The sequence below is a fragment of the Mesorhizobium sp. M1428 genome, from assembly GCF_040317515.1.
In the GTDB taxonomy this organism is placed as follows: Bacteria; Pseudomonadota; Alphaproteobacteria; order Rhizobiales; family Rhizobiaceae; genus Mesorhizobium.
On sequence record NZ_JAMYKT010000011.1, the window covers coordinates 57672 to 115223 of the forward strand.

49 protein-coding genes and 9 pseudogenes (1 of these 58 cut by a window edge) are annotated in these 57552 nt (G+C 61.0%); 20 read left to right on the forward strand and 38 right to left on the reverse strand.

What is annotated here, in order from left to right; translation table 11 throughout:
• The 5 genes and pseudogenes from NKG60_RS17240 to NKG60_RS17260 all read right to left on the reverse strand — a co-directional run.
• Positions 1–1107, reverse strand: partial view of a DEAD/DEAH box helicase gene (locus NKG60_RS17240; RefSeq protein WP_352706978.1) — the start only. 1224 nt of this gene lie to the left of the window's left edge; the window shows 1107 of its 2331 coding nt (coding positions 1–1107); its start codon is at positions 1105–1107; its stop codon lies off the left edge, out of view.
• Positions 1016–2338, reverse strand: coding sequence for an ATP-binding protein (locus tag NKG60_RS17245; protein WP_352706976.1), 1323 nt, complete (start codon positions 2336–2338; stop codon positions 1016–1018). The genes NKG60_RS17240 and NKG60_RS17245 overlap by 92 nt, the downstream gene beginning before the upstream one ends.
• On the reverse strand, positions 2335–5988 hold the full coding sequence (locus tag NKG60_RS17250; RefSeq protein ID WP_352975223.1) for a TerB N-terminal domain-containing protein: 3654 nt from the start codon (positions 5986–5988) through the stop codon (positions 2335–2337). The genes NKG60_RS17245 and NKG60_RS17250 overlap by 4 nt, the downstream gene beginning before the upstream one ends.
• Positions 5989–6330: 342 nt before the next feature.
• The gene (gene scpB, locus NKG60_RS17255) at positions 6331–7038 is read right to left on the reverse strand and encodes an SMC-Scp complex subunit ScpB (protein ID WP_352975224.1); all 708 of its coding nucleotides are present in this window, start codon (positions 7036–7038) and stop codon (positions 6331–6333) included.
• A 5-nt stretch (positions 7039–7043) separates the two neighbouring features.
• Positions 7044–7547: pseudogene (locus NKG60_RS17260) on the reverse strand (DUF1403 family protein); the annotation flags it as partial.
• A gap of 1 nt (position 7548) precedes the next feature.
• On the opposite strand from NKG60_RS17260, the pseudogene NKG60_RS17265 reads away from it, so the two are divergent.
• Positions 7549–7683: pseudogene (locus NKG60_RS17265) on the forward strand (integrase); the annotation flags it as partial.
• A gap of 354 nt (positions 7684–8037) precedes the next feature.
• Here the strand turns inward: NKG60_RS17265 and NKG60_RS17270 are convergent.
• Positions 8038–8745, reverse strand: a complete 708-nt coding sequence (locus NKG60_RS17270; protein ID WP_352975225.1) for a B3/B4 domain-containing protein — start codon at positions 8743–8745, stop codon at positions 8038–8040.
• 152 nt (positions 8746–8897) lie between these two features.
• Here NKG60_RS17270 and NKG60_RS17275 point away from each other — a divergent pair.
• Positions 8898–9618: pseudogene (locus NKG60_RS17275) on the forward strand (IS5 family transposase); the annotation flags it as partial.
• A gap of 95 nt (positions 9619–9713) precedes the next feature.
• Here NKG60_RS17275 and NKG60_RS17280 read toward each other — a convergent pair.
• A complete protein-coding gene (locus NKG60_RS17280; RefSeq protein ID WP_352457357.1) occupies positions 9714–10685 on the reverse strand; it encodes a LysR substrate-binding domain-containing protein in 972 nt (323 codons plus the stop codon).
• A 122-nt stretch (positions 10686–10807) separates the two neighbouring features.
• On the opposite strand from NKG60_RS17280, the gene NKG60_RS17285 reads away from it, so the two are divergent.
• The 8 genes and pseudogenes from NKG60_RS17285 (at position 10808) to NKG60_RS17320 (ending at position 15844) form a co-directional block, all read left to right on the forward strand.
• Positions 10808–11275 carry an ATP-binding cassette domain-containing protein gene (locus NKG60_RS17285; RefSeq protein ID WP_352457358.1) on the forward strand — a complete coding sequence of 156 codons (468 nt, stop codon included), beginning with the start codon at positions 10808–10810 and terminating at the stop codon, positions 11273–11275.
• Positions 11275–11935: pseudogene (locus NKG60_RS17290) on the forward strand (amidohydrolase family protein). Before NKG60_RS17285 ends, NKG60_RS17290 begins: the two are co-directional and overlap by 1 nt.
• A 35-nt stretch (positions 11936–11970) precedes the next feature.
• The gene (locus NKG60_RS17295) at positions 11971–12723 is read left to right on the forward strand and encodes an SDR family NAD(P)-dependent oxidoreductase (protein ID WP_352901809.1); all 753 of its coding nucleotides are present in this window, start codon (positions 11971–11973) and stop codon (positions 12721–12723) included.
• A 19-nt stretch (positions 12724–12742) separates the two neighbouring features.
• Entirely contained in the window at positions 12743–13582 is an 840-nt protein-coding gene (locus tag NKG60_RS17300; protein WP_352975226.1) for a transketolase, read from the forward strand.
• Positions 13579–14601, forward strand: a complete 1023-nt coding sequence (locus NKG60_RS17305) for a transketolase family protein (protein ID WP_502895560.1) — start codon at positions 13579–13581, stop codon at positions 14599–14601. The genes NKG60_RS17300 and NKG60_RS17305 overlap by 4 nt, the downstream gene beginning before the upstream one ends.
• Before the next feature lie 106 nt (positions 14602–14707).
• A pseudogene (locus NKG60_RS17310) lies at positions 14708–14994 on the forward strand (transposase); the annotation flags it as partial.
• 71 nt (positions 14995–15065) lie between these two features.
• A pseudogene (locus tag NKG60_RS17315) lies at positions 15066–15221 on the forward strand (ATP-binding protein); the annotation flags it as partial.
• A gap of 266 nt (positions 15222–15487) precedes the next feature.
• Positions 15488–15844 (forward strand): hypothetical protein, encoded by a 357-nt coding sequence (locus NKG60_RS17320; RefSeq protein WP_352532429.1) that lies wholly within the window; start codon positions 15488–15490, stop codon positions 15842–15844.
• Between the two features lie 137 nt (positions 15845–15981).
• Here the strand turns inward: NKG60_RS17320 and NKG60_RS17325 are convergent, their stop codons facing one another.
• Complete coding sequence (locus NKG60_RS17325; protein ID WP_352453731.1) at positions 15982–16950, reverse strand: glycosyltransferase family 10 domain-containing protein; 969 nt, start codon at positions 16948–16950, stop codon at positions 15982–15984.
• Between the two features lie 535 nt (positions 16951–17485).
• Here NKG60_RS17325 and NKG60_RS17330 point away from each other — a divergent pair.
• Positions 17486–18616 carry a site-specific integrase gene (locus NKG60_RS17330; RefSeq protein WP_352975228.1) on the forward strand — a complete coding sequence of 377 codons (1131 nt, stop codon included), beginning with the start codon at positions 17486–17488 and terminating at the stop codon, positions 18614–18616.
• Positions 18617–18858: 242 nt separating this feature from the next.
• Here the strand turns inward: NKG60_RS17330 and NKG60_RS17335 are convergent, their stop codons facing one another.
• Entirely contained in the window at positions 18859–20520 is a 1662-nt protein-coding gene (locus NKG60_RS17335) for a tannase/feruloyl esterase family alpha/beta hydrolase (protein ID WP_352509878.1), read from the reverse strand.
• A gap of 191 nt (positions 20521–20711) precedes the next feature.
• Between NKG60_RS17335 and NKG60_RS17340 the strand changes: the two are divergent.
• A pseudogene (locus NKG60_RS17340) lies at positions 20712–21021 on the forward strand (integrase); the annotation flags it as partial.
• A 2-nt stretch (positions 21022–21023) separates the two neighbouring features.
• Here the strand turns inward: NKG60_RS17340 and NKG60_RS32285 are convergent.
• From NKG60_RS32285 to nadE, 4 genes and pseudogenes are all read right to left on the reverse strand, one after another.
• Entirely contained in the window at positions 21024–21290 is a 267-nt protein-coding gene (locus tag NKG60_RS32285; RefSeq protein ID WP_502912316.1) for a hypothetical protein, read from the reverse strand.
• Positions 21291–21314: 24 nt separating this feature from the next.
• Positions 21315–21467, reverse strand: a complete 153-nt coding sequence (locus NKG60_RS17345; protein ID WP_352453905.1) for an aminopeptidase — start codon at positions 21465–21467, stop codon at positions 21315–21317.
• Positions 21468–21917: 450 nt separating this feature from the next.
• Positions 21918–23000: a sensor histidine kinase gene (locus NKG60_RS17350; RefSeq protein WP_352975229.1), complete on the reverse strand. Its 1083-nt coding sequence runs from the start codon at positions 22998–23000 to the stop codon at positions 21918–21920.
• A gap of 404 nt (positions 23001–23404) precedes the next feature.
• A pseudogene (nadE, locus tag NKG60_RS17355) lies at positions 23405–23736 on the reverse strand (NAD(+) synthase); the annotation flags it as partial.
• Between the two features lie 1013 nt (positions 23737–24749).
• On the opposite strand from nadE, the gene NKG60_RS17360 reads away from it, so the two are divergent.
• The 5 genes from NKG60_RS17360 to NKG60_RS17380 all read left to right on the forward strand — a co-directional run bounded on the left by NKG60_RS17360 (position 24750) and on the right by NKG60_RS17380 (position 30539).
• Positions 24750–26816 carry a carbamoyltransferase family protein gene (locus tag NKG60_RS17360; protein WP_352638524.1) on the forward strand — a complete coding sequence of 689 codons (2067 nt, stop codon included), beginning with the start codon at positions 24750–24752 and terminating at the stop codon, positions 26814–26816.
• Positions 26817–27398: 582 nt separating this feature from the next.
• On the forward strand, positions 27399–28583 hold the full coding sequence (locus NKG60_RS17365) for a glycosyltransferase family 9 protein (RefSeq protein WP_352975230.1): 1185 nt from the start codon (positions 27399–27401) through the stop codon (positions 28581–28583).
• A 535-nt stretch (positions 28584–29118) separates the two neighbouring features.
• Positions 29119–29403, forward strand: coding sequence for a type II toxin-antitoxin system TacA family antitoxin (locus NKG60_RS17370; RefSeq protein WP_352975231.1), 285 nt, complete (start codon positions 29119–29121; stop codon positions 29401–29403).
• A complete protein-coding gene (locus NKG60_RS17375; RefSeq protein WP_352502717.1) occupies positions 29404–29913 on the forward strand; it encodes a GNAT family N-acetyltransferase in 510 nt (169 codons plus the stop codon).
• A 197-nt stretch (positions 29914–30110) separates the two neighbouring features.
• On the forward strand, positions 30111–30539 hold the full coding sequence (locus tag NKG60_RS17380; RefSeq protein WP_352975232.1) for a hypothetical protein: 429 nt from the start codon (positions 30111–30113) through the stop codon (positions 30537–30539).
• 626 nt (positions 30540–31165) lie between these two features.
• Here NKG60_RS17380 and NKG60_RS17385 read toward each other — a convergent pair.
• From NKG60_RS17385 to NKG60_RS17440, 12 genes and pseudogenes are all read right to left on the reverse strand, one after another.
• Positions 31166–31561 carry an FMN-binding negative transcriptional regulator gene (locus NKG60_RS17385; protein WP_352975294.1) on the reverse strand — a complete coding sequence of 132 codons (396 nt, stop codon included), beginning with the start codon at positions 31559–31561 and terminating at the stop codon, positions 31166–31168.
• A gap of 45 nt (positions 31562–31606) precedes the next feature.
• Positions 31607–32408 (reverse strand): annotated as a pseudogene (locus tag NKG60_RS17390) (class I tRNA ligase family protein); the annotation flags it as partial.
• A gap of 82 nt (positions 32409–32490) precedes the next feature.
• The gene (gene rlxS / locus NKG60_RS17395; protein WP_352975233.1) at positions 32491–34461 is read right to left on the reverse strand and encodes a relaxase/mobilization nuclease RlxS; all 1971 of its coding nucleotides are present in this window, start codon (positions 34459–34461) and stop codon (positions 32491–32493) included.
• A gap of 184 nt (positions 34462–34645) precedes the next feature.
• On the reverse strand, positions 34646–35332 hold the full coding sequence (locus tag NKG60_RS17400) for a lytic transglycosylase domain-containing protein (RefSeq protein WP_352711134.1): 687 nt from the start codon (positions 35330–35332) through the stop codon (positions 34646–34648).
• Complete coding sequence (gene lepB, locus NKG60_RS17405) at positions 35320–35868, reverse strand: signal peptidase I (RefSeq protein WP_352541533.1); 549 nt, start codon at positions 35866–35868, stop codon at positions 35320–35322. The genes NKG60_RS17400 and lepB overlap by 13 nt, the downstream gene beginning before the upstream one ends.
• Positions 35865–36134: a helix-turn-helix transcriptional regulator gene (locus NKG60_RS17410; protein WP_023679653.1), complete on the reverse strand. Its 270-nt coding sequence runs from the start codon at positions 36132–36134 to the stop codon at positions 35865–35867. Before NKG60_RS17410 ends, lepB begins: the two co-directional genes overlap by 4 nt.
• A 150-nt stretch (positions 36135–36284) precedes the next feature.
• Positions 36285–36608 (reverse strand): DUF736 domain-containing protein, encoded by a 324-nt coding sequence (locus tag NKG60_RS17415; RefSeq protein WP_023672372.1) that lies wholly within the window; start codon positions 36606–36608, stop codon positions 36285–36287.
• A gap of 546 nt (positions 36609–37154) precedes the next feature.
• Positions 37155–38642, reverse strand: coding sequence for a ParB/RepB/Spo0J family partition protein (locus NKG60_RS17420; RefSeq protein ID WP_352975234.1), 1488 nt, complete (start codon positions 38640–38642; stop codon positions 37155–37157).
• Positions 38585–38875: a ParB/RepB/Spo0J family partition protein gene (locus tag NKG60_RS17425; RefSeq protein ID WP_352975235.1), complete on the reverse strand. Its 291-nt coding sequence runs from the start codon at positions 38873–38875 to the stop codon at positions 38585–38587. The genes NKG60_RS17420 and NKG60_RS17425 overlap by 58 nt, the downstream gene beginning before the upstream one ends.
• Before the next feature lie 78 nt (positions 38876–38953).
• A complete protein-coding gene (locus NKG60_RS17430; protein ID WP_352975236.1) occupies positions 38954–39373 on the reverse strand; it encodes a DUF2958 domain-containing protein in 420 nt (139 codons plus the stop codon).
• A gap of 14 nt (positions 39374–39387) precedes the next feature.
• Positions 39388–39591, reverse strand: coding sequence for a hypothetical protein (locus NKG60_RS17435; protein WP_352975237.1), 204 nt, complete (start codon positions 39589–39591; stop codon positions 39388–39390).
• Positions 39588–40550 (reverse strand): ArdC family protein, encoded by a 963-nt coding sequence (locus NKG60_RS17440; protein ID WP_352975238.1) that lies wholly within the window; start codon positions 40548–40550, stop codon positions 39588–39590. Before NKG60_RS17440 ends, NKG60_RS17435 begins: the two co-directional genes overlap by 4 nt.
• A 343-nt stretch (positions 40551–40893) precedes the next feature.
• Here NKG60_RS17440 and NKG60_RS17445 point away from each other — a divergent pair, with 343 nt between their 5' ends.
• Positions 40894–41058 carry a hypothetical protein gene (locus NKG60_RS17445; RefSeq protein ID WP_352975239.1) on the forward strand — a complete coding sequence of 55 codons (165 nt, stop codon included), beginning with the start codon at positions 40894–40896 and terminating at the stop codon, positions 41056–41058.
• A gap of 209 nt (positions 41059–41267) precedes the next feature.
• On the opposite strand, the gene NKG60_RS17450 is transcribed toward NKG60_RS17445, so the two are convergent.
• Entirely contained in the window at positions 41268–41495 is a 228-nt protein-coding gene (locus tag NKG60_RS17450; protein ID WP_023722034.1) for a hypothetical protein, read from the reverse strand.
• Positions 41496–41648: 153 nt separating this feature from the next.
• Positions 41649–41882 carry a helix-turn-helix domain-containing protein gene (locus NKG60_RS17455; protein ID WP_023679646.1) on the reverse strand — a complete coding sequence of 78 codons (234 nt, stop codon included), beginning with the start codon at positions 41880–41882 and terminating at the stop codon, positions 41649–41651.
• A gap of 128 nt (positions 41883–42010) precedes the next feature.
• On the opposite strand from NKG60_RS17455, the gene NKG60_RS17460 reads away from it, so the two are divergent.
• Positions 42011–42280, forward strand: coding sequence for a DNA -binding domain-containing protein (locus NKG60_RS17460; protein ID WP_352690192.1), 270 nt, complete (start codon positions 42011–42013; stop codon positions 42278–42280).
• A gap of 95 nt (positions 42281–42375) precedes the next feature.
• Here the strand turns inward: NKG60_RS17460 and NKG60_RS17465 are convergent, their stop codons facing one another.
• The 11 genes from NKG60_RS17465 to NKG60_RS17515 form a co-directional block, all read right to left on the reverse strand.
• Entirely contained in the window at positions 42376–44283 is a 1908-nt protein-coding gene (locus NKG60_RS17465; RefSeq protein ID WP_352975240.1) for a putative bifunctional diguanylate cyclase/phosphodiesterase, read from the reverse strand.
• A 303-nt stretch (positions 44284–44586) separates the two neighbouring features.
• Positions 44587–45768: a 5-demethoxyubiquinol-8 5-hydroxylase UbiM gene (ubiM, locus tag NKG60_RS17470; protein WP_352975295.1), complete on the reverse strand. Its 1182-nt coding sequence runs from the start codon at positions 45766–45768 to the stop codon at positions 44587–44589.
• 423 nt (positions 45769–46191) lie between these two features.
• Positions 46192–46344 carry a cbb3-type cytochrome oxidase assembly protein CcoS gene (ccoS, locus tag NKG60_RS17475; protein WP_023679633.1) on the reverse strand — a complete coding sequence of 51 codons (153 nt, stop codon included), beginning with the start codon at positions 46342–46344 and terminating at the stop codon, positions 46192–46194.
• A complete protein-coding gene (locus tag NKG60_RS17480) occupies positions 46341–48629 on the reverse strand; it encodes a cation-translocating P-type ATPase (RefSeq protein ID WP_352975241.1) in 2289 nt (762 codons plus the stop codon). The genes ccoS and NKG60_RS17480 overlap by 4 nt, the downstream gene beginning before the upstream one ends.
• The gene (locus NKG60_RS17485) at positions 48626–49123 is read right to left on the reverse strand and encodes a FixH family protein (RefSeq protein WP_352975242.1); all 498 of its coding nucleotides are present in this window, start codon (positions 49121–49123) and stop codon (positions 48626–48628) included. Before NKG60_RS17485 ends, NKG60_RS17480 begins: the two co-directional genes overlap by 4 nt.
• Positions 49120–50679 carry a cytochrome c oxidase accessory protein CcoG gene (ccoG, locus tag NKG60_RS17490; RefSeq protein WP_352975243.1) on the reverse strand — a complete coding sequence of 520 codons (1560 nt, stop codon included), beginning with the start codon at positions 50677–50679 and terminating at the stop codon, positions 49120–49122. Before ccoG ends, NKG60_RS17485 begins: the two co-directional genes overlap by 4 nt.
• 110 nt (positions 50680–50789) lie before the next feature.
• On the reverse strand, positions 50790–51653 hold the full coding sequence (ccoP, locus tag NKG60_RS17495; protein ID WP_352975244.1) for a cytochrome-c oxidase, cbb3-type subunit III: 864 nt from the start codon (positions 51651–51653) through the stop codon (positions 50790–50792).
• A gap of 2 nt (positions 51654–51655) precedes the next feature.
• Positions 51656–51805 (reverse strand): cbb3-type cytochrome c oxidase subunit 3, encoded by a 150-nt coding sequence (locus tag NKG60_RS17500; RefSeq protein WP_352975245.1) that lies wholly within the window; start codon positions 51803–51805, stop codon positions 51656–51658.
• Positions 51806–51816: 11 nt separating this feature from the next.
• On the reverse strand, positions 51817–52548 hold the full coding sequence (gene ccoO / locus NKG60_RS17505) for a cytochrome-c oxidase, cbb3-type subunit II (protein WP_352610875.1): 732 nt from the start codon (positions 52546–52548) through the stop codon (positions 51817–51819).
• On the reverse strand, positions 52539–54170 hold the full coding sequence (gene ccoN / locus NKG60_RS17510) for a cytochrome-c oxidase, cbb3-type subunit I (RefSeq protein ID WP_352468490.1): 1632 nt from the start codon (positions 54168–54170) through the stop codon (positions 52539–52541). The genes ccoO and ccoN overlap by 10 nt, the downstream gene beginning before the upstream one ends.
• A gap of 605 nt (positions 54171–54775) precedes the next feature.
• On the reverse strand, positions 54776–55522 hold the full coding sequence (locus NKG60_RS17515; RefSeq protein WP_352690206.1) for a Crp/Fnr family transcriptional regulator: 747 nt from the start codon (positions 55520–55522) through the stop codon (positions 54776–54778).
• A gap of 155 nt (positions 55523–55677) precedes the next feature.
• Here NKG60_RS17515 and hemN point away from each other — a divergent pair, with 155 nt between their 5' ends.
• Entirely contained in the window at positions 55678–57027 is a 1350-nt protein-coding gene (hemN, locus tag NKG60_RS17520) for an oxygen-independent coproporphyrinogen III oxidase (RefSeq protein WP_352975246.1), read from the forward strand.
• The last annotated feature ends 525 nt before the right edge of the window (positions 57028–57552 follow it).

Below are 57552 nucleotides of genomic sequence, written 5' to 3' on the forward strand. Positions count from 1 at the left end.
GGTGGTCGCGACCGCCGTGGTCGGGCGCGGATCGTCTCGAAGTCGCGCTTCGACCTCCTCGCGCATTGCCCTTGCGAGATTGCCATGATGCGGGAAGAACTCATTTGGAAAGCTCGCTTCGTCGCACATCGAACGCAGCATGTCGGCATAAACCTCGACATTGGCGCGAGATCCGGCAAACAGCAGATTGCTCTGGCCGCGCAGCAGACGAAACAAGTCGGCCGCAAGCGCCGCTGGGACCGTCGGTTGTTCGAAAGGTTCGGCCGACTTTCTGGGCGGATCGCCATCGTCTGATGTGGCCGTGAGATCGCCCGGGGCGGTGCCGTCCAGCAGATAACCCCGGATCTGCAAACGGACCCCGTTTCCCTCGTCCTCGCCTTCCACGATCGTGACGCTGGTCCCTTTGCCGGGCCGCAGCGCCTCGGCAGCCAGGCTCATGTCGCCAAGTGTTGCCGACAGCCCAATTCGATCGATGCGGTCTCGCGCGGTCGCCACTTCGATCCTGTTCAGGATCGACTGCAGCTGCATGCCACGCTCGGTGCCGATGAAGGCATGCAACTCATCGATGACCACCGCATCGAGGCGCGAAAACAGCTGCGTAACCTCACCGCCCCTGCGAACGAGCAACGCCTCCAGCGATTCCGGCGTGATCAGCACGATACCTGACGGGCGTTTCCGTGCCCGGGTTTTGGCGTCCGCCGATACGTCGCCATGCCATTTGTGCAGGAGGACGCCACTGCCCTCGCACAGGCTCTCCAGCCGCCGGTGCTGATCGTTGATCAATGCCTTCAGTGGGCTGACATAGAGGATGGCGAACCCATCGGCGCTGCCTGCGTGCTCGGCATACCGGGTCAACAACGGCAGGAAGGCGGCTTCAGTCTTGCCGGCGGCAGTGCGTGCGGAGATCACGACATCGCCGCCCGCGAGGATGGCCGGAATGGCTTTTTCCTGGACATCACGCAGGGACGACCATTTCCGCTGCCATATCCAGCGCCTGACCGGCTCGGAAAGCGTGTCAAATGCGGAGGGTTGCAAGCTCGTCGTCCGATCCGCCTTCGACGTCGTCGATCGCCTGGTCGCCAGCACTGCCTCGATCTTCCGCGACATCCATTGCGCCGAGCATCTCTTTCCAATCCGTGCCGGGGTTTTGCTGCAGGATCGCGAGCAGATCGACGAAGGCCTTCACCGTGTTGCGCGGGGTACGAAAATAGGCCTCGCCGATCCGGTTGGCGCAATGGTCCATGAATGCGTGGAGCGCCTCATCCGGTACGAGCCATTTTTCCTGATCGCCCGCCGCAAAGACGTCGCGTAGCCGCTCCAGGAGATGGTAGAGTTCTTCCGGCGTCAGGTTCGGCAGATTGACCACCGGACCGGAATAGTCGGCAAGGCCATTGCCGGCAAAGCTGTTCCCGGCAAGGCGGGACTGCAAGGCCTCGTAAGAGTACAGGCCGCGCCGCGTGTCGAGCAGGAATTCCGGCGTCCCGCCCAATATGAAGCCGATACCCTGCGTCGTGCCCTGCAGAACATCGTTGAAGATGCGCAGAATCTGCTCGTAATTCTGTTTGCGGGCCTGGGCGCTCTGCAGCTTGTAGAGATTGACGAGTTCGTCGAGACAGATCAACAGGCCGCCGAAGCCAGCGAGCCTTGTGAAACGGGCGAGCAGTCTCAGGCCATCATAGAAGGACGCGTCGTCGATGATGGTACGCACGCCCAGGTCGGCCCGCGCCTCTGTTTTGGTCGTGTATTCGCCGCGCAACCAACGCAGCGCCGCGTCCTGCAAATTGCCATTTCCTTCCTCGTAACCGCGCGCATAGGCAACGATCACGGTTGCGAAATCATATCCGCCGACCATCTCGCGAAGGTCGCCAAGACCGTCCTTGATCGCGGTTTCGATGGTCGTCCCGCTGGAGGAAGCCCGCTCCGACGCTTTCTGGATGTAGCTTTCCAGAATGTTTCTGAGCGCCCCTCCGTCTGGAGCAGTGCGGGTCGCCAGGCTGGTGGCAAGCTCGGCATAAAGCGTTCGCGCCTGTCCACCGGTGGCATGGATGCGTCGGTCCGGAGAGAGGTCGGCCTGGCAGACGGCGAGCTTGCGCTGAAGTGCGATCTGCCTGATGAGGAACAGGAAGAAGGTCTTGCCGGCACCATAGGCGCCAATGACGAGACGGATGCTCGAGCCGCCATTGCTGATACGCTCTATGTCCTGAATCAGCGCTTCGATCTCGCGCTGGCGTCCGACCTGGATATGCTGGAGCCCGATGCGCGGTACGACGCCGGCACGCAAGGCACTGATGATGGTGTCTCGATCTCTCGGTTTGATCGGTGGGGTTTTTGTCGTCATGCTGACATTCCTTCGACAGACACGGTAAGCGACGGAGGCTGGGGAATAGTCTCGGGAAACAGGCTGGTGTTGACGGTGACAGGGTCCTCGCCGTCCAGGACGAGTTCATCGAAGCGGTCGAGCGACCAATCGTTCAGTGCTTGCTTCGCCGCGCCCGGCATCAGATCGGCACCACGCACCAGACGCTCGAAATCCGAAGCTGTCCAGTTGTCCTGCTCGATCAGTTGCGACAGAAGCCACGCATAGCGTCGCTCCAGTCCGTCGAAGCGCGCGTCGCCATTGGACGTCTCGATTTCCTCGATCGCGGGCGGAAGCTCGATCGGCGGCTCTGCTTCGTCGACGAAGATATCGGCAAGGACGCTGGACGTGCTCCGTGTTTCGCGTCGGATCGCTTCCAGACGCGAGATGTCGACGCGCATCGCAGGCGCTCCAGGAGGCGCCAGCGACACCGGAGTGCCCGGCGGCTGGATCCCGGCGGGGATAACCAGGGGAAGATCGTCACTTCCGTCACGCGGCTTGTTCTGCGGCGCAACACTCCCATGCAGTCGCGAATACAGGGAGTTTTCGTCGAGATCCATCAGCCTGAACAGTTTCTCCAGCTGCGACACTTCTCGTGCGTGAAGGGTTCCGTCTGCCGCGGCGACAGCCACCAATTCATCGGCAAGGTCTTCGCGGCGGTCCTCTGGCACGTCTCCTATGCGTTTGGTCCAATCCACCACGCGGCTGGCATCGGCTGCGCAGACGGTGAGTTCGGCTTTGAGGCGTACACGTTCGTCCCTCGACAGACCGGGCGCTTCGTTAATCCTGCCGAAGAGCCTGCGTTCCTCCAAGGGGTGAAGGAGACCGTCGGCGAAAGCGATCACCATGCCGAGCATGATTGACAATTGCATGGGACGGTAGTGGTCGCCGGGCTCGAGGTCAGCTTCGGCTTCACGCTCCAGAGCAAAGACCATCGCCAGTTCGTCTGGCTTTGCCGACTTCAGGGAAAAGGAAGGGTCGGCGGTATGGCCATAGCCAAAGGCGGCCAGAATTGCTGAGAGTTCCTTCTGCTTCGCCCGCGCGGAAATTTTGTTGGGCTCCATCCCGGCCAATTCAGCGAGTTGTCGCATGGGTATCAATATTCCATCACGCGCTAGTTCCTGGAGCCGGCTCAATGGGCGACCAGCGAGTGTTTCACAATTCTTCACGCGCAAACCCAAGGGCAGCTGAGCCGCAGCCGCAAGGCTAGGCGTCAGTCCCTCCGAACGGCCGAGCATGCGGCTGTAGTTGTCGAGCCGATCCGTGCAGTCGTCGAAGATGCGGCGTGCACCGCCTATCGGTTCGCTGCGGTTTGTGATGTCCGGCAGGTCACCGCCAAAGGCGCGGATTGCAAGATCGAACGTCCCGCTGCAGGCACGGTAGTTGACCTTCAGTTTTCGTACTCCGGCGGCCGGAACGCGCACACCATTTGGATATTGCTTCTCCACCGCTTCCGCGAACAGCTCTCGCAACAGAGTCTGTGCCCGTCGCGCCGGCGTTCGCACCCTCGTTTCGGGGTCGGCTAGGACGTAAGCCAACAAAAGGTCCGGCTCGATCGCCTCTCCGCTGCGCACCCGCATCCCGAGGGCGACCTTCAGCATTATCGGGATCTCGTAGCTATTTTCCTCGACCTCCAGATCAAACTTTTCTGGCAACCGAGCCGATTTTAGCTGGTAGGCCGAAAGCAACGCACCAGCATAACGCTTGAACGAACCATTCCCTCCATACACCTGCAATAGCCGGCAAACCTCGGCAACGACACCATCGGCGTCGGGTGGGCTTTCTTCCAACATGAGGCGGCGTTCGAGACCGTAGAAGTAGAGGAACACGTATCCGATATAGGCGTCGGGATCGGATCGCGATCCGGCAAGCCAGTCCAGAAAGGATTTTCGCGCCGGGGGCGAAATGCTCAAGTAGGACGGCCAGTAGCCCATCGTCTGACCGAGCGGATCGCCGTGAGCGCCCACGGTCAATCTCGGGTCGATCAGGCAGTTCTCCGGGTCGGTTGAAGTGCCCTGCCTCGGCAGGTGCTCGCCTACATAGATCATGCCCCCGGGAATGTCATGGCTTCCCACCATTGCTGCTGTATTCGCAGGAAACCAATGTGCCGACTGGCGGGCGGTGGGGCTCGCTCGCACTGCGGGTAGCCGGTCGAACCACCGCGGCTGGTCCGTTCGGGCCGTGTTGGGAACAAGCATAGGGCCGCGTTGCCGAATGAAATCCGAAACCTGAGCATTGTCCGATGCGAGCGATCCATCGGTTGTGGTCGTTACCGGGGTGACCTTGGTGGTTTCAATGCTTTGCCAACCCGTCTTTGCGGGAGCGGCTGAAGGATTGGGCAGTGGTTTGGGCGGTCTAATGGCTCCGCGTTGTCTGATGAAGTCGTGGACAGCTCTATTATGTGCGGCGACAGAAGTCGCAATATCTGATGGTAAGGCTTGTTTCTGTTCGACCGGTTGTCTTGCAACTGCAATATTGGCTGGAGCGATCAGATCGTTCCGAACCAAGAGGTGCCTGTTGCGTCTGGCCGATTGGTAGAGACCGCTATCAAGTTGGCTGCCCTTGCTTTCGGAACCCGACGGCTGCGTCTGATCCGTTGCGGCCGTAGGGGGAATGAGAACAGGACCGCGTTGTCGAATGGATTCCGCTATCTGAGCACCATGCGATGCGAGCGATCCCGTTGTCGTTACCGGGGTGACCTCGCTGGCCTCTATGCTTTGCCAACTCGTTTTTGCGGGAGCGTCCGGCTGCCTGGCTGAAGGATTGGCCCCTGATTTAGGCCATCGGATTGCTCCTCTCTGTCGGATGAAATCGTGGACGGCGGCGTTGTGTACCGCAAGAGAAGCCGCAATATCCGCCGGCAGGACCAGCTTTTGGTCGACTGGCTGCCTTCCAGCAGCATTGTTGGCTGGAACCATGCGATCGGTCGGGACATGGAGGCGATGCCTATCGGTTCTGGCCGACCGGTTGGGAGTGCGCTCAGGTTCGCTGCGCTTGCTTTCGGATGCCGTTGGAACCGACTCCGCTGCTGAATTTCTTCGGCGTCGCCGCAGGAAGAAGAACGCGGCTGCGATCCCTAGCAGGCCCAAATAGATCAAACGTGGCGTTGGGCTGGTTGGCCTCTCTCTGACCTTGTTGGGCTCCGGCGCCAAACGATCGGATTTGGCTGAAGCCCCCTCCGTATGCGTCAGCAAAGGCGGTGCCTGGCCGACATCGCCAGCTTTCCCGGCTTCCACGTTACTTGTCTCTGGAGTTACCGTCGTTGGAACACCAGGCTGCTCCAAACTCGAAGGGCGCGCATCCGTGGCTATGGGCGTCAACGGGCCACGCGCCACCTTGGGTTTCGGAAAAAGCGCCGCTGACGTCGCTTCGTCCAAAGTACCCGTCTGAGGAAGATTGCCCGCTTTCTGGAATGCCTTGAGCGCACTGATGGACCGACGTCCCCAAATTCCATCCGCGGTGCCGAGATCGTACCCATGTTCGGTAAGGGCCTGTTGAACCTGCCGCGCAGAGTATCGGGATTCCTGGGCAGTGGCGGTGCCTGCAACACTCAGCACTGTCGCCAAGGCGACAGCCACCGTCCAAGGAAATGGCAACCTCATCCCGTTTGCCCCGCCGCCCCGTTTAAGCATAGCTGGGATAAGTTCCTTTGAGAACTCGCGCTGTTACATTTCCTCCAAATGAGAACGGACGTTCAACAGCAGAAACTGCCGATCTCTTTGATTGCACTCTTCCCCCCTCGAACTCGTCCTCGTTCAGCCCGAACAGAAGCTCCATTCACGATAGCCGATCTGGACAACGGATGGCTCTAAGGCCGGGCCAAACGAGGCCGGGCTGAATTTCGACCGATGTCCGAAATATGCCCGCAAATTTCGGACAATGCGCCACCTGTCGGCCTGCCCACTGCCTATCGCCGATCGATCTATTGATCATGTACATGCAAACGCAGCGGTCGTTCCGTCGTCAGCGTCCAGCTATTCGTCGGCCTCGACTTCAACGGCCTCTTTGAGGCTGGCAAAGTCGGACATGATGTCACCAGCCAGCAGCTTCTCCTTGCTCAGCAGTCCGGCATCCTCCAGCGCTTCGAAATCCGGCAGGTCGCGCAGCGTGTCGAGACCGAACTCCAGCAGGAATTCTTTGGTCGTGACGTAGGTGTAGGGCGCGCCGGGCGTCGGGCTGCGCGGACCGGACGCAATCAGCTTCGCGCCGCGCAGATGACCGATGAGATCGCGGCTGATCTCCTTGCCGAAGAAGGAAGAAAGCTCGGCGCGGGTGATCGGCTGGAAGTACGCCACACACATCAGCACCAGCACTTCAGATTGTGTCAGATCCACGGCTCGCTCGTTTCCGCCGACCGCGGCACGGATGGCATCGGCATAGGCCGGCCGCGTCAGATGCTTCCAGCCGCTGGCGACGGCGACGAGGTCATAGGGCCGACCGCGCAGTTCTTCGCGGATGTCGTCGATGAGGAGATCAATGCTGCAGCTTTTGCCGACGATGCGCGCCAGCGTTTCGCGGTTGACCGGCTCGCTGGCCGCAAAAATGGTCGCCTCGACGCGATGCATCCATTCGCGCCAGCGCGCCTCCGGCGGCAGATGATCCAACTCCCGATCAAACAGGCGGTCGCCTGATCGATCGTCATCTGGCTGGTCGTTCCGTCGTCTGCGCGTCGCCTCGGCCATGGTCTTCAGAGTCCGTAGATGCGGAAGGTCGGACGGCCGGATAGCTCTCGGACGGCACCGAGCTCGCCCAGCCGGTCGAACAGGCGGCGCAATCCGCGATCGCTCATGCCGGCAATGTTTTCCGAGGCTACGATGGCGTCGTCGGACAGGAGCTTTTCGACGACGATGTCCGCCGCCTTGGCCCTGAGCTTTGGCGCAACGGCAAGCAGCCGGTCCGCCCGGCGCCCAAGTTCGGCGGAAAGATCCATCGCGCGCAGCGCAGCGCGCGCTTGCGCGGCAAGCAGGCCTTTCGCACGCTCAGGATTTGTCCCAATGCTTGTCGCCACAGAGTTGGCTGCCGATCGACGCGGGCGGGCGCTTGTGCCCAAGACCGCATCGGCGCCCAGCAGCGGCACCGCGTGGACCCAACCCATCCGTTGCGACAGCAGGGCGTCGGCGAGCCAGGCTCCAAGGGTGCGCCCAAAGCCGTGGCGTTCGGCGATCGCGATGGCGCCGGTCATTATTCCCACCCTCGCGTCCTCGGCCGAGGTCGACGAGCGCTATGTGCAAAAGCAGCTCGGTCACGCCTCGGCCGAGATGACGCGAAAGTATCAGCGCCGGCGCGATCGTTTCCGCGTCAATCTCACCAAGGCGTCCGGGCTCTGAAAAGCCCCCTCCCTGCCCCGTTTTGTCCGCTGGGATGAGGCGGTCAGATCTCAGGCGATAACATACCTCATCCAGCACAGCGAGCGCTGTATCCAGACTATCGGCGGCCGACGCTTCGTAGTCAGGCATGATCATCAACTGCGTTATGGCACGGCCCACAAGAGGGCATCGCGATAAAAGTACGCCAAACAACGCTAAGGGAGAACAAACGGTGATCTGATTTCGTTCGACGCTCGTTTTCGAGAGCCGTTCTGGGTCGTTCGCAATCAACTGTGTAGGCCAGCGGAGCGAGCAAGGAGCGCCAGATCCGGACAGGGCTGAGTGGGGTGTTTCTCCGAAAGGTGGGGCCATGCCCTAAGGAACACGAGATGTAGTGGACTCGTCGATCCGCGCTGTTTCGATTCGCGCACCCGGGCACAACGCTTGGATAAGTCCCATCAGATGCTCTCCGGTGGCCGTCATCTGTTTAGCTGACATTGGGCCGAGGGCTTCCAGCACGAGCCACATGGCGCGGGTATCGACCGTGACCATGGTGCGCCGCCCCTGCCGCCAGTTCCAGCGGCGGCACGTGACACCGGCATCATCGCACCAGATGACTTCGCCCGGTTCGGGATGCTCGCTTACCATTTCACCTTGCTCGATCGTGTCGAATGGCTCCGCTCCCTTCGCAGTTAAAAGTCTCGGGACCCCCTGGTAGAGATCGAGATCCTCCCCGCCAATCGGAACGCCATACAACACGCTGACGGCATTGTAGGCATCAACCAGTGGGGAAATCCGCGGGAGAGAGCCATCTTTCCGCACCCGCTTGAGAAGCGCGGCGGCCGAGCACGGCGTTCGATTGGCTTTTGTGCCGAAAGCCTCGTAGGCAACGGCCCACGCCGCAAGATGCGCGTCCCTTTGGGCGTCATCGCGAAGCGCCGCCTGTTCCGCCGCCGCAATCGTGTCGTTCAACGCCTGTGCATCCGGCACGTCGATTTCAGCGTTCCGCACCACAATGCTGATCAGATGAAAATCCGGGTAGCGGGCCTTGATCTCGGGGGCAATCAATGGCGTGAAAGACATGGGATGCTCTTTTCTCATGGGGAGGCTTTGCGCTGCGGGTCGTTCGGGAAATGTTTTGAAGAAAGGTGCTTGTCGAGGCGTTGGTGCGTGGAACATTTTTCAAGGGTTTGCCGATAGGCAGGCGAGATCGCCAACGACATGATCTTCGCCCGATGCCCTACAAACACAATGCCAGCCGCCGCCACCGAGTCGCGAAGATGAAATTCAAGGTGACAAACTGGCCGGAATACGAGGCGGGCCTTCGGCGGCGCGGCAGTCTGACGCTGTGGTTGACAGAAGAAGGCTTTGCCAGGTGGCATGCGCCGCGAAGAACGACCCGCGGCGGCCAGCCCCGCTATTCCGATCTCGCCATCGAGGCGGTCTTGACACTGGGATGCGTCTTCGGGCTTCGTCTGCGCCAGAGCGAGGGATTGGCGACCTCGCTGCTCGATCTGATGGGGCTTGATCTACCGGTTCCCGATCACACGACGCTAAGCCGCCGGGCGCAGATATGGGAACCATCGGCCAAGCGGCAGCGGCATCCCGAGGACGGTCCGCTGCATGTGCTGATCGATAGCACCGGATTTGAAAGTCTACGGCGCCGGCCAATGGCTGGAAGACAAGCACGGTGCCAGATCACGCCGGACCTGGCGCAAGCTGCATTTGGTTCTCAATGCCGACAGCGGGGAGATCATCGCCCATTGTCTGACCGACCAGGACGGCGACGATCCCTCGCAGGTGAAGCCGCTGCTCGACCGGGTCGACGCAGAGATCGACCAATTCACGGCCGACGGAGCATATGATGGCGGTCCCACCTACTGCGCGGTGCTGCAACACAGCGTCACCGCAAGGCAGCCACAGGCACAGGCTACGCGGAAAATGAAAAGCGGGGCCAACCCATTCGCTTGCACACAGCCTGGGTTTTGCCAGCTCCTCAACCGCAACGTGCTGTCAATCTTCGTCTTGCCATGTCTTGAACGCCGAACTGTTCACGCCATTGGCGCCGCTTTGTCATCCCGTGCCCCGAAATGAGGCCGTCGTTCGAACGATATGCGCAGTTGCTTATCCGCCAGAAACCGGCGAGCCAGATCGGTGTCGCGCTTACCCACGCGTGACACCCAGTCCGAAAACAGGCGAACCGCGCGCCGGTTCATATGCCGCGAAGGACAGACCAGCCAGTATCCCGGAAACTCGATGACCTCGAACTCTATCGAGACCGGAACCAGAGAACCCGACACCAGGTCCTCGAATGCGATGGATGTGCTTTCCAGGACCACACCTGCACCGTCCTTCGCCAGTTGAACCGACATTGACGAACGGTCGAAACGATAGGGATACGTCATGCGGGCGCCCTGGATACCGTTGCACGGCAGCCAATAATCCCACCGGAAATAGGCCTTCACACTGTCGATCAACCGCGCATGGCGAAGCTGCTCGCGCGGATCCGGTGAGATCGCGCGCAGTTCGGCAAGATAGGAAGGCGAGCACATCGGCAGGATCAGATCGTTGACGACGCAATCCGAATAAAGGCCGGCCCAGCCGCCGTCGCCATAACGAAGATCGAGATCGATGACCTCCGTTTCGAAATCCGAGAAATTGGGCGTGGCGTCGACGCGCAAATTCCAGCTCGGATAGCCCTTGCTGAACTCGGCCAACCGCGGCGCCAGCCATTTCTCGCCGAAGGAAGGACTGACGCGCAGGCTAAGCTGGAAGCTTTCGCGCTGCCGCACAATGGCATTACGCACCTCGCGTATGGATTCGAAAGCCTGGGTCGTGGTCTGGAAGAGCCGCTCGCCGTCGATCGTGAGCGAGAGATGGCGCTTTTCGCGCTGAAAAAGCCGCACCCCGAGTTGGTGTTCGAGCAGCCGCAGCTGCTGGCTAACCGCCGAAGGTGTCACCTGCAATTCCTGAGCGGCCTTTGCCACGCCGCCGAGCCGCGCGACTGCCTCGAAATGCGTCATCGAATTGAACTTGATGTCTGACCTCGTCCTCGTCAGTTAAGCTCAGCTACACAGAATGTTAAGAAACGAAAATTGAGCCGAATGTCAATCGGTCGCACAGTGGTCCCGGAAGGAGATACAGGATGGAGCCGAGTTCAACCCAAAGCTTGGGTAGCGCCGGCAACGTGCCGGGAGTTGGACAGGTATTGACCAGGAAGCCCCTGATCGAAGCTGCCAATATCGAGAAGAGTTATGACGCAACCCGTGTCCTGCGGGGTGTGAGTTTTCAGGTCCGGGCCGACGAAATCCACGCGCTCCTGGGCGGCAACGGCGCCGGCAAAAGCACTCTCATCCGCATCGTCACAGGGCTGACCTCACGCGAAGCCGGCGAGATTGGCTTCGCCTCGTCGAAGGCCGACCACAACAGCCCGATCATCGCGGTGGTGCATCAGGAGCTGGCGCTGTTGCCCGAGCTGTCCGGTCGCGGAAAACATCGGCATTGTGCATGCGAGGTCGGGCTGGTCGCAGATCAGCCGTCGCCGCACGCGCGAAACTGCGCTCGGAGCGCTCCAGCTGATCGACCCAGCGATCGGCGAAGCGATCATCGATAATGCCGGCACGCAAATTGTCCCTCCACGAAGGCCAGATCGTCCGGATCGCTCGTGCCCTTTCCACCGGAGCCGAAGTGCTGCTTCTCGATCCCGGCGATCCGGTTGGGGAAACGCGCTGGCTGCAGGAGATCGCCAACAAGCGAGGCTTTCCGCATGGCATCGTCGGCTATGCCGACCTGTCCCAACCCGACGTCGGCGACCTCCTCGACCGCCACATGGAATATCCGAACTTCCGCGGCATGCGGCAGCCGATGAATTATCATCCCGACCCCGCCAAGACCTATCTGGCGCGGCCGGAGGTCAGTCGTACGCCCGAATGGCGGCGCGGCTTCCGGGAGCTGGCGAAGCGCGGGCTGAGCTTCGACCCGCAGCTCTACTATCCGCAGATGAGCGAGTTCCTCGAACTGGCGCGCGACTTTCCCGACGTGCAGATCATTCTCAATCACACCGGCATGCAGGTCGACGGCGCCGAGCATCGAGGAGGCGATCGCAGCCTTCGGCGTCGGCCGCTCGATGTTCGCGACGAACTTCCCCGTCGACAAGCTGTTCTCGAGCTTCGACGCCATTTTGAACGCCTTCAAGGAAATTACGATCGCCCACCCGCACGAGGAGCGGCTCGCGCTGTTCCATGACAACGCCGCCCGGTTCTACCGACTTTAGATCACCGGCAAACAGAAATAGCAGGAGAGTTCGACTTGTTGCTGAAGGGCAAGGCCGTGGTGATTTCGGGGGCCGCGGGCCCCCGGGGAATTGGCCGCTCCACGGCAGCGCTGATGGTACAGCACGGGGCTCGCGTTGCAATACTCGACCTCGATGACGGGCAAGCGCGTGACGCCGCTGCGTCGCTTGGACCCGACCATATCGGCCTTGCGTGCAACGTCGCGGACCTCGACGCCTGCAAGAGGGCGGCGGCGCAAGTGACAGAAACCTTGGGCAGGATCGATGTGCTCTGCAACAATGCGGGCGTCACGCAGCCGGTCAAGACGCTGGAGATCAGCGCGGCTGACTGGGACCGCATCCTCGATGTCAACCTACGCGGCGTGCTCCATCTCAGCCAGGCATTCATCCCGAACATGCGCGAAAATGGCGGCGGCTCGATCATCTGCATGTCGTCAGTTTCGGCCCAGCGCGGCGGCGGCATCTTCGGTGGCCCGCACTATTCGGCTGCCAAGGCGGGTGTTCTGGGGCTTGCCAAGGCCATGGCGCGCGAATTCGGTCCCGAAGGCATCCGCGTCAACTGCATCACACCGGGCCTGATCCAGACCGACATCACCGGCGGCAAACTGACCAACGCCATGCGCGCCGAAATCATCAAGGGAATCCCGCTCAGCCGGCTGGGCGAGGCGCGCGACGTAGCCGGCGCCTATCTCTTCCTGGCTTCCGATCTGGCCAGCTACATCACCGGCGCCGTGATCGATGTCAACGGTGGGATGCTAATCCATGGCTGAGTGGACAACGGAGCTTGAGATGCCTCGCGCTGGCAGCAATGTCAGCCTGGCCGAACGAGCCTATCGTATCCGCCGACGCGCCGTGCGGATGGGTCAAGTCCAGGGCCAAGGTTATGTCGGACAGGCGCTGGGTGTCGCCGACGTGCTTGCCGTCGCCTATTTCCATGCGCTTCGTTACCGGCCGGAGGACACGTTGTGGGAGGGACGCGACCGCTTCCTGCTGTCGATCGGACACTATGCGATCGCGCTCTACGCGGCTCTGATCGAAGCGGGCGTGCTGCCGGAGGAAGAGCTCGAAACCTATGGCAGCGATGAAAGCCGTATGCCGATGTCCGGCATGGCGCCATACACGCCCGGCATGGAGATCACCGGCGGCTCGCTCGGTCACGGCCTTGGCATTGCCGTTGGCATGTGCATGGGGCTGACGCGCAAGCGAAGCGACAGTTTCGTCTACAATCTTTTGTCCGACGGCGAGCTCGGTGAGGGCTCGACCTGGGAAGCCGCGATGTCGGCCGCCCACCACAAGCTCGACAATCTCATTGCCATTGTCGACTTCAACAATCAGCAGGCCGATGGTCCGTCGACGGCCATGCTCTCCTCCGAACCGGTGACCGACAAGTTCGAGGCGTTCGGCTGGCATGCGCAGCGCGTCGACGGCAACGACATCGAGGCGGTCCGCAAGGCCTTCGACATGGCGCGCGGCCTGAAGGAACCTCGTCCGCGTGTGATCGTTTGCGATACGCGCATGGCCAAGGGTGTGCCATTCCTGGAAACCCGCGACATCACGCATTTCATCCGCGTCGAACCGCACGAATGGACGTTAGCGCTCGAAGCTTTGGAAAAGGGACGTCCGCGTTGAGGTTGTCAAAGTTCGCGCCGCGCCACGCCGCCAATGCCGGTGAGCGCAAGACCACATCGGCGATGATCGCGTCGATCGCGCCCGATGGCGTACCGACACGCAATGCGCCGTTCGGGCACACACTGGCCAGACTGGCGCACCAGCGGCCCGGGATAGTTGGCCTGACGGCGGACCTCGCGAAATACACCGATCTCCATGTCTTCGCACAGGAGCATCCGGACCGCTTCTATCAGATGGGCATGGCGGAGCAGGTGCTGATGAGCGCCGCCGCCGGCTTGGCGCGGGAGGGTTTTACGCCCTTCGCCACCACCTACGCCGTCTTCGCATCGCGACGTGCCTACGATTTCATCTGCATGGCGATCGCCGAGGAGAAACTCAATGTGAAGATCGTCTGCGCCTTACCGGGGCTGACGACCGGCTACGGCCCCAGCCACCAGGCGACGGAGGACATCGCGATTTTCCGCGGGATGCCGAACCTGACGATCATCGACCCTTGCGACGCGCTCGACATCGAACAGGCCACGGAGGCGATCGCGGACTACAACGGGCCGGTCTACATGCGGCTTTCGCGCGGTAAGGTTCCTGTCGTGCTCGACGAAGACGACTATACATTTGAAATCGGCAAGGCGCGAATGCTGCGCGAGGGCGCGGACGTATTGTTCATTTCCAGCGGCCTGATGACCATGCGCGCGCTGGAGGCCGCGAAGGCGCTTGAAGCCGACAGGATCGGCTGCGCCGTTCTGCACGTTCCGACGATCAAACCTCTGGATACGGAGGCGATACTCGCTGCCGCGCGCCGTTCGGGACGGCTGGTGGTGGCGGCGGAGAACCACACCATCATTGGTGGCCTTGGCGAAGGCGTTGCCGCGCTGCTGATGCGCGAGAGAGTGACCCCAGTCTTTCGCCAGATCGCCCTGCCCGACGAGTTCCTCGACGCTGGCGCGCTGCCGACGCTTCACGATCGCTACGGGATCTCAACTTCCGAGCTCGTGCGCCGCGTCCGCATTTGGAGCGAATGAGAAGTAAGAGCTCTCCCCACACAACAGTTGAGTCATCGACCTTGACCTTGCCCCTCTTATCTAATCCGGTTTGAAGTTCGTTCTGGCCCATCGAGAGGACCAGGACATGAAACGTAGCCGCTTCTCTGAAGAGCAGATCATCGGAATTTTGAAGGAACATGAGGCCGGGGTATCGGTTGCCGATCTGTGCCGCAAGCACGGGGTCAGCGACGCCTCGATTTACAACTGGAAGGCCCGCTTCGGCGGGATGGATGTCTGCGAGGCTCGGCGACTGAAGGCTCTGGAGGACGAGAACACGCGGCTGAAGCGGCTTTTGGCCGACGCCATGCTCGACAATGCCGCGTTGAAGGATCTTGTGGGAAAGAAATGGTGACGCCCGCGGCCAAGCGGAAACCTTTCCAGCGACCAGATCGATCAACTTCAACGCCGACTGCAACGGACCAGGCGATCAAGGAAAGGTGCATCATGAAGCATTCGCGGAGCCGACAATAGCCGACGCCATTCTCGACCGGATCATCCACAACGCCCATCGCATCACCCTCGAAGGCGACAGCATGAGAAAGCAAAAAACACCGCCGCCCTTGACCGGCGCCGAAAACGGCGAAATCAATCGCAAATGACTTCAACCAGGCAACCGAGCGCCGACCCCATCCTGCTGTCCGAGAATTAGTGAAACTGCTGTCCGCGATTTAGCGGAACGACTGTCCCGTTTTTGCGAAATACGCACGTCCGACGCAGCTTGCGTTGACAGAGGCGGTTTTACGCGCAGTTGCAATAGCACTTCCGCCGGCCTATTTTTGTGGAGTTCAATTGTGGTTCGGCCAAGGGCGCTTTGGGCGCCGGACCGGCCCCGTGTAAACCTCATTAAAGAGAGACGAACCCTGCCATGGAAGAATTCTTATCGCGCATCGCCACTGGTGCCGGCATCGACCCGGCTCTCGCAGAGAAGGCCGTTGGGTTAATGCTGGGTTTCCTGCAACGCCACGCGGCCGACGGTCCCGTTGCGCGCATGATCGCGGCCATTCCCGGAGCTTCGGAATTAGTGGCGAAGTATCATGGCAACGACCCAGAGGGCGGAGGCGGCCTCATGGGGCTCGGCCAGCAATTGATGAGTGAGGGTCTCAGCATTCTAAAGATCGCCGCCATCGCCAACGAGACGATCGCCTTCGCCAAGGAACATGCCGGCGACGAACTCGTGGACGAGGTCCTCAATTCCGTTCCTGGCCTTCCCCAGTTCGTCTGATCAGCGGCAGCCGGGGCGCATGACCTCGTGCGCCCGTGCCGGCCCGTCTGCGCAGGTAGGCATTCTCCGCCGAGCGCTCCGTACCGATCTCGCCAGACCACCAACCGCCTGGCACGCGAAGCGAGCGTTGGAGTACTTCATTCGTCTGTCCCAAAATCGACCGCAGGCGAACCGATGTGTATAACTTCCGGCGGTAAGGGTTTATCGTGAACGCTTTCGATGAAGCCCGCGAGATAAGCAAACGTATTGTATTTCTCAAGAACCAACCGCTTCGCCTCTTGTATTGCGCCGCGACGCTCCTTCCAGAGGTCCGAGTCGATGATTTCTTGAATTTTTTGGATTACGTTCTTGTCCTCTGGGTCAATCAGAACCATTGAGTCGGAAGGGAAGAACCTCGTGATTGCCGGGCTGCCGTAATAGATCGGCATTGTTTCAGCAACGAAGCAGTCCATAAGCTTCTCTGTAAAATAGTAATCAGCACGAGTATTCTCGAAAGCTATACTGTAACGGTACGGTGCGAGTGCGTCCCATTTATCTCCAATCAGCCGAAAACCTCGGCCGAACAGGTCAAAATCGAGCTCCTCTCTCAGCCGTTCCAGAAACGCCAGCCGATATCGATGCCCTTTAAGCAGGGCGATGTTACTGGTAATCCATGAGAGCCGAAGCGGCTTGTCCACGACTTCGCTGACCAGAAGTTGGTCATATGTCTTTGTTACAGACCAAGACCGAGTGATAGGTGGAGACAAAACGAATCGGCGCTCTGCATTCTGCCGAGCAGCCAGCTCTGCGTCAGACGTCAGGACGATGGTATTTTTCCCCTGCCCTTCATGAAATGCGCGATGAGCTTTCGTCGGCGGTTCGCCGATTGCAAAAATTGTCCTGTTTGGACTCGCCTCGATATCAACAGGGAGCCCAAAAATAGAAGCAGAGTTAAAGACAATATGCCAATCGGGCGCGAAGGATGTCCTGCGTACAAAAGCGACATTGTTCCAGATTCCACTGCCCTTTGGAGTGAGATGGTGGATTGCATCATCCAAAACGCCCCAAGAATCCAGACATGTAGCAACAATGGGCGCCGGACGTTCCGTCAACAATTTGGTCGACAAAGCAGTTCCACCCCATTCACTTCCGTTGGACCGGGAGCAACTCGTGCATCGGGCGCAAGACCTCTCCGCGCCTGAAATAGCTCGCGATCCTGATCGGTATCAAACACACGATTCTGTGCGACTTCGCGATTCTGTGCGACTTCGCGCCATTCGACAACTCATCTCTAAGACCGCGGGAATCCCTTCACTCGTGAAGGTACTCAATCGCCATTTCGGATTGCGGTAAGATTGGGCAGCATAAACCTTCCGGGACCCGCTGTCGAGGCAATTGTCGCTTTGCACCTAACCAGGTTCTTCCTCACTTTGTGTGGTGATCAGGCCGGTTGAGTGGCAGCATGCGTGCCCTCTAAAATATGGAAGTTGACTACATTCTTATTATTAATCGGGATATACGACCAGTTTAGAGGCCGCTCGCCTCTCACAGGCGACGTTTGCAGCGGCGACGGCAGATCGAGATATTGGCGGGTTGATGCCGGGCTTTGTCCGAAATCTGTGGTCCGATTTCGGACGAAGTGACGGTCAAGATGTCCGAAATATGCTACGAATTTCGGACAAGCTTCACACACAAAGCGCCGCGGCTTTGCCCGACATCGTCGATATCGTCATGCAGATGGGCGATGCCGACCTAGCCTCGTCCCCTCCCCTTCCAGCCATTGCCAATCCCAGCCTGCCTGCGCATCCGCATCTTGAGGCGCTCGCCGGCCGCGCGCGCGATTATATCGAGGCGGCGAGTTCGGCCAACACGCGCCGCGCCTACGCAGCCGACTGGAAGCATTTTTCGAGCTGGTGCCGGCGCCAAGGCATCGAGATGTTCCCGCCCGATCCTCAGGTCGTCGGGCTCTATATCGCCGCCTGCGCGTCAGGTACGGCTACTGGCGACAAAAAGCCTAACACCGTTTCAACCATCGAGCGCCGGCTTTCGTCGCTCTCCTGGAATTGTGCCCAGCGCGGCCAGCCGCTGGACCGCAAGGACCGGCATATCGCCACGGTGATGGCTGGCGTTCGCAACACCCACGCCTCCCCTCCCCGGCAGAAGGAAGCGATCCTGCCCGAGGATCTGATCGCTATGCTCGAGACCCTCGACCGCGGCACGCTGCGTGGTCTGCGCGACCGCGCCATGCTGCTTTTGGGTTTCGCCGGCGGCCTTCGCCGATCCGAAATCGTCGGCCTCGACGTCGGCAGGGATCAGACCGAGGACGGGCGCGGCTGGGTCGAGATTTTTGCCGATAAGGGTCTGCTTGTCACATTGCGCGGCAAAACCGGCTGGCGCGAGGTCGAAATCGGCCGCGGCTCCTCCGACGCCACCTGCCCTGTGGTCGCTCTGCAGACCTGGCTAAGACTGGCGCGCATTGCGCACGGACCGCTGTTTCGGCGCGTTGCTGGTCAAGGCAGAGCCGTCGGTGCCGATCGCTTGAACGACCAGGAGGTCGCACGCCTGGTCAAGCGCACGGCGCTCGCCGCCGGCGTGCGCGGCGATCTGTCGGAGGGCGAACGGGCCAAGAAATTCGCCGGCCACTCACTGCGCGCCGGCCTCGCCTCGTCGGCCGAGGTCGACGAACGCTATGTGCAAAAACAGCTCGGCCATGCCTCCGCGGAGATGACGCGAAATTATGAGCGCCGGCGCGATCGTTTCCGCGTAAATCTCACCAAGGCGTCCGGGCTCTGATGCCCCCGTTTTGTCCGCTGGGATGAGGCGGTCAGATCTCTGGCGATAACAATTACCTCATCGAGCACAGCGAGCGCTGTGTCCAGACTATCGGCGGCCGACGCTTCGTAGTCAGGCATGATCATCAACTGCGTTATGGCACGGCCCACAAATTCCGGGTTTAGCTTTTCCAACCGATCCTTGGTCCGGGAGACCTGTTCCGGGAATGCGCGCAGATTGAAGCGAACAAATGACGAGGTCTCTTATCCCCGACACGAATAGCTCGCGATCTCATCGGGATTTCCCTTACCGCCATAGGCAGCTTGAGTGGGATAAGCGCAGATCGGCTGGTGCTTGCCGGGGAATGCCTTGCTGCCAGCCGCGAGAGAATCCGGAGCCTTGTCTTGGTTTATCCAGCCCTCGATGGCGGCCAAAGGATCAAAGTCGTCGAAGGCTTGGCCATCGCCGCAGTGGGTCATCCCCGGGATTATGAACATGCGCACGAAACGGCGAGTCGCTTCCAAATCGCCGCCGCTTGTGACCTCGACGACTTGCTTGTACCAGCGCACCAGATCGTTGGCTGAGAAGACCGGATCGGAAAGTCCCTGAAACAAGAGCAGCTTTCCACCGTGGGCTGCGAAGCTGGCGAGATACGTGCCGGTCGCATCATTGAGCTTGGCCGTATCCGCAACGCGCGCCGGATCCTTGTCGAAGTCGAACTTCAGGGGGTCAAAATTCGGCGCCGGGGGCGTCATGAAGTAGTATTGAAGCGAGCGGGCTCCCAGAACGATGTTATTTGCATCCGACTGGGAAGTGGGGGAATTGCCCAGCTTCCACATTCTCCAGTCCGCGCCCGCAACGCCCGTATCATATGGCCAATCGCTGTAAAGCTTTTCGCCATCGGAGCTTTCCGGACCCGCGAACGCGCGGCTCATGGCCTGCACTTGACCAGCCGTGAGGCAGCTGTCCGTCTTATCGCCTTGGCAGGACAGGACCTTTGGGTCGAACCGGCACTGCTGCCAGGCGTTGATGACGCCATCCTCAATGCCATCGCGGGCATCACAGGCAGCGAGAACCGCCTTGGCGACGATGTTCAGATCCTGCTGGGAGAAGGCGCGGGATAGAATGGGATGGCCGGCCTCATCCTTGGGAGCGATGCTCATGTACTGGCGAGTATCCCAGGCTTCGGCAATGTTGGCGGCACTGAGACGAAAACCCGGGCTACCTGCAACAATGCCGTCGAACTCGAGCGGATATCGCTGAGCCGCTATCAACGCCTCACGACCGCCATTCGAGCATCCCATGAACACCGACTTTTTCGGAGCCGCCCCATAGAACTTGGCAATCACCTGCTTCGAGACCGAAGTGACTTTGCCAATGGAGGCGTACGCAAAATCAATGCGTGCGGCTTGATCGACCCCGAAAGCCGGATCGGGGCTTGGGTGCCCGCCATCCATGCTTACAACAGTGTAGCCGCGCAAGAGCCCGGGAGCCGCGGTCGAGTTCCGGCAAGGAATGGTCCCGACGGCCGGCGCCAGGAAGCCATCAACTGCGCCGCCGCCCTGGAAAAGGAACATGTCGTTCCAGGTCGTCGGAAGACGCACCTCAAACCGGGTGCCATATGATTGACCATCGACCCCCTGGCGTTTCCCGATAACACCTCGGACAAGGCAGTGCCCGCCCACTTTTACCGCCTGAGGCGAGGCGCCGGTGAATGCAGTGAAGGGATCTGCGGGGATCTCCTGCGGCTTTTGAAGGCTAGCCTCGGTAAAGATCACGCTTGGAATTTTGAGCTTGGCGATGGACCGGCACGCCTGATCCGACGCGTTTGCCGCCAGTGCAGGCGCACATACACATATGATCGCCAACATCAGTGCCAGCGTGCACCCGCGGTCCCGCAGCTTGAGCCCGTTAGCCAAGAACATACCCATCCTCCCTGGATGCGCCCGATAGCCCGAAAGCTGATCGCATTGGTAGCTAGTTGTGAGCTTTCAGTAGGTTGTCCATCCGGTCCGAACCGGGAAAGCTGAGATTGTCGAAGCTTCAGTGACTCCAGGGGGACCGGATGAACATCCATAAGAATACCGGTCTGACGCCGCTCGGTCGAGAGCGGATTTTTTGCGCCTGGGCGCGCCGGCAGCACCTCGAGGTGTTGCCGCCTGATCCGCAGACCGTCGGCCTCTACATGTGCATCCAGAAAGGTTACAGGAGACAAGAAACCAAACTCTGTGGCGACGATCGAGCGCCGTCTCTCCTCCCTGGCGTGGAATTATACGCAGCGTGGCGAGCCGCTCGATCGAAAGGACCGCCATATCGCCACCGTGCCCGCCGGCATCCGTAACAGCCACGCAAAACCGTCTGTGCAGAATGAGGCCATACTTCCCGAAGACCTGATCGCCATGCTGGAGACGGTGCTCCGCAAGACCCATCAGGTCGCCCCAGGCCAGAGCAACCGGCTCGTCCCCGGGGAGGACGAAACGGTCGACCACTCCGCTTGTTCGACTTGTGTTCGGGCGACTATCCCGGCTTCTATGCATCGCGCTTCGGCGCGGCGAGCTTTGTCCAACGCGCCAAGCCTTTGAACCGAATCGCTGTAGACGGAAGTCGCGGCGAGCTTCGCGTTGTTGATCGGAGCATCGAACCAGGCGTCGTATCCGCGGTAATCTGTTGGCGAGCGCGTCCTCAGCCGTTCGATCGCGGCCGTCTTTGCCGCAAACTATTATATGGCGGCCGCCGATGCCATTCGGGCGCGCAATATCTCAGGGGTTGAAGGATCGTCGATCAGTTTTCCGATGTCTTGGCGGGCCGCGATGATCTGCACATGACCCTGCAAAGATTGCGCGTAGTAGGAAATACTGGTGCAACTGGTCACCCCAGGCGTCAGGATAATCGTAGAACCAATCGAACGAATGCACGCATCGCGGTTTGCCTACAGCACTGCTCTCCTGTCCCGATAGCGCAAATTCGCGGTTACCTCCGGCCACGAACAGTCGGACCAATTTATTTGTAGGTTAGATCTTCGTCCTCGGCAAGATTGGCCAAGCGATGACTCGCTGCTGAATTGCCGGCCCGCGCGTGATGAGCGCGAAGGCGTCAGGTGCCCCCGCCGTCAAGACTCAAGCCGCAACGCAATCAGGCGGGAGTGCCTTCCGCTAGGTGGGGATGGACTGGCCGCCGAAGTCAGAAGCAGCAAGCCTGGAGCATAATGGAAGACCTCGACCATGTGAAGCAGGCCGTGAAGGGCGACCTAGCCTATTTGCAGCCACCTGCTCAAAGCCGCGACATGAAGCCAGCCGCCAGCCTGCTAGTCGACAGCAACCGTTCAGCTTGCTGCCGCCGACCGCTTGAAAACGATGGTCACCTTCGTCCCTTTGCTGGCGCTGGACTCGACGGCTAGCTGCGCCTTGGCGTTCTCGGTCAGCGATCGCGCGATCAGCGCTCCGAGCTTGCCTGGTTTGGGCCACACCTCGCCTTCCGGCAGGCCGATTCCGTCGTCCGCCACTATAACCCGGCAGCCGTCGCCATCGACGACGCTGTGCAGTGTTATCGTGCCGCCATCGCGGCCCCGGAACGCATGCTTTAGTGAATTGGTCAGCAATTCGTTTACGACCAGCCCGGCCGGCATGGCGACGTTTATTGACACGGGATATGTATCCACCTTCATATCCAGCCGGATTCCCTCGACCGCATGCGAGCTCATCACCGCAGACGCGATCTGGCTGAGATACACACCAAGGTCGACCTCCTCCTTCGGCTCGTCGGCAGTTAGCGTCTGGTAGAGGATCGCCAGAGCGTCGACGCGACCGGCGAGCCGCTCAAACCGTCTCCGGTCGGCCTCGGTCGCGTTGCGGCTTTCCAGCCGGATCAGCGCGGTGATCATCTGCAGGTTGTTCTTCACCCGGTGCTGCAGTTCGCGCAGCAGCGTGTCTTTCTCGCTAACACGCTCCTCCGCCGAGCGCTCATCTCCCGCCTCGCCATGGGCGGATACGTCGACCAGGGCCACCAGTCGGAAGCACACCTTGCCGTTGTCGTCCTCTATCTCGTTGGAATAAACGTCGACGATCGCGGGTTTGTCCTCGCCGCGCTCCAGCCTGAAGGTGCCGACCAAATCGGTTCCCTCGACTACGGCCTCGGCCAGCGGCCTGTCCTTTTGCTGATGGAGGCCTGTGCCTAAAAGGGCGGCCCAGTTTTCTCGGGTGAGCCTGGCGGCTGTCAGGCCCGATAGTTTCTCGAATTCCGGATTTGCGTAGACCACGCGCTCCTCACCGGCAAGGTCCGAAACGGCTATGGCGATCGGCACCTGGTCGAGGAATTTCTTGAACTGTTCGCTTTCCAGTGCGGTTGCAAGGTCAGGTGTATCAAGCAACTGCTCGACCGCCTCAGCCTTCTCTGAATTCGATGTCATTTGCGCGCCTGTTCTGTGCGGATAATATCAACATTGCGGCGCGCCTGCCATCGCCAAAACTGGATCTGCATCTCACGTTTCGCATCACGCATCTGACAACCAGCTCTGCATCGCGTAACGGCCGCACGTCTAGCATTGCGACCGGCCGAAGGAGAGCGGCAAGGATCGGCTACAATCCAGGTGCCTGGAATGTCGAAGCGACCGGTCAAGTGGGTACGCTGCGGAAGATCGATAGAGCAGGCATTCAGGGAGAATGAGTTCGCGTGCCGGCCTCGGCGATACGTGCCGACACTGTCAACCTCATGACCGCATGCGGGCTGAAAGAGCAGCGCTTCGCTCCAGCGGTAATTCAGGCCGCTAGCTGCCTAACTGCGGCAAGCCCATCGATCGTGTATGTTGAGACGCTATTGCCGATGCCTAAATATCGAACCCGTCATGGCAATCGTTGTGACGGGAAGCGCTCGCTTATGGGCTGTGCTGGAATGCGCATGAAGTATACGCCTGTGCGCCGCTTCGTTGATCTCTTGGCCTTCGAGGAAGTCGTCAATCTCATCGTATGTGAGACCGGGACGAGGTTCTCCAGGTCGGCGGTCGGGATCTTTTCAACAAGATCAGACGGAGCGCCCAGACACACTGCCAAGGCGCGAACTCTGCGCTTGTTCAGCCCGGAAAGAGGAAGAATGCCTGCGGCACCATCGCCGAACTTGGTGAAGAAGCCCATCAAGGCCTCGGCTGCTTCGAAGCGACTTCTGAAAAAGAAGTGTGGGTTTGCTCTCATACCCTTTGCTGAAAAATGTTGTCATAGAGCGCATGGAATGCCACGCGCTTCGAATCGGACTAGCCATCCGGGAAGCCTGAAGCCCCTTTGAAGCGCATGTCCGGCAGCTATTCATAGCGTGGATGACTTTGATCGAAACAAACGATTTCATAACTCTTCGGAAATCTTGCATGGACAAAAGCACGTCCGCACCGGTCACCCATCCAAAGGAGAAAATCTTCCATGCGCCCTGACGTGCAGTGGAGGTCGTGCCGAGAAGTGAGTTGCAACTGGCCGATCATGTCGGCGGTTCGACGCTAGTCGTCCCCAATGTTCCTGAGCTGCGAAGTCTTGCAGGCGAGCCAGCTGCCCAGCGCGATTCTGCTTGTGGCGGGCTTTTTGCCGCAGGCAGTCCGCTCGTTTGGGCAGCGGATTGGAGACCCGGCCGGCAGCGCTACCATACAACATCAGCGCACTTTACATCTACGCGGTATTGCCGGGCTTCCAGTCGGTGCCATGTTTGGCCGACGAATGACGCGATGCGGCCTCCTGCACAAGCGAAGGCGTTATCGGATGTGCGACCGGGAAGCAGGCGGACAGTGCAGCACATGTCAGTCGCCTGTGCGACGGTCTTTCGGGGAATGAAATCGGGCCAGTTCACGGCGCGGCATTATTCGTCAACAGCCGCCCCTTCGCAAGGATATAGGCAGCCCGCGTCACAAGTTCGTGCTGCAGATGAAAACGGCATCGCCGGCATGCAAGTCAGCAGCCGCTCAAGATTCGATGATCCAGCCAAGCTCTCGGCGTCATGGAACGGCAGGCGCCACGATCGAAGCATCTCATGTTGATTCAGGCGGACCCTTATGAGGCGTTCTTTGATGCCGGTGATGCCTGACAGGCGGTTGCAGCTGCAAGCGACAACGCGGCCTATTTAGTTGGAAACGGTCTGAGGCAGGCCAATTTGGCTTGCCCGTCACTATGTGGAGAAAGAAATGCTGTGTCTAGGAATTAGCGGCGGACTTGACCAAGTCCATGAAAACCGGTTCGAGCTTCGGAACGCCTTTATGCACGATGGCGCCGCGGTGCTCGTCCGAGACGGACGGGTGATAGCAGCCGTCGAAGAGGAACGCCTCAATCGGATGAAACACTCCAACAAGCTCCCAATTCGTTCGATTCAATACTGTCTGTCAGCGGCGGGGGTTCAGCTCAACGACATTGATCGTGTCGCGCTCTACGCCAGCGAGCCCTATGCCAACGCCATGCTTGAAGGTATGTCCGCATCCCACCCGGACATTCTCTCCATTCCGTTGGATGCTAAAACGTTGGTGCAGGATCTGTTAACGCGTGAGTTCGGCACTAAGTTGGACAGTTCGCGTATTTCATTCGTAAGTCATCATCAGGCGCACGCCGTGAGCGCCTTTGCAATGTCGGGCTTCGAACAAAGTCTCATTCTAGCGATTGATGGCTCTGGTGATTTCCTATCGGGCCTCTTGGCGGTAGGGTCTGGCACAGAAATTACGCAACTCGAGGCTTTCCCCGAGAACAATTCTCTTGGGCTGTTTTATCTCGAGACGATCCGCTATCTCGGCTACGGCTTGTTCGACGAGTATAAGGTAATGGGACTCGCGCCCTACGGCGACCCCGCTCCCTATCGCGAGCTCTTCGAGCAGTTCTACGAGCTCTCCGCCAACGGCGGTGGCTACCGTGTTCACCTCGACCGCATCGGTCCGGCGTTGCTCCGCAATATCGAGGTCAGGCGAAAGGGAATGCCCTTCACCCAGCAGCATCGAGATGTGAGTGCGTCACTGCAGGAAGCGCTTGAGCGGATCGTGTTCCACATTCTCCGGCATCACCGTGAGGCCACCGGCATGAAGCGGTTGTGCCTGGCGGGGGGGGTGGCCCACAACTGCACGATGAACGGTAAGCTGCTGTATTCAGGGCTTTTCGAAGACATTTTCGTGCAACCCGCGTCTCACGACGCTGGCTGCGCATTGGGAGCTGCGCTGATAGTCTCTAACGAGATGGGCCGCCCCGCGCCGTGTGAGCGACTGCAGGAGGTCTATTGGGGTCCTGATCTCGGGAGCGAGCGCGCCGTGCAACAGGAACTGAATGCATGGGCCGGACATCTCGAGGTTGAACGCTCTGATGACGTGGCAAGCAGTGCAGCCGACTGGATCGCCAACGGCGCCGTGATCGGCTGGGTGCAGGGTCGTTCGGAGTTTGGGCCACGTGCGCTGGGCAACCGCAGCATTCTTGCCGACCCTCGGCCCGCCGCAAACAAGGACCGGATCAATGCGATGGTCAAGAAGCGCGAAGGCTATCGGCCCTTCGCGCCATCTGTGCTGGAGGAGGATGCGAGCGAATTTTTCGACCTCCCGGACGGTAGGCACGAATTTCCATTCATGAATTTCGTCGTTCGCGTGCGTGACTCAAAGCGCGCCTTGCTCGGTGCCATCACGCACGTCGACGGTACCGCTCGCCTCCAAACAGTATCGCGCAACGCCAATCCCGCGTACTGGGAGGTCATCAATGCGTTCAAGAAGCGCACAGGCACTCCAATTCTGCTCAATACGTCCTTTAACAACAATGCCGAACCGATCGTGGATTCGGTTGCAGACGCGATTGCCACCTTTCTGACGACAGAGCTGGATGGACTTGTGGTCGGGCCCTTCCTGGTAAAAAAGCGGGCTGCAACGCTGCAGGATTGGACTGCGCTTGCGGTTTCGTTGCCGCCCTATGTGTCCCTCCATCAAACCCGCGCTTACAAAGCGCCAGATCGTCGGGAGACTCACTGCGAGATCAGCACGACCCACTTCAGCAGTGACAGTGTACGAATTTCACACGACTTGTTTAATCTGCTGATGCGGATTGAGGGCGAAGCCATGTTGGGAGATCTCCTCAATACAATTGCGCCGGATCAGGGTAAGCGTGACGCTGTGATGGAGGGCCTGCGACGACTGTGGGAGCAGCGCCTCGTTCGGTTGCATCCCTCACAAGCTGCTCGCATGGATCAAGACTGCGATCAAACGCTGGACCAGCATAACAGGCTCTCAGCGTGATAGGGATGCCGCTATCCAAGCTCGGCGAATAAAGGTGTTCATCGACGCCGCCTGCCACCCCACCGCTGGCTGGGGGTCGACTTCATCACAGGGTTGATTCGTCCACTTCATGTTGGACGACCCGGACGCGCAGAAAAAAGCGCCTGCGGCGGGTCCTTTGTAACCACCATGATGCGGGACCACAGCGACAGGGCGTGCCGGAGACAGTCAATCCGGCCGGCGATGTCGTCGCCGGCGGCGACGGTCTCATTCAGGATCAGCATCGACCAAAGAGCGAGGCCACTGCCGTTATGCTCGAGATCTGGGGACGGCGGCTTGGCGAACGCCGTCTACTCGGCGTTTCTCGAACTCACTGCATGCAAGACCGTGACGAAGCCCTTCACATTGCGGGTCGGGACATAGCTGGCTTCTTGGCGCGCTACCACCGCTAGAGATGCAGACTTCGCCCGACAGCTCCTGCTGGAGCGCGGCTTGGATCTGATGGCAGAATTCTTGCCGAGACGCGGACAAGTGGGGAGCACTCCAACCCTACACACGCGTCACTGGGCTATCAGTGTTGACCGTATAATCTTCGGAATGGCAATGGCATATTTTACAAAGCACGACGGCAATCAAATTATATACCGCAGCTGGGAAGAGCCGGAACAGTCAAGCGCAAGGATGAGAATTTTGGTCCTCAAGCTTGATCATGTCGGCGACTTTTGGATGTCTCTAGGGCCCCTAAAGGACCTTCGTCAGCGTTTTGCGCATGCCCACATTACGCTGGTGGTGGGAAGCTGGAACATCGCTACTGCAAAACAGTTCGACCTCGCCGACGATCACATTGCTTTTGACTTTTTTCCTCGCAACCCAAAAGTCAAAACGCGCAAAGAAGCCGCCGACATAAGGCCGCTGCTGACCGGCGAGTTTGATCTTGCCATTGATATGCGTGTTCCGGAAGAAACAAGGCCCATCTTGCTTGAAGTCCCCGCCAGGCACCGTGCGGCGATAGTTGATCCGTACAGCATGCATCAGATCGATATTGCGATAGCGCCATTCAATCTGAAACTACGCAGAACCATTTTCTACAAGCTGGTCCAAAAAATAGGGCTTGCTAACACAATCCCCCGTAGATGGCTTGATTGGTTCATTGACCGTAAGCAGGTGCGTCTCCAGCATGTGTCAGAAATCCTCCTCTTTCTGGTCGCAAAGGCAGCTGCCTATTTCGAAAGCGGAGCGGGTCACCCACAGAATTCGACTACAGGCAATGCCCCGATTGTCGTGGCTCCGTTCTCCAATTCCAGCCTGCGAGATTGGCCGATTGAAAGTTTTGGCAAAGTTGTCGCTGCTCTTGCGACCCGTGGTGAGGTGGTCCTCGTTGGCCGTGGCGAATGCCTGGAAGCGCTTGAGGAGGTTGCGAAGATAGCTAGGGAACGTGGAGCCGCGAACATTCGGACGGCTGTCGACTTGTCAGAATTGGAATTCAATTGTCTCGTGAATTCGGCCGCGCTCGTCGTTTCGAACAATTCAGGCACCGGCCATGTCGCTGCCCAGCTTGGCCGCCCTACTATCGGCATTTTCACGGCGTCACATCTACCGGAGATTTGGGGGTTTCGAGGTCCCTTGGTCAGCATGCTTATGAGTGTTATTGAATGTCGCGGATGTGGTCTGGACCAAGTGCGGCATTGTCCGGTCAAAGTCCGATGCAAGTTCGACATCACGCCGGATCTCGTGATTGCCGAGGTAAACGCCTTGATGAATCATTGTAAGGGTACGGCACAAGCTTAGTGGCTCGCGGTCACCACAACCGCGATTGCCCAGCCCTTGTCGCTGATTCAATCGCTACAATCATCTAAAGGCCGAAATTCAGAATCGAATCGACTTGTTCGAAGGACCGCAGTGGCGATGTCACATTGGCCGACAGGTGGCATAGAGCGGCGCCTGAGAATGAAAGTGCCGCCGCCCAGCCTTCATAGCCGTTCCTCCTTTGTGGCGTGACGGCCCGAAAGTCGCCATCGCGTCAGATGTTCATCAGCTTCGGGATAGCCGGGGCTCGTCCGGCGACAGTCATGGCAGCGACTTCGCTTCTGGACCCGCTCATCCGGCCGCCAAAAACAAATGCGCTTTCTAACTAATTGATCCGCCGGAGCTGACCAAAGCCACCTTGCTCTGGGTTGCGGCAATGGCGACTGGGGCGAGAAGCCGAGAAGAACCGATGCGGCGAGAAATCCTGAGACCATCCGCCACGAGACGTCGCCAGGGAACGTAGTATTGCGTTCCGCGTTACACTAACGTATATACGTCCGCAGCACAGGAGCGCGCCATGGCCACCACACCCACCAGGAAGGAAGCACCCGTCTCGATGCGGTTTCGCGACGATGATCTCACCATCATCGACCGCGGCGCGGAGCTGCTCGGCCTGTCGCGCACGGAGTTCATGCGGCGCGCCGCGCTGCACGAGGCGCAGGCGGCCATCCTCAACGAAACCGTCATCCGCGTGTCCCCGGAAGCCTATGACGCCTTCATGCAGGCGATCTCAGCCCCGGCCGCTGTGCCCCCGGCGAAGGCGGCCGAGCGGCTGCGTCGGTCCCCGCCCTGGGACCGCTAGGTGGCGCTTTCAGGCATCGAACTCCTCGACCACGCACACCGCCTCGACAGCTTCGATTGCGGCAAGCCGGCGCTCAATGCTTGGCTGGCCGGCTTCGCGCGAACGAACCAGGCCCGCGGGTTTACCCGCGTCCTGGTCGTTCACGACGAGGGAACAGTCGTCGGGTATTACGGCCTCGCGCCGGGCGTGATCCAGCCAAATAGCGCACCGCGCGCCATCCGCACCGGACGCCCGCCCGATCCGATCCCCTGCCTGCTGATCGGACAACTCGCCGTCGACCACCGCTATGCCGGACAAGGCGTCGGTAGCGGCTTGGTCAAGGACGCGCTGTATCGCTGCGTCGCCGGCGCCGACATCGTCGGCGGCCGCGCGGTGGTGGTGCGGGCGATCGACCACGAGGCAGAGCGCTACTGGCAGAGCTGGGGCTTCATTCCCGCGCGGGACAATCCGTCGGTGCTCATGCGCTCGATCCAGGACGTGAGCCTCTGGCTGGCCGACAAAGGCCACTAGCTCCGCGCGCGTAGCGCCTCCGGAAACGGCAGGTCTGCGCGCCGGCCTGCCGCCGACCGGGGTCTAGTTGCGGCGTCCCGCCGCTCCCCGAGCCGGCTTCGCCGTCTCGGCGTTCGGGTGACCCCTCACGCAGGGCCAGAGGGAGACGGCGGTCAGAGCGAGGGAGCCCTGGAGAGAAGGGAAAGTCATGAACGTCGATGATATTCATAGGGGGTTCACGCGAGATATTTGAGCTGACGGAACCTGCCATCGCTCGGATCCGCCCAATCGTTGTTGCCGTGCACGGCGTGCTGATTGGCGACGCGTCTGGAGCCGATGCCGAGGCGCAGGGCCTGCTCGCGGGCTACGGCTACAAACATGTCGGGGTCTTCCATGCGGCCAAGGAACCCCGCAATGATCTGGGCGACTGGGCTGCCTACCGGGTCCCGTCTCCTGAAGGTGCTAGAGGATACTGGATCTACGCCGCCAAAGACCGGGAGATGGCGCGCGCCGATTTTGGGATGATAGTCTGGGACGGCGCATCACCCGGCACGGCCGTCAACGTGCTTCGGCTCGCCATGGCGAACAAGCCGAGGTCATCTACGATCTGGCCAGGGGCAGCATGGCGACTACGCACCATGTCGTAGACTGGTGCGCCATTGCTCCGCGATGCCGGTCCAGACATTCGGCGCGCCAAGCCGAAGCCCGCATGACGCGAGGCGAGCGCCTGGCGTTGCCGGGATGATGTACGCGCGGTCCCGGCGGGTCCAACGCGATAGGCTTGATCCGGCCCCGCGCCCCCAACTCCACTTGTATGAACGGCCGGGGCCGGCCCTTTTCGAAACCGGCTCACCGCCGCGTGGCGTTGTGCAGGATGATTGTCTTGACCCGTCTCGCATCTGAAGCGGGTGCAAGCCTGCCGCACATGCCGCTGCTTGGTCATGCGAGGCATCGCTACCGTGGGGCGTGGCGTTCGCCGATCTCCAAACCGCTGTGCCGCCATACCGAACACGCAAGGCGGTTTAACCGCCAGGCTGCTGTTCAAGGTATTAACGACGCAGGCGGCATGACCGGAGAGACTGGCGGGGTAAGCAGCTTCCATCGATCCGGCGGCATTGCGGATGTGGCTGGCGATGGCGGCCTGAGTTCTTGTCCATCTGCCGCATAGCGGGTGGTCAGATGCTGGTCGCGTTTCCGGCGAGCCGAAGCATTTGTCTCTCAAGGTCACCCGTTGGAAATCCAGCACCAGCGGCTTGTCGGGACAAGATAGTTGCTATTGGGATTTGGCCGCCGCAACCGCGAGCATCGCTTCTCCCATCCCATTGACGCCTCGGGCATTCAGCATTTCACCAGCGTTCTGAATGTCGCGCACCTCTTTGTTCTGGCTGAGTTTTGATTTACCAACCAGGCTGGTGATCTCGATTTCCAGGGCGACGATCGCCTTCACCATCGTGTCAATGAAGTCCTTCGGCGCGTCGCCCATCTTCCACGGGGCAGGCTGCGAGGCTTCATGCATGTGAGTGAGCTTCGCCACGTTACGGCGCGCATAGCGCTCATCATCCCGGACAGTGATGCGTCCGTGGGCGTGGACGACGAGATAGTTCCACGTCGGCGCCTGGTTATGGAATTCATGCTTGCTTGGACCAGTTCGGCGAGATGTAAGCGTCAGACCGTCGAGCTCATCCCGGACCGCATGGCGCTACGGCGCCACCTCCAGCCCGGCGAGACAGTCGTCATTGTCTGTGAGGGTGACCGCCCCTCTATGGTGAGAATATTGATCGCCGGCAACTTCTGGCGCCTGCCGACCTCAAATTCGTTGAAGTCGTGCGCCGGCGTGATCTTGACCGCGCGGCTGCCTTTCTCCGGATCAGAATACTCGTCCGCCACCACCGCGATCCTGCGGCCGACGATCGGCAGAGGATGAGGTTCTTGCCGACAAGATGCCGGAAACGCTCGTCGTCGGGATGCACCGCCGACCGCCATATCGCCCAGCATCGTCTCCGGGCGGGTCGTCGCCACGGTGATGAAGGTTTTAGGATTTTCCGGATCCAAAACCTCGCCCTCGACGGGGTAGCGGAAATGCCAGAGATTGCCGTTGACCTCCTGCTGTTCGACCTCAAGGTCGGACTCGCGGTCAAGAGCTTCGGGTCCCAGTTGACAAGCGCTTGTCCTTGTAGGTCAGGCCTTTCCTTGTAGAGCGTGACGAACACTTCGAGCACCGCCCTGGACAGGCCCTCGTCCATGGTGAAACGTTCTCGGCTCCAGTCGGCCGAGGCCCCCAGCCGCTTCAACTGGTTGAAGATCGCGCCGCCGGATTCGGCTTTCCACTCCCAGACTTTCTCAATGAACTCGTCGCGCGTCAGGTCACGGCGGTGGATCTGCTTCTCCATAAGCTGGCGCTCGATCACCATCTGCGTGGCGATGCCGGCGTGATCCATGCCGGGCTGCCACAGCACGTTCTTGCCGCGCATGCGCTCGAAGCGCACCAGAATGTCCTGCAGCCATTTATCCCTCGCCAAATCAATGCCGCGGGCAATTAGCAGGCGAACTCCGTCCGGACTAAGTTCAACGCGGGCAAAAGAAGTTGTGTAGGCCATGTCACGAAATGCTTGGTCCGCTTCTCTGCCGGCCGATGGTCCATGAAATCCCCTCTGCACGCACGACGCCGGAAACCTCCTTGCCGATATGATGCTCAAGCACCGGCCGCCATGGCACCAGCGTGAACTCGCGCGATTTCTCGATGACAGCGTATTTTCCGCCGGCGAGCTCGACGGAGCGGCGGAGCGTGCCTTCTATTCGATCTCCACTCTGGGCTTCAGAATAGGGCAGACCGAGTTCGTTCGCCAACTGGCCGGCCACGCGGTTCAACTCGCGTTGGCGCAGCATCGAAAGCATGTTCGCGCGATAGATGACCCGATCCTGGGCTTCATGCGCGAGACCTTGCGCGATCAGCCACTGCTGTCGACGGGCCTGGACCTGACGTACTTCGCGACCGAACCCAGAGTCACGCAAGGGCTCAGGATGAGCTGATACGAGCTCCTGGTCGATCCAGGTGGCGCCGTCGAAGCTGACTTGGCTCTCCAGCAGCATTGATGAGAGCTTGTCGACGACAACAGGCTCGGCCCTCGCTCGCTGACGCTCGTAGCCCGCGACGCGGTCGAGATGGTCCGGCGCGATAGTCCATGTGCCGTCCGGCTCGCGCTCGACACCACCGGTCGCCCGGCGGATCGCCTCCAGTCGCCGCACGTGCGTTTCGGCAAAGCGTTCGGTGGCCGACGGGTCATGCTTGAGATGGATATCGATGCTGTAGCGCCCGTCATGGGCTGTGGCGATCTCGGCAATTGTGCGGTCGACTCGCCTTGGCCCGGTGTCGCTCGGCGTGACCCGCACTATGCAGCCCTCTGGCGTCGGTTGGGTGGCCTCGCCTTTGCCGATATCAACATAGTGGCTTTTGCCGTCCACGCCGTCGACGACGAGGTAATGGCGGTCAGTGATTTCGTCGGCCAGGCCGCGCGCAATGATGCGGCCGACGACAGGCTGCATCTGCTCTGCAGATCGATCATGGACAACATAGTCGGCGGCACTGCGGGCGAGCCCCTTGCCGGTCAGTTCGCGGTGCATGGTCTTGATGATGTCGCCCCGCTCGCCGATGCGGCGCAGTGTCGCTTCAAGCTCGCCATCAAGGCGCCAGCGGCCCGAGCCGACTTCCTCAGCCAGACCCATCCGCTCGAGCTTGCGCAGGCGGCCCTGGTGCAGCGTCTGGCGAAACGTGTCTCGGCTGGCCGGTGAGACATGCCCCTCATGGTCGCGCATGCGGAGCAGCTGCCGATCGATGCTGGTGAAGCGTTCCCGCTCCATTTCCTGGCGCAGGCGTTGCTCGATCTCGCGGTCCGTTCTCGGGCCAAGGTCGAGGCTGACCAGCTCGGCCGCCCGTTCACGGATTCCAGACGAGATGTAGTCCCGCGCGATGACGAGGTTTTCGTCGCGGTCGTCCTTGCCGCGGACGATAATATGGGTATGCGGATGACCAGTGTTGAAATGATCGACGGCCACCCAGTCGAGCCTAGTGCCGAGGTCTTCTTCCATCTGCGCCATGAGGCGCCGCGTGAGCGGCTTCAGGTCATCATACTCGATGCCGTCTTCAGGGGCGACGATGAAGCGGAACTGATGCCGGTCGCCATCGGCACGATCGATGAAGGCCTTGCCATCGACGCGGTCGCTGTCGGCGCTATAGAGCTCACCAGGCTCGCCTTCGCGGGTCACGCCGTCGCGCTGGAGGTAGCGAAGGTGTGCACGTGCCCCGTCAACACCCTTGCCGGCCAGCTTGACGATACGGGCCTTGACGACGGCGCGCCGCTGCCGAAACGCCGCGTGGGGGTCGCGCGCTCTGAGAACGGCGGCAGCAGCCCCGCCGCGCCCCGCCCGGCTTCCGATGAAGCGGCCACGGCGACCGCTGCCGCCGCCGGCTCGGTTGATCGCGGCGCGGATCTGGCCGGCGAAACGCTTGCCTGCCTTCGAGCCGCGCGATCCGATTTTGCCCAGGCTCGGCTTGAACTCTTCATCCTGCATTGAGCCTCCTAGTAATCTTAAGCAATATCAGAGGTTTGTCGGCTGCAGCTCTCCTGACGCTGAAGGCAGCCTCCGTGGAAAACGATGTGCAGACAAAGACTTCGCCGCCTCCAGGAGGCGATGCCTTTATCTTGCCTTCCCGGACCTGCCTCCCTGCCCCGCCCGACCCACGGTACCCCTGCCCTCACCTGCGATCCGGCCGGCCTGACCTTGCTCGCTCCGATCCGAGCGGCACCACGATTTGGCCATTCGGATCGGTCGCGGAAACACCGTTTCGCAGGAAAAACAGCGACTGCCCGGACGGGATTTCCGGCGCTTTTCCGGAACGGGATTTGCCGGTGAACGCGTCCATGTCGGCGGCCGAAATCCCCGCAGCCTTGAGCTCTTCCAGATACGAAACCGTCTCGCTGGGCAGCGGTCGCCCACGCTGCAAATGCTGTTCGTAGCGGTCCGGCCCAGCGTTATAGGCGGCAAACAGGCCGGGAAAGCCGAAGCGGTCATACATGGCGTGCAGATAGGCAGTGCCTGCCAGAATGTTGTCGCGAGGGTCGTGCGGATCGGCCCCCAGGCCAAACTCTGCGCGCATCTCCTCGTAGGTGCCGGGCATCACCTGCATGAGGCCAATGGCGCCGGCGTGTGAGGCGATCGGCCGCCCGTCCAGCATTGTCTGCCCCCGGCTTTCGGCATCCATGACGGCATAAATCCAGGGCTGTGGAATGCTGAAACGCCGGCTTGCTTCGGCTACCAAGGGCTGCCATCTTGCCAGCTGCGGACCACGGGAGATGGCGGCCGGCTGAGCGTCGGTCGCGGCGGAACAGGCGCACGGCGCTATCGCGACCATGCCCAGCATCAGGAGGGTTACTCGGTCCATAGCGGCACGAGCCTCCCGGCAATATTTTCGGCCGGCACCGGCCCGAAATAGCGGCTGTCGAAGGAGTGATTTCTATCGTTGCCGAGCAGGAAAAACTCGTCGGCGGCGAGCTTGCGGCAGGCATTCCACCAAGGCAGCGGACGGTGCTGCGTGTCGGTTGCCAGCCGGCGCGCGACAATCTCGCCGCCGATGATGATGGCGTCGCCGAAGGCGCAGACATGCTCGCCAGGCAGCGCGGCAAGGCGCTTGACCAGCGGCACATTGCTGGGCAGATAGAAGCGTTCGGCGGCGAGATCGGCGACCGGTTTTGGCGGGCGGACGAGCACCAGATCGCCACGAGCCGGCGATCCGGACGCGAGGCGATAGAGGCCGACCGGCGCACTGGCCGAGGCATTCCAGACCAGCCAGGGCGATGGGTTGTCGAAAGCGGCGAAGCCGATCAGGCCGAGGCCTATTGTGGCCACGGCGATCGTCTTGCGCGCCCGAACGCGCCGCAGATGGCTGCCGATCAGACGGATAGTGGGACGCCGGCTCATGAGCGGCCTCCCTCACCGGCCGAGCCGGAATCGTGCCCGGCATCCTCGGGCCTGGTCTCCTGCGCGCGTCCCTTCGACCAGTCGTCGAGCTCGTCGATGTGATAGCGGACATAGCGGCCGTGCTTGCGAAATTGCGGGCCACCACCCTTGAGCCGCATCTTCTCCAGCGTGCGCTGGGATAGCCCGATATAGAAGGCGGCCTGCGCGGTGTTGAGAAACGGACTGCCCTTCTTCGCGCGGGCCGCGCGTTCGTTTTCGTCGTCCATGATGATCCTCGTTTCGTTACGGACAAGCGAAGGCGAGGATCGGCGAGCGAGATCGTTTCGGGGACGGGCGAAGAGTGGGGGGCGAGTTTTCGCCGCCCCCTCCCGAAAGAGCCCCGCGCCGGTTGGGGCGCGGGGCTCGAGGCTGGGGGTTCAGTCGACCGGGTTCCAGATGATGGCGTATGTGTCGTCGTCATCCTGGCCGGCGGCGCGGCCGAGATTGGCGTAGAGCTTGCGCGGGCCGAACTCCGGGGCGGCAATCGACAGGCTCACATAGTCCTTGCCGGAGGTCTCGCCGGTGCGGATCCAGCCGGCCCCTACTTCGACCCCTTGCGTCAGCACCCGAAAGTCGGGATGGGTGTCGGCGCTCTTTGCCTGATTGGGCACGATGTCGATGTCGGCGCGGACGCTGAGCGTCTTGAGCTGGCCCTTGTAGCCGCCGTTTTCCTGTTTGGTGACGTATCCGATCGCGGTCATTTTCAGTCTCCTTTTGGTGCTCGCCGGGGACCATTCCCCTGCGATGGCGAACCGTGATGGGCGCGTCCGGACCGCCGGAACCGGGACGGCCGCAGCGATAGCGGAGGACCCGAGCGGGCAGCTTTTTTGAAGCGAAGCGGCGCGAGGAAGCCGCCGCAGGCGGCGGGGAAAAAAGCTGCTGGCGAGGGTTTCGGGCGGGCCGGATCCGCCCATAGGTCGTCAAGCCAGCCGCAGGGGAATGGTCCCTGAGACACATGGAGACAGGTGGCGCGATCGGCGGCACAACGAGCAGGCGGCATTACAGGGCGCCGGCTGCGCGGGCTCTGTCGGCAACCCGATCGGACAATTGGCCCCATGCGCCTGGGCGCCTCGGCAAGCAACCCGGCGCGGTGCAGGGCTGCCCAAATGGGGGCGAGTTGGCGTCGGGATTTCTCGCGCGCGGCACTGGCTCGACAAGACGACCAATCCGCAGCCGGCGCGGCCCGGAGCGGCGCGCGCGACCTGAGCGGCGGCAGTCGAGAGAACCGCCGCTCGGGCCCTGATCGACTATTCGCGCGCGAACAGCGGCTGCACTTGTGCCCACTGATCGGCGGTGCGGAAACCGCCGCGACTGGTGTAGCTTTCGGCGGGGAATTTCATCCAGCGCGGCAGCCAGGTCTCGATCTTCTGGCGGCCATTCTCGCCCGCCAGGAAGTCGCGGATGATCTTCTTTTGCGTCTTGACCTTCTCGGCGACATTGCCGTCGGCAACAAGCTTGCCGCCGACATCGGCGAGCATCGAATTGGCGATTTCCTTGTCGCGCAAGAGGTCGAAGAACGCATCGTCCGGTTCCCACCATGCGCCCATATCCACGTTCAGATGGTTGCCGAGCGCCTCGATGACGGCGCTGCCGGCTGCAAGCGTCTCGGCCATGACAAGGGTGAGAACGCGCATGACATCGTCGTCGCACAGCGCCAAGAGGCGGGCGAACAGGCCGGCGATAGCAAAGGCGTCGCCATTGCTGCCGGCCACCACTCCATCCTCATCCGGTGATCCGACCAGGGCCAACACCTCGCGCCGCTTTTTGCCGAATGCAGCTTCAGCCTTGCAGCCGGCAAGGCTGGCAGTCACCGTCTCGTTGACTGCGCGCTGTGGCTCACGGCGCACCTGCCACAGGCCGGAACCGGTGATGGCGTGCGCCACCACGAGTCGCAGCGCCACGGCGGGATGGTCGAGCATGGCCGCACGCACGGCAGCATGGCGATGCAGATCGACATAGTTCTGCATCGGGCCGGTGAGTTCGGGGCGCGGCGGCTTGGCGGCTGTTTCTTCTTGCTCGCCGCCCTCGCGGGCGCGGCGGGCTTGCTTGCGTGACAGCCAGCCCTCGTGACACTCGACCTCGCCGCGATACGTGACCGCGATGAAGACCTTGCCGCCCTTCTTCTTCGGGGTCTTCTCGTGGTCCCATGGGTAGAAATACTGGCCCGGCTCCAGCAGCACCACCTCGCTCCAGCCGTCGTTCAGATAGGTGTCGCGTCTGGCGGCAATCGCTTCGTTCTGCTTTTGCCAGAACAGGTCGGCATCGGCGAAATAGCTGTCCTCGCCGAACAGGTCCGACGTGATCAGGCCGGGATATTCGTCGATGGCAAACAGCGCCACCTTGGTGGAAATCGACTGGCCGCCGAACAGCCATTGCTTCAATTGAAAGCCACGCGGCGCGTATTGATCGGGATCGGCACAGAGTGCCAGCCAGTCCTTCTGCTGCGCCTTGGACGCCATGGTGAGATGGCGCACCGTCTCGGCGTCGATCTCCTCGCGGCGATAGGCTTCGCGGATTTTGGGCAAGAGGTCGCCAAGCGCCAGAATGCGTTTGACCTTCAGGTCAGTGATGCCGAAGGTCGCAGCGATGTCTGGAACGGTGCGGCCTTGCCTGACGAGCCGCGAAAACGTCTCCCATTGCGATACTTCGTCAGGATCGAGGCGGGCGAGGTTTTCGATCAGCGAGGCTTCCAGCGCATCGGCGTCGTCATCGTCCTCCACGATGGCGCAGGGCAAGGGATCGCCTTCGCCGCGCTCGTCGGCAAGCGATTTGCGGCGAAATAGCGCCGCCTGCCGGCAACGATCTCGAAGGTTTCCGGTTGGCCGTTGGGCCGCACAAGGAGAGGCACCAGCACGCCGCGCGCACGCACTGACGGCAGGATGTCGGATATGTCGGGCGCGCGTTTTCCATGGCGCATGTTGAGCGCGGAAATGTTGAGCTGATCTAGGGGGATGTGGGCAAGCTGCACGGTTACTCTCCTTCGCTTTGGTTGAGGCTGTCCCGGCCGCAGAGGCCGAAGGCCGGCGCGGCGGGACGATTTTTGCGCCTATCGGCGCTGCTGTTCCGCCGTGTCGGGCGGAAGCTCGGAATGGGGCTTTGAAAGGGCGTCTGCTGCCTGCCGCAGAAGTCGCTCGGCCTCGGTGATGTGGCCGCAAATGCGGGCGGCTTCGGCATAGACGGAGAGCGGATAGCGCGCCTGGAAATGCAGGTCGCGCTCGATGCCGAGGCCAAGCGGACCTTTTACGGATGCAAGCTCGGCCAGACTGACGCTGCCGAGTTCGGGGAAGCCGAAGCCGAGATCGCAAAGACCGAACAGCGTGTCGCCATCGGCGTCGAGTTCGCTCAAAAGCCACGTGGCGGCACCTGTGGGATTAAACAGTTTCACAACGGGAAAATGGTCGATGTCGGCGTCGGCGGCGCCATTGGCGAGCAGTCGTGCGCGCAGTGGATCGGTGATCAGGATCATGGAATGACTCCTTGTCAGAACAGGTCGAGTTGATTTCTGCTGGCTTCATCGAAGAGGCCGATATCGAGCGGCTTTTGCGCCGCGCGCGGACACATCGGCGCGTCGATCAGGAGGGTGAGCCGATCGCGCGTGGTGATCGGCCGGACACCGGGAATGAGCATCTGCTCGCCTTGCGGCGTCGGGTCGGTCGCGGTCAGTTGAGGATCGCGCATCGTCATGCCGCAATCCCTTCCTGCGCCTCGCCTTCGGCATCGGCCTGAATGCCAAGCAGGAAATCGGCGGCCTTGGAGGCAAGACTGGCGGCACGGAAGATGGCGCGGTTGTCCTCGCGCAGCACCTTCAGCCATGAGCCGATGTAATCGGCATGACGCACGGTCGGCTCGATACCGAGATTGCTGCAGACGAAGGCGGCAGTGATTTCGGCGACCAATTCTTCACGCGCGTAAGCCTTGGAGCCGAACGAGCCGGAGAGGTCGCGAGCAAGCCGCGTCGGGTGGCCGGTCCAGTGGCCAAGCTCGTGAAAGCAGGTCCGGTAATAGTCGATCTGGTGATGGAACGCCGGCTGCGGCGGCACCTGAATGTGGTCGCTGCCCGGCATGTAGAAAGCGCGATCGCCGCCGACCCTGAAATCCGCACCGCTGGCGCGAATGAGCGTCTCGGCGTGCGGCACGATCTCGCACTGAGGCAGCGGCTCGGCGGCGGCATAGAGGTCTTCCGGAAGATTATCGCACTGCGCGACATTGAAGACGGTGAAGCGCTTTAAAAAAGGCACGGCCTGTGGTTCATCGCCCTCGTGGCGTGCGCGCTCCTTCTCGTCCTTGGGGACAAAGCGGTCGGCATGCACGATGGTCGTGCCGCGCTCGCCCTTCCTGACATTGCCGCCAAGGACGAGCGCCTGCCGGAAGGTGAGCCAGTTCTGGCTGGGATAGCTGCGCTCGATGACCGCGCCCCACAGGATGAGGATATTGATGCCGGAATAGATGCGCCCCGTAGACGCATTCCTCGGCAGGCCAAGGCCTGCCTTTGCGCTGCCCCATGGCTTGACCCATGGCACGGTGCCGCGCTCCAGCTCGGCAATGATGCGGTCTGTGATCTCCTGATAAAGGCTGGCGCCGGGGCGCCCGCCCTTGCCTGCGCCAGCCTCTCCGCTGGCGGAACGCTTGCTGTTTGCATGCATCGTCTCATCCTCCGCTCGCCAATCGCCGCGCCTTTCCCCGGAAGCGGGGTGGGCGGCGAGTCGCGACCGGAAAGGCCCGCCGTGGTAGGCGGACCGCATCCGAAGGACCGGAACGAAGAGGAGGACCCTGAGCGGCAGCGAAGGGTTGCGGGCTGCCGCGGCGGGCCTAGAAGGGAGTGCCGCCCACCCCGCGCCACCGGGAAAGGCCAACAGACAAACCGCGCCGCCCGCAAGGGCGGCGGCCGTCTCAGCCCGAAGGGCTGCCCACGCCAAGGGGCGAAGCCGAATGGCCGAGACCGCCTGAGCTTGCCGAAGAAAAGCGGGCTCGGTTCACGAGCACCTGGTGCGCGTCGTCAGGCGCGCGGGCGCCCGCCAGGACGGCAGGCTGGACAGATTTTTCACACGGATCATCGTCAAGCGCCGCAGTTACGTCGAGAAACTCGACGACATCGCCGCCGTGGCGCGGCTTCCTCCGAACAAAACCGGCGCTCGCCTTTCAACAGGTTGAGGCGCGTGTCCCAGTAATATTCCTGACCGGGATCATGATAGACCCGCTCGCCCGTTTTGTAGCTTGATATTGGCTTTGATGTTGCAGCCGAGGGTCGATTCGAAGGCAAGAAAGCCAGCCAGGAGTTGTCTTGATAGCGATGGTTGCCCACGCCCCTTCCCTCCGAAGAGAGAATGGGACGTTTGCAGCGTGGAGTCTACAAGTCGGGTCTAATTCACCGGTCCTGTTCCGAACCATTGAATGAACGGCGCATCCTTACCGGTGATATCCTTCACCGTCTTTAACAGCGCTTCATGGGTGCGTTGGAGAGCCCGGTAATGGTTGCTGCTAGGTGATAGAAGCGGCTGGACGATGCTCTTGTGCAGCCGTTCCGCCTCCGCCAGAAAGCGCTCGATTTCAGCCTGTGAAAGCTGCTTGGAAAGTTTGGTCCTAGCCATTGCGATCTCCGTTGAGGAATCGCCCCACCTAGGATTATTATCCTATATCGGCATGGCTTGGTAAAGACCCACCCGCAGCGGAATGGCAGCTTGCCGAAGAAAAGCACGCTCGGTTCACGGCACCGGCGCGAGCCGTTGGTGCGTGGGCGCCCGCTAGGACCGCAGGCTGGACAGAATCTCGCACGGATCAGCGTCAAGCGCCGCAGTTAAGTCGAGAAACTCGATGACGTCGAGACGACGCTCTCCACCCTCGTACTTGGCCACGAAGGATTGGGGACGATCAAGCTTCTCGGCCACCTGCGCCTGAGTCAGGCCTTTGGCCTTGCGCAAGGAAACCAGCTGGGCCAGAAACCGCTGGTGGCGGGGCGATCGAAGAGACTTGGGCATGTAGGCGAACCGGTCGGGTAAAGACCGGATCAGCGACTAATCCCGGTTTCGGATTATCCCATTTTGGGATATGCTGCGTTGCATCCAGCGCTCAACAGCCGAGGCTCGCAACAGGCATGAATCGATCAATGGGAACAGATGAGACTCGAAGCTCAACTCTGTGTGACGAAGTCCCCTGGTCGGATAACCTCACGAGCTACGACAGGCAGCATTTCACGATCTACCTGCGGATCCTGGATGCCTGCGCCGACAATGCCAGCGAAGAGGAGATGGCCGATCTCATTCTCGGCATCGACCCGGCCCTTGAACCGGTCCGCGCCCGCAAGGCTCTTCGCAGCCATATCGACCGTGCGAACTGGATTGTGACGACCGGCTACAAGGAACTGTTCGCCGGCTGACGCACAGCACGGACTGTCATGCTCTTCAAACAAGGACGTTCAGATACCCGCCATTCATGAGCGCACGGCCGCGAGGGACGGCGCGGCGGGAGCAGTCACAACTGGTTCGCGTGCTGTTTGACTGCCATTTCCAGTGCTTGGCTCAGAGGCACAGCCTTGGAGAACAGGAAGCCTTGAGCGGTTCGGCAGCCAAGCTTGTGCAGGGTTTGCCGATCCGCCTCTGTTTCGACGCCCTCGGCCATGACCTCGATCCCGAGCATGTTACCGAGATCGATGACCGATTTGACAAGCAGTCGGTCCTCTCGGGACTTGGCCAAGCCGCGAATGAAGCCCTGGTCTATTTTCACCTTGCGTATCCGACTGTCCTTGAGCGATGCCAACGTAGAAAAGCCGGTGCCGAAGTCATCGAGCGCGATGGAAATGCCCGCATGTGAAAGCCGTCCGAGCTTTTCATCCACTCTGTCCGGGTCCACCGGGGATTCTTCGGTAATCTCGATTTCGAACATCGTTGCAGGGAGGCCTTTTGCCGCCAGACCATCCAAAACCATGTCGTCGATATCGCCGGCTTCCAGTTCGCGCGGCGAAACATTCATCGCCACACGGAAATCACGACAGTCAGCTTTCACCAAGCCGTCGATAAAAGCACAACAGTCGGCGAAGACGGTTTGCGTCAGCAGCTGAAGCATTCCGGTTTCGCGTGCAGCTGTGATGATTTCGGGTGGAGAGATGGCACCATGAGTCGGATGGGACCACCTCAGCAAGGCTTCAAAACCGACCACGGCCTCGGTGTCGAGTTTCACGATCGGCTGGAACCAAGGTTGCAAGCTTCTCGTCTTTATCGCCGAATGAAGGTCCCGTTCGACGGACTGGCGGCGTTGCAGTTCCCTGTCGAGTTCGGCATCGAACAGGCAAAATTCGTTCCTGCCACGACGCTTGGCCGTGTAAAGGGCGATATCCGCCCGCAACAACATTTCGGTCAGGCCCGGGCTTTCCGCCAGGTATATTCCTATTGATGCCCCGACCCGGACGGACGCGACCTCCCGATAGGGGCGGGCAATTTTTGCTATGATATTGGAGGCGAGATCATTGGCAGAAAGCGAAACCCTCGTTGAGGGAAAAAACAGCACGAATTCATCGCCGCCGATACGAGCGAGCGTTGAGCCTTCCGGTGCTTCCTCCTCTATGCGGCGGGCGATCCTGACAAGCAGTTCATCACCGGTCCTGTGACCGTAGGTATCGTTGACGGATTTGAACCCGTCCAGGTCAACCAGCATTGCCACGAAGGGGCCATCCGCGGTCTCGAACCGTCCGATAGCGTCTTCGAGGCCACGCCTGTTGAGAAGGGCCGTCAGGTGGTCCTGCCTGGAACTGGCCTTCATCTCCGCCGCAAGCCGCTCGGCCTCATGCCTCAGGCGGCTCGCTTCGCGGAACCGTGCTTGCCCAACAAACGAAGCTCGAACCAAGCCGCCCATGAAGAGCAGAACGGTAAAAGCCAGAATGTAGTCTTCAAAATTGCCTTTCGCCAAAAGGCAACCCACCGTGATGAGGAGCGGAGGTGTGATGAAGTTGATCGCCGCCGCGGCATACGAACTGCCGTATGTAACCGCACCAGCTGAAATGCCCGCCAGAATGACCAGATGCAGCGGTGCTTGAGGTGTCGTGTATCCAACAGTCAGGACGGCCAGGAAGGACCAGGCAAACCCTGCCAGAAGAGCAAGGATGCCAAACCAGCGAAGCCGCGGCAAAACCCCCACTAATCCGTCATGGCGCCCCGTTTCCTTTAGCTGATAACGCGCGAGTGCAAGGCGGGCGGCATTTATCGCATTGACGACCAGGAACCAGATTGCAGCTGCAAAGCCGCTGCCAGAAAGGGCGTGCACCGCCCAAATCAGGCCTGACAGGATAGCGCTTATCGGCATCGACACGAAGAGGCCGGCCCTCAGGTCAGCAAGCTGATCCTGACGGATTTTGGCCTCCAGCGTGTCTTCATTCTTCGGGGCCATGGACGGATCAGCTTGCTCCCATCGTTGTTCGCGAGGACAAGCCTACGCAGGCCCACTGAAGGACGGGTTAACTATCCAGCGGGGATAACCAGTGTGCTCACCATGTCTTCGGGGCGCACGTCTGCCTCTTGGCCTTGCCGTCTGACCATCGAGCTCTTGCCCGCACGCGTGCCTTGATCCGAATCATCCCAGGATCGGCAACGTCACCATGGAAGCAGCCCTACCAACGGCATCAACGCGCCCGGCGAGACAAAAGGAAGCCGGGCCGAGATAGCGTTCCAGAGCGGCAGCGCTGCCTCCGATTCACCGCCTGAGCATGGCCGAAATGCCATGGCGGATAAAGGGAAGATATTGGGCAAAGCGAAGCCCTGCATGTCTTGCAAGCCGTGCCGCCGGGTGCTCGCCTGAGTAGAGAGCGACAAGTGCATTCGTAGCATGATAGAGCGGTGCCGCCGACAGACGCAGCCGGCTTTCGTATCTGCCGAGCATGTCGGGATCAGCAATGTCGCGGCGCTCGCGACATGCCGCCAGGATTCTATCGGCGAGTTGCTTCTGGCCACTGAGGCCGATGTTGAAGCCATGCGCGGTCACCGGGTGCATGCCGAGGGCAGCATCGCCGATCAGTGCCGCACTCGGAGCCCAGAACTTGTGCGCCCAGGTCGTGACCAGCGGATAGGCATGGCGGGTGCTTGCCAAGGTCATCTCTCCGAAGCGTCCTCGACACCGGCTCGTCGATTCCATGAGGAACAAATCGTCGTCGAGAGCAAGCAGTCTGTCGGCCTCGCTTGAGCGCAACGTGAGAAGCAGCGACGACACGCCTTCCATGAGCGGCAACATCGCTATCGTCTGATGGTGATCGAACCATTCGACCGCGATCTGGTGATGGGTGCGCTCGTGCCTCACTCGGCAAATCAGCATGGAGTTGCCAAGCCGATTGATGTCGGCGCCAATGCCGAGCAGGTCGCGCGTCGCGGACAAACGCGAATCCGCTGCAACGAGCAGCCGAGCGGCCAATTGCCTGCCATCAGAGAGCGTTATGACTGCTTCTTTGTGGCTGGTTGTTGCATTGACGACCGAGCGGCCGCACAGCAGCTGGGCATGATCCTGGAAGTGGACAAGCTTGAACAGGGCGTCGCGGATCCGACAATTTGGGACCAGAATTCCGAGTGGTTCCCCAGATCCGCTGGGAGAATCGAAGCTCAGGGCGAAAGGGCTCGATCCGTTGAGCACGCGCGCGCCTTGTAGCGATGATTTGTCCGAAGCGGGGATGGCATCCCAGGCGCCGAGCTCGCGAAGGATTCCAACCGATGCGTGGGTCAGCGCGATCTCGCGACCGTCGAAAGCCGGATTCGCCAGGCTTTCGAGCGACTGCCGTTCAACCACTGCCACCTTGAGTCGGCTCTGGGCAAGCGATGCGGCGAAGGAAAGTCCGACCGGCCCGGCTCCGACCACAATAACGTCGAATCTATCGACAGAGCCGGCCATCAGCGTGCCGCCATTGCGTCGGCTATCTGCGACGAAGGGCACTGGAACGCATCGCAATCGATCCACGGTTTGCGGCTCATCTCCCCAAGCGTCTCCACGCGACCTAACCGTCCGTTAGACATCCGTTCTCCGTTCAAAAATGCTCAATGAAACCATGCCTATGAAGAGATAACCCTGATGTGGATCAACCAGGCTCGATAAACGCGGCTACGGCGGGTTCACGGTCGACTGGTCGACCGCCACACCATGGTCTGGTCAGGTCATCATGGAATGGCCGGCTTCCCGTTCCGTGCGGCCCTTTCCTGGCCGAAAGTTCGGCAACGTATTCTGGCTGATCCGTTCGCACCCGTCGCGCGCCGAAATCGGCATGACGCGAAGCAACCGCGGAAAATATTCGAGCGAGTCCTCGCAGGGCAGGCTGGGTCAACTGCGTGGCTCGTCGCGGTCGATCAGGATCCGCTCGGCGGCGCCATCGAGATCTTCATATTGGCCGCTCCTCAAGGCCCACAGGAACCCCGCCAGCCCAAGCGCTCCGAGGAACAGGGCCACAGGTATGAGGTAGGCGAGCGTCGTCATGAGGATTGTGCCAGTGCGCCAATGTCCGAGCGCCTGTCATGTCGGGCATCTTGCACCGATGCATTTGACACGAAACCTTGCAGACGTAGCGCATTGCCGATGACCAGGAGGGACGAGGCGGACATCGCGACCGCCGCGATCAGTGGCGTCACGTGCCCCAGAATGGCGACCGGCACGGCGATGCCATTGTAAACGATCGCGATGGCGATGTTCTGCCGGATCAGCCGTCCGGCCTTCCGCGAAATGTCTAAAGCAAGTGGGACCGCCAGAAGATTCTTACGCAGGAACACGAAATCCGCGGCGTTGCGACCGATATCCGCCGCCGTGGCCGGAGCGATCGAAACGTGTGCGGCGCCCAATGCAGGCGTGTCGTTGAGCCCATCGCCGACCATCAGCACCTTGTGGCCAGTTCGCGTCAATGCTTCGATGTGTTCGACCTTCCCGGAGGGAAGCAACGCGGGAACGAAGCGCTCGACGCCCAGTGCTTCCGCGACTTCGCCGCAGGCAGCTTCTGTGTCCCCCGACAGCATCTCCACCGACACGCCGGCGCCGTTCAGTTGCTCGATGGCCGCCTTGGCATCGGCACGCAGCTCATCCTCGAAATCGAAAGTCGCGACAATGACCCCGTCCTTCGTCAGAACGGTTCCGCCATAGCCTTGTTTGCCTTCGCCGCCGATCCGAGCTTTCCACTCACGCCATCCGCGGCGACCCAGCCGCCAGGTACTGCCCTCGGCGATGGCTTCGATGCCGAAGCCCGGATGCTCGCTGACGGACGCGAGTTTCGGCTGGCCGGCAAAGGCTGCATTGCCAGCGATTGCCTTCGAAAAGGGATGGCGGGAATGCGCTGCCATCTCGGCCGCCATGGCGAGCATCGTCGGATCGATGGACGGCGCATTGATCAGCCTGGGCAGTCCGAGCGTAAGCGTGCCGGTTTTGTCGAACAATGCCGTGTCGATCCCCGCCAGGCGCTCCATGGCGGAGCCGTCCCTGACCATGACGCCGCTTTCAAACAGCCGCCGCGCAGCGACCACCTGCACGATCGGCACGGCGAGACCGAGCGCACACGGGCATGTAATGATCAAAACGGCGATCGCGATTGTTATTGCCCGGTGCCAGTCGCCGGTCGCCGCCATCCAGCCGAGGAACGTCACAAAGGCGGTGAGGTGGACCACGGGGGCATAGAGCGCGGAGACGCGATCGGCGATCCTGCGATGGCGGGCGCGGCCGCCCTCTGCCGCTTCCATCAGCCGAACGATTTCGGCCAGGAATGAATCCTTCGCGGCGGCCGTCGCCTCGATGGTCAGCGGACCGGTGAGATTGAGTGTACCGGCCTGGACCTGCGCCCCCGGGCCCACCGTTCTGGGCGTGCTTTCCCCGGAAACCAGGGAACAGTCGAGATCCGATGCCCCGCCAATGATCCTGCCGTCGATGGGCACCCTCTCGCCGGCCGCAATCAAGAGCTCCATTCCTGGTTCGATCTCGCCAACCGGCAAGTAGTCGCGCGAACCATCCTCGCGCAGCACCATGGCGCCGCGCGCCGCCAGCCGAGCCAGTCCGTTTACGGCCGTCCGTGCCCGTTCCCGCATCACGTGATCCAGCGTGCGGCCGATCAGCAGAAAGAACAGCAGCGACACCGACGCGTCGAAATAAGCATGGTCGCCATGGTTGATCGTCTCGTAGAGGCTCATGGCGTAAGCGAGCGATACCCCGACCGCGATCGGCACGTCCATGTTCATGCGGCTGTGGCGCAGCGCATTCCAGGCCGAGCGAAAATAGATGCCGCCGGCGAAAGCGAGCGCAGGAATGGCAATCAAGGCCGAGACCCAATGGAACAGGTCGCGGGTCGCGCCTTGCGCGCCGGACCAGACGGAGACTGATAGCAGCATGATGTTGCCCGCCGCAAAGCCGGCGACCGCGACGGCGCGGATCAGTTCCGAGAGCGTCCTGTCCTTCCCGTCAGCCTCGGGATCGAACAGGTGCGCGCCATAGCCCAGCCGTCCAAGTGTGGCGACGAATGGCGGAACCTCGTCGCCGCGCCACCGGACCGAAACACGTTTCGTTGAAAGATTGACACGAGCGCCTTCGACGCGATCCAGCTTGCCGATCGCCGTCTCGATCGTCTGGATGCAGGCGGCACAATGCACAGCCGGCACCGAGAGGTCGGTCTGGCGAAGATTTTCGCCAATCGAGCGGCTCGCCAGTCTGATTTCCTGGCCAGAAGGCAGGACCAGTGTGACCTTTTCCAGGTCCAATGCCATTTCGGCGCCTGGCGCGCAGCAGCTCATTGCAGCGCCTCGTGGGAAATCATGATCCGGCGAACGTCGCGATAGGGTTCCGCAAGGCTCGCATCGGCGTCGATTTCGACGATCCAGACGCCATCCGTGGGCATGTGGTGCGCGGCGAATATCTGACCGGAGGCAGCGGCAAGAGTGACGGATTTGTCCTCGGCCTCGTAGGCGGGATGACGAAACAGCACCTTGACGCCATGCAAGGCAACCGGCTTGCCGACAGCATCGGTGAGGCTGTAGCGGACCTCACCGCCTGCGATGGTCAGTTTGCCAGTCCAGCCGAGGGCTGCCTGAGCTCGCCCCTCCTCGGCCTTCTTGTTGAACTGCTGGCTCGCCACATAGGTGTTTTCGACGACAAGGCCGGTCCAGCTCGTGTTGGCGAGCGTCGCCATCGTTAGATTGACCGCTATGACCACGCCGAAGAAGCCAAGGATGGTGAACAGCATATGCCTGCCGGTGAATTCGCGGGATTGTCGCGAGGTGTCGCTCATCTGGCGATCTCCGGTGCGTTGAAAGTGGCCGTGTATTCGTCCGACTCGAACGTTGCCTTGTTTTCGACCCGGAACTTGAAGCTTTGCGCTGCACCCCGAACCTGATCTGCCGGCTGACGCACGAAAACCTTGAGCATCTTCAGCCGGTCGGGTTCGACCGGGATGGCAAAGGAGCGATCCGCCGGCAGGTCGATGCCGACAACGCTCATTTCGGCTCCATGCAGGCCCTGCATCGTGACAATGATCGTTCTTGGTTCGGGGATCATGTTGAGCAGCTTGACGGTGTAGCCATTGCGGATCGAACCGTCGGACAGCGTCACGAACTGCGGGTTGCGATCGTGCAGGACATTCAATTCGAGCCGTGCGCGGGTCAGCAGCGAATAGAGCAGCGCGAGACCGACCGCCGACCAGGCGCCCATGTAGATGAAGGTGCGCGGGCGAAAGATCTTGCGGATATGGAAACGGGCCACATTGTCGGAGAACAGGCCGTCAGCGTTCCTGACCAGTGACGGGTTGACTGAACCGGAGCCGCCCGGGGTCGCCAGCATCATATTGGCGTTGTAGTCGGCCAGCGTCGCATAGGAAATCAGTCCGCGCTCCCTGCCGAGCTTGTCCATGATACCGTCACAGGTATCGATGCAGAGCGCGCAGGTGATGCATTCAAGCTGCTGGCCATCACGAATGTCGATCCCCATCGGGCACACCGCGACACAGGCATTGCAGTCGACGCAGTCGCCGACGGGCTGCCCGGCGGCAAGGACCCTCTTGGCGTGACGCGAGCGCGGTTCGCCGCGCCAGTCATTATAGGTGACGGTGAGGGAATTCTCGTCGAGCATGGCCGCCTGGATGCGCGGCCATGGGCACATGTAGGTGCAGACCTGCTCGCGCATCAGCCCGCCGAACGTATAGGTCGTCGCCGTCAGCACGGACACGGTGATGTAGGCGACGGGGGCGGCGGTGCCGGTGAACAGTTCCCCAAGCAGCGTCGGCGCATCGGCGAAATAGAAGATCCAGGCGCCGCCGGTCAGCACCCCTATGACCAGCCAAATGGCGTGTTTCGATGTTCGCAGCACGAGTTTGCGCGCAGTCCAGGGACCGGCATCGAGCTTGATGCGGGCGTTGCGGTCGCCCTCGATGGCTCGCTCGACGACCAGAAACAGATCGACCCACACGGTCTGCAGGCACGTATAGCCGCACCAGGCCCGGCCGACGGTGGATGTGATCAGGAAAAGGCCGATACCGGCCATGACCAGCAGGCCGGCCACATAATAGAATTCCTGCGGCCAGATCTCGATGAAGAAGAAATAGAAGCGGCGGTTGGCAAGATCGACCAGCACGGCCTGGTCCGGGGCAAATGGCCCGCGATCCCACCGCAGCCAGGGCGTCAGGTAGTAGATCCCCAGCGTGATTGCCATCACCGACCACTTGAAGCGGCGGAAACTGCCAGAGGCCCGGGCCGGGAAGATCTTCTTGCGTGCGGCATAGAGCGGCTGACGGGTCTTGGCGGAGTTGACCGCATCGGCTTCGAGCCGTTCTATTTGCGTGTTATCGAGCACGAGAAGCTCCAGTCACCAGCGACCCATCGGTTTCTGGATGATGCCGAGGCTCGGCTCGCGCCGGGCCTCGTCGCTTGGCGGTGGGGGGAGGACGAGAATAGGCTGCGTACCTATTCTCCGCCACCAAGCGAATGGACATAGACCGCGAGTTCCTTGGCCTTGATCTCGCCGAGACGCCCGATCCAGGCCGGCATGACGCCGTGCTTCGGCGCGCGGACCTGCGCGGCGATGGCTGTTTCGCCAGACCCGTATAGCCAGATCGCGTCGGTCAGGTCGGGTGCGCCGAGCTCACTGTTGCCCTTTGCATTCTCACCATGACAGGCCGCACAATTCTCGGCGAAAACATTGGCGCCGAGTTCGATCAGGCTTGTGTCCTGAACAGGATCGGAGAGGCTTGCGACATAGGCGCCGACCTGCTTGATCTGATCCGTCGTGATGATGTCGCCAAAAGCAGGCATTTCCGACAGGCGCGTATCCGGGTCTGATGCGAAGCGGATGCCGTGCGCAATCGTCTGCTGGATCTGTTCGGCGTTGCCACCCCACAGCCAATCGTCGTCGTTTAGGTTGGGAAAACCCTTGGACCCTTGAGCGCCCGAGCCATGGCACTGCACGCAATTGACCTTGAACGCGGCGCCACCTGCGGCGACGGCGAATTCGCGTAGCGTATCGTCGGCAGTAATCTCGGAGACGGTCTTCGCCTGAATGGCAGCGACAAATTTACCCTTGGCCACTTCGGCCGCGGCCAGTTCATTCTTGACGTCTCTGCGGCTCGAATACCCCAGCACACCCCTGGTCGCGGAAGTCAGCATCGGCCATGCCGGATAGACGACGGTGTAGCCGATCGCCCAGGCAATGGTGATGTAGAAGGTGATGACCCACCAGCGGGGAAGCGGGTTGTTGAGTTCCTTGATGCCGTCCCACTCATGGCCGGTCGTCGAGATACCCGAAACCTCCTCGATATGCTCGCTGCCCATGATCAGTCGTCCTTGAGAGGAATGTGAGCGGCTCTCTCGGCTTGCCTGCGGCTGCCGGGACGAAGTGCAAAGGCAACGCATCCGAGGAAGAAAAGCGCCATGGCAAGCACGCCCCAGCTGTCGGCAAACTCCCGCATGAAATTGTAGGTCATCGCCATTCTCCTCAGCGGTAACCGGCGGCTTCGTCATAGGTCCTGAAATCGACCAGCGTGCCGAGCATCTGCAAATAGGCGACCAGCGCATCCATTTCGGTGACCTGCTGCGGATCGCCGTCGAAGTCCCCAACCTTGGCTTTCGGATAGCGTCTCTCCAGGCCCGATGTGTCGGCATTCGCATCGGCCTGCGCCATGAGATCGGCATTGGCATGAGCGATCATGTCGTCTGAATAGGGCACACCGACACGGCTGTTGGCGATCAGATGCGTCGAGAAATCCTTCACCTCGATTGGCATGTCCTTCAGAAACGCGTAGCTCGGCATGATCGATTCCGGCACCACGGAGCGTGGTTCGGTGAGATGCTGGACATGCCATGCGTTGGAGTAGCGGTCGCCGACCCGGGCGAGATCCGGCCCCGTGCGCTTCGAGCCCCACTGGAACGGGTGGTCGTACATCGACTCGGCCGCCAGGCTATAGTGGCCGTAGCGCTCGACTTCGTCGCGGAATGGCCTGATCATCTGGCTGTGGCAGAGGTAGCAGCCCTCGCGCACATAGATGTTGCGCCCGGCGAGCTCGAGCGGCGAATAGGGCCGCATGCCTTCGACCTTCTCGATGGTGTTGTCGAGATAGAAGAGCGGTGCGATCTCGACGATGCCGCCGACCGTTACGACCAGCAGGGACCCGAGGAGAAGCAGTGTGGCGTTCTTCTCGATGACCGCGTGTCTGTCCATCAAGCCCATTTTCTGGCTCCTGATCGCACAGGCTGGAGGGCGGGGATGGAGCGCGGCATCGGATCCTCCTCGCGCCGGTAGCCGAGGATGGTCATGGCGATGTTCCAGGCCATGATGAGGGCGCCCGACAGATACATCGCGCCGCCGATGGCACGCATGATGTAGTAGGGATGCATGGCTGCGACGGTTTCGGCGAAGGAGTAGACCAGGAAGCCCTGCTCGTTGTATTCGCGCCACATAAGGCCCTGCATGACGCCGGAGACCCACATCACCGCGGCGTAAACGACGATCCCAAGCGTCGCCAGCCAGAAGTGCCAGTTGACGAGCCGCAGCGAATAAAGCCGGTCGCGGTTCCATAACTTCGGGACCATGAAATAGATCGCGCCGAACGAGATCATGCCGACCCATCCGAGCGCGCCCGAATGGACGTGACCGATGGTCCAGTCGGTGTAGTGCGAGAGCGAGTTGACGGCCTTGATTGACATCATCGGGCCTTCGAAGGTCGACATTCCGTAGAAGGCGATGGCCATGACCATCATGCGGATGATCGGGTCGGTGCGCAGCTTGTCCCAGGCGCCCGAGAGCGTCATCAGGCCGTTTATCATGCCACCCCATGACGGCATCCAGAGCATGATGGAGAACACCATGCCGAGGGTCTGGGCCCAGTCCGGCAGGGCGGTGTAGTGGAGGTGGTGCGGACCGGCCCAGATGTAGAGAAAGATCAAAGCCCAGAAGTGGATGATCGACAGCCGGTAGGAATAGACGGGTCGGTTGGCCTGCTTGGGAACGAAATAATACATCATGCCGAGGAAGCCGGCGGTCAGGAAGAAGCCGACGGCGTTGTGGCCGTACCACCACTGCGTCAGGGCGTCCTGTACGCCGGAGAAGGCTGAATAGCTCTTGGAGCCCAGGAAGGAGACCGGCATCGACAGGTTGTTGATCACATGCAGCATTGCGATGGTCACGATGAAGGCAAGGTAGAACCAGTTGGCGACATAGATGTGCGGTTCCTTGCGCTTTAGGATCGTGCCGAGGAACAGGATGAGATAGGCGACCCAGACAATGGTCAGCCACAGGTCCACATACCATTCGGGCTCGGCGTATTCGCGGCTCTCGGTTATGCCGAGCAGGTAGCCGGTCGCCGCCATGACGATGAAGAGCTGGTAGCCCCAGAACACGAACCAGCCGAGATCGCCGCCGAACAGCCGAGCGCGGCAGGTGCGCTGGACGACATACAGCGACGTGCAGAGCAGCGCATTGCCGCCGAAGGCGAAGACGACGCCCGACGTATGCAATGGCCGTAAACGGCCGAAATTGAACCAGGGCTGGATGTTGAGATCCGGGTAGGCGAGCTGCAGGGCGATGACCACGCCGACCAGCATGCCGACGACGCCCCAGAATACGGTGGCGATGGCACCGTAGCGGATCGGCCCATCCATGTAAGCGGCGGGGTCGATCGGAACTGCCGGCTTGAACTCCGTGTTGCGCAACAGAATCGCCGTGAAGCCAGCCACGGCGAAGAACAAAACCCACATATGCCGCCGAAAAGGTTCATCTACGCCGAAGCCGGCAGCCACCAGGGCCGCAAACGCAAACAGGCTTAGAAGGACGATCTCTGTGCCGAATTTCATCGCAAGCCCCGATTTCCGATTCCGGCGGGCGCCAAACCGCAGTGCCTTATTGCGCAGCCGTGGCCTGCTCGCCCTGATCCATGTCAGAGCCGCACGATTTTGCTTCGAGCAGGATCGAGTTCGGTGCGATCAGACTGTGGCGATCGAATGTGGAAGCGCGGCACCGGCCGCCACGCTTATGGACAGGCCCGGCGTCCCAGGTCGGGCCGGGTTTGGAGGCGATCGCGGGCGTCTGGGAAGCGCGCCTTCTGTGACGCTGGAAAGTAGGCCGATGCCTTGCCGAACGTCGATCGTTTCAATGCCTTGGGACAGCCAGCGCCAGCGTTGCGCTAACTTCGTGACATACATGGTTCGGGGAGACGGCGATTTTCCCCTGCGTATGAAGCGTATTGACTTCGGCCGAGTGCGATCCTGCCTGGAACAGCCGGTTGCACGTCGAGCACGTCGAGGATGGATGCTTCGCCGACGAGTTGGCCGAAACGCACCTGGCTCATGCGATCGGATGGAGAGCGGGCTGTCGCTATGCGACTTCTTCTAACGCCCAACGCGAGCATGCCCTGCCCCGAACGAAGTAAGTGACGTAGGCCATGCAGCTTCGGTGTCATTCAAACGGCGGTTGCGCCTCGGCCGCCGCAGCGCCGTTCCAGCCGGCTCATGCTGTCCACGGTGATACGGCGGTTGTTCTCGATCCGAATCACGCCGTCCATTCTCAGGCTGGTCAGCTGACGGCTCACGGTCTCGTTTGTAATTCCAAGGAAATCAGAGATGTCGGCACGCGTCATCGGCAGCTCGAAGCACGCCGACCTGGCCGCCGGGTCAACACTGGAACCGATGTTCCGGGCGATCATGAGGAGAAAGCTCGCCACCTTCTCCGGTGCGGTCTTGCGCCCCAGAGTCACCATCCATTCGCGTGCCTCGTCGAGTTCGTTCAGCGCCTGCTTGAACAGGCGATGCACAAATTCCGGTGATTCCTTCATCAACCGTTCGATGGCCGCTCTCGGAAACGAGCATAGCGAGACAGCTGTTGCCGCTTCCGCATTGATCGCGCTTTTCATCTTGAAGGGCCGTCCCAGAAAATCCGGCGCGAACTGGAGACCGACGATCTGCTGGCGGCCGTCCGAAAGGCTCTTCGTGAGCTTCACCACGCCTGAAAGCACGTTTGAATAACAGTCGACCGCCTCGGCGTCGCCGATCAGTTCGACCCCCGGCTCGATATTGTGCCGCGACGACGTCTTGGCGAGCTGAGCCAAATGGTCTGGTTCGAGCGCACCACAGACACCGCGGTGCCGTGCCTCGCAAGACAGGCAAAGAACGGGAATGCCGGAACTGTGAATGTCCTGCCGTAATGTCATTCGATCGCTCTACCGGTCCACTTGCGGGCAGGATAGCAATCGACGGTAGAAAAATCCTTGCGGCAGTTTGTCCGTGCTGAACGTTGATCGAAATCAGGGCTTAGGCTCATCCAAGCATCCACAGTTCCGGCGACGCAAACACGGTGGACCACGACATGCGACTGGAGCTAGCTGCCAGACTTGGCGAGAACGTCCCGCGCTATACCAGTTATCCGACAGCGCCGCATTTTCATACCGGCATTGATGCTGCAATTTGTCGTGGCTGGCTGCAGGCGCTCAACGATGGCGATGAAATCTCGCTCTATCTGCACATCCCGTATTGCGACAAGCTTTGCTGGTTCTGCGCTTGCCATACCAAGCAGACACGCCACTACGAACCAGTGACCACATATCTGCGCTCACTGCATGCCGAGATCGCAACCGTCTCCAGTCTTGTCGCAGGCAAGGGCCGCGTGCGTGCCGTCCATTTCGGCGGCGGTTCGCCAACGATGCTCAAACCGGAGGATCTGGTGGCGCTGGGAACCGTCCTGCGCAACAGCTTCACCTTTCTCCCCGGTGCAATGATCAGCGTTGAGATCGAACCCAACGATATGGACGATGCCCGCCTCGATGCACTTGCCGAAATCGGCATGACAAGGGCGAGCCTCGGCGTCCAGGATTTCGACCCGAAGGTGCAGAAAGCGATCAACCGCGAGCAGAGCTTTTTGCAGACCAAGACGGTTGTTGATGGCGTTCGTTCGCGCGGCGTCGAATCCGTCAATCTCGATCTGCTCTACGGCCTGCCGCATCAGACCAGGGAGAGCGTCGCCTCCACGGTTGCACAGGCACTGACCCTGGAACCGGATCGGATCGCGCTTTTTGGCTACGCCCATGTGCCGTGGTTCAAGAGACATCAGACGATGATCGACGAGGCGTGGCTGCCAGGGCCAGAGGAGCGATTTGCTCAATCGCAATTGGCGGCGCGGGCGATCGTGGACCAGGGATACGAAGCAATCGGCCTCGACCATTTCGCCAAACCGGGCGATGCCCTCGCGCTTGCCGCCCGCGCCGGAACACTGCACCGGAACTTTCAGGGCTATACCGAGGATCGCTGCGAGACCTTGATCGGCCTTGGCCCGTCATCCATCAGCCAGTTTCGCCAGGGCTATGCACAGAATATGCCTTCGACCGCCGAGTATGGACGTATGGTTGCTGATGGCGGGCTGGCCGCTGTTCGGGGTATCGCGCTTTCCGACGACGACCGTGTTCGCGGCTGGATCATCGAGCGATTGATGTGTGACTTCGCCTTCTCGGCGATTGAGCTGGTGGAGCGCTTTGGCGAAGCCGGCCAAAGACTTCTCCTCAAGGCGAGTTCCACGGCCCTCCAAGATCCTGCGCGGTTGCTTGAACTTGATGGTGACCGCTTCGTCGTGCCTGCGGAAAGCCGGCCCTTTGTCAGGAGCATCGCGGCAAAGTTCGACAAATATTTCGAAAGTGGAACGGCCAGGCACTCAGCGGCAGTCTGAGCACCGCAGAGGAACGGTCATGGTTCTCAGTCGATCGTGAACCGATTGCGCTACATTTTTCACTGTTGATCGGCGACCGTCGTGTCGAGACAGGATTCGGAGCGGACCAGACGCGTCTTGGTATAGCGACGATATCGTCCGGTCGTGCCTTCCGGCGCCGTATTCCATTTCGCAGTCCCTGAAGCGCCACGTCGAGTCCGGCCTCTTTTCTGTATCGGAAGCAGTCGACAATCGTCCTGGCCAGATCATGGTTGTCGGCCGACAGCTCCCTTCGGCCTTGCAACAAGAATCCGCAAGGACCGTGCCAGCTGCAGCAGGCGCCGCCGCATCGCACCACCACACTATCCACCCGTGGCTCGCGCTAACCTTTGATTGGTTCGCGCCAGGCCGACGCCCGTCGAAACCGAGCCTCGGCAACATTCCGAGTCGTAAGCGGCTGGCCACGCTCTTGGTGCCGGTGGCAGAAAGTCCGCAAGCACCCCGGCAGCGCCGTCAAGCGTGGGACAACCCGTCCACCCGAATATC

Coding starts and splice junctions, on each gene's coding strand:
- NKG60_RS17430 (WP_352975236.1), bottom strand. CDS start 39,373: ATGATCCTGATCACCGATCCACTGCGCGCACGACTGCTCGCCAATGGC.
- NKG60_RS17360 (WP_352638524.1), top strand. CDS start 24,750: ATGCTGTGTCTAGGAATTAGCGGCGGACTTGACCAAGTCCATGAAAAC.
- NKG60_RS17285 (WP_352457358.1), top strand. CDS start 10,808: ATGGAGCCGAGTTCAACCCAAAGCTTGGGTAGCGCCGGCAACGTGCCG.
- NKG60_RS17365 (WP_352975230.1), top strand. CDS start 27,399: ATGGCATATTTTACAAAGCACGACGGCAATCAAATTATATACCGCAGC.
- NKG60_RS17500 (WP_352975245.1), bottom strand. CDS start 51,805: ATGACCTACAATTTCATGCGGGAGTTTGCCGACAGCTGGGGCGTGCTT.
- NKG60_RS17465 (WP_352975240.1), bottom strand. CDS start 44,283: ATGGCCCCGAAGAATGAAGACACGCTGGAGGCCAAAATCCGTCAGGAT.
- NKG60_RS17450 (WP_023722034.1), bottom strand. CDS start 41,495: ATGGCTAGGACCAAACTTTCCAAGCAGCTTTCACAGGCTGAAATCGAG.
- ccoN (WP_352468490.1), bottom strand. CDS start 54,170: ATGAAATTCGGCACAGAGATCGTCCTTCTAAGCCTGTTTGCGTTTGCG.
- scpB (WP_352975224.1), bottom strand. CDS start 7,038: ATGGCCGAGGCGACGCGCAGACGACGGAACGACCAGCCAGATGACGAT.
- NKG60_RS17335 (WP_352509878.1), bottom strand. CDS start 20,520: ATGTTCTTGGCTAACGGGCTCAAGCTGCGGGACCGCGGGTGCACGCTG.
- NKG60_RS17410 (WP_023679653.1), bottom strand. CDS start 36,134: ATGGACGACGAAAACGAACGCGCGGCCCGCGCGAAGAAGGGCAGTCCG.
- ccoO (WP_352610875.1), bottom strand. CDS start 52,548: ATGGGCTTGATGGACAGACACGCGGTCATCGAGAAGAACGCCACACTG.
- ccoP (WP_352975244.1), bottom strand. CDS start 51,653: ATGGGCAGCGAGCATATCGAGGAGGTTTCGGGTATCTCGACGACCGGC.
- NKG60_RS17435 (WP_352975237.1), bottom strand. CDS start 39,591: ATGACGATGCGCGATCCTCAACTGACCGCGACCGACCCGACGCCGCAA.
- NKG60_RS17350 (WP_352975229.1), bottom strand. CDS start 23,000: ATGACATCGAATTCAGAGAAGGCTGAGGCGGTCGAGCAGTTGCTTGAT.
- ccoS (WP_023679633.1), bottom strand. CDS start 46,344: ATGACGACGCTCGCCTACCTCATACCTGTGGCCCTGTTCCTCGGAGCG.
- NKG60_RS17440 (WP_352975238.1), bottom strand. CDS start 40,550: ATGCATGCAAACAGCAAGCGTTCCGCCAGCGGAGAGGCTGGCGCAGGC.
- NKG60_RS17515 (WP_352690206.1), bottom strand. CDS start 55,522: ATGACATTACGGCAGGACATTCACAGTTCCGGCATTCCCGTTCTTTGC.
- NKG60_RS17485 (WP_352975242.1), bottom strand. CDS start 49,123: ATGAGCGACACCTCGCGACAATCCCGCGAATTCACCGGCAGGCATATG.
- NKG60_RS17250 (WP_352975223.1), bottom strand. CDS start 5,988: ATGCTTAAACGGGGCGGCGGGGCAAACGGGATGAGGTTGCCATTTCCT.
- NKG60_RS17300 (WP_352975226.1), top strand. CDS start 12,743: ATGCCTCGCGCTGGCAGCAATGTCAGCCTGGCCGAACGAGCCTATCGT.
- rlxS (WP_352975233.1), bottom strand. CDS start 34,461: ATGCAGGATGAAGAGTTCAAGCCGAGCCTGGGCAAAATCGGATCGCGC.
- NKG60_RS17380 (WP_352975232.1), top strand. CDS start 30,111: ATGATATTCATAGGGGGTTCACGCGAGATATTTGAGCTGACGGAACCT.
- NKG60_RS17455 (WP_023679646.1), bottom strand. CDS start 41,882: ATGCCCAAGTCTCTTCGATCGCCCCGCCACCAGCGGTTTCTGGCCCAG.
- NKG60_RS17400 (WP_352711134.1), bottom strand. CDS start 35,332: ATGGACCGAGTAACCCTCCTGATGCTGGGCATGGTCGCGATAGCGCCG.
- NKG60_RS17270 (WP_352975225.1), bottom strand. CDS start 8,745: ATGTCTTTCACGCCATTGATTGCCCCCGAGATCAAGGCCCGCTACCCG.
- NKG60_RS17415 (WP_023672372.1), bottom strand. CDS start 36,608: ATGACCGCGATCGGATACGTCACCAAACAGGAAAACGGCGGCTACAAG.
- NKG60_RS17460 (WP_352690192.1), top strand. CDS start 42,011: ATGGGAACAGATGAGACTCGAAGCTCAACTCTGTGTGACGAAGTCCCC.
- ubiM (WP_352975295.1), bottom strand. CDS start 45,768: ATGGCCGGCTCTGTCGATAGATTCGACGTTATTGTGGTCGGAGCCGGG.
- lepB (WP_352541533.1), bottom strand. CDS start 35,868: ATGAGCCGGCGTCCCACTATCCGTCTGATCGGCAGCCATCTGCGGCGC.
- NKG60_RS17370 (WP_352975231.1), top strand. CDS start 29,119: ATGGCCACCACACCCACCAGGAAGGAAGCACCCGTCTCGATGCGGTTT.
- NKG60_RS17480 (WP_352975241.1), bottom strand. CDS start 48,629: ATGAGCTGCTGCGCGCCAGGCGCCGAAATGGCATTGGACCTGGAAAAG.
- hemN (WP_352975246.1), top strand. CDS start 55,678: ATGCGACTGGAGCTAGCTGCCAGACTTGGCGAGAACGTCCCGCGCTAT.
- NKG60_RS17245 (WP_352706976.1), bottom strand. CDS start 2,338: ATGACGACAAAAACCCCACCGATCAAACCGAGAGATCGAGACACCATC.
- NKG60_RS17280 (WP_352457357.1), bottom strand. CDS start 10,685: ATGACGCATTTCGAGGCAGTCGCGCGGCTCGGCGGCGTGGCAAAGGCC.
- NKG60_RS17330 (WP_352975228.1), top strand. CDS start 17,486: ATGCTACGAATTTCGGACAAGCTTCACACACAAAGCGCCGCGGCTTTG.
- NKG60_RS17320 (WP_352532429.1), top strand. CDS start 15,488: ATGGAAGAATTCTTATCGCGCATCGCCACTGGTGCCGGCATCGACCCG.